Annotated in this window: 55 protein-coding genes and 1 tRNA gene (2 of these 56 running past the window's edge); 25 read left to right on the plus strand and 31 right to left on the minus strand. The window is 65.4% G+C overall.

Translation table 11 applies throughout. From position 1 onward, the window contains the following. The 5 genes from gyrB to ACTUWL_RS15310 all read left to right on the plus strand — a co-directional run. Positions 1-413 carry the final stretch of a DNA topoisomerase (ATP-hydrolyzing) subunit B gene (gene gyrB / locus ACTUWL_RS15290; RefSeq protein WP_021077665.1) on the plus strand. It extends 2,023 nt beyond the left edge of the window, so 413 of the gene's 2,436 nt are visible here — the last part of the coding sequence; its start codon lies beyond the left edge, outside the window; it ends in the stop codon at positions 411-413. 220 nt (positions 414-633) lie between these two features. Continuing rightward, the gene (gene murA, locus ACTUWL_RS15295; RefSeq protein ID WP_021077666.1) at positions 634-1,926 is read left to right on the plus strand and encodes a UDP-N-acetylglucosamine 1-carboxyvinyltransferase; all 1,293 of its coding nucleotides are present in this window, start codon (positions 634-636) and stop codon (positions 1,924-1,926) included. A 150-nt stretch (positions 1,927-2,076) separates the two neighbouring features. Then, positions 2,077-3,474, plus strand: coding sequence for an MATE family efflux transporter (locus tag ACTUWL_RS15300; protein WP_021077667.1), 1,398 nt, complete (start codon positions 2,077-2,079; stop codon positions 3,472-3,474). Then, positions 3,471-3,944, plus strand: a complete 474-nt coding sequence (locus tag ACTUWL_RS15305; protein WP_021077668.1) for a DUF2867 domain-containing protein — start codon at positions 3,471-3,473, stop codon at positions 3,942-3,944. The genes ACTUWL_RS15300 and ACTUWL_RS15305 overlap by 4 nt, the downstream gene beginning before the upstream one ends. Positions 3,945-3,947: 3 nt before the next feature. After that, complete coding sequence (locus tag ACTUWL_RS15310; RefSeq protein WP_021077669.1) at positions 3,948-4,604, plus strand: 2-hydroxychromene-2-carboxylate isomerase; 657 nt, start codon at positions 3,948-3,950, stop codon at positions 4,602-4,604. Between the two features lie 7 nt (positions 4,605-4,611). Here the strand turns inward: ACTUWL_RS15310 and ACTUWL_RS15315 are convergent, their stop codons facing one another. Beyond that, the gene (locus ACTUWL_RS15315; RefSeq protein WP_021077670.1) at positions 4,612-5,751 is read right to left on the minus strand and encodes an FUSC family protein; all 1,140 of its coding nucleotides are present in this window, start codon (positions 5,749-5,751) and stop codon (positions 4,612-4,614) included. Positions 5,752-5,884: 133 nt separating this feature from the next. On the opposite strand from ACTUWL_RS15315, the gene ACTUWL_RS15320 reads away from it, so the two are divergent. Further along, positions 5,885-7,255 carry an MmgE/PrpD family protein gene (locus ACTUWL_RS15320; protein ID WP_021077671.1) on the plus strand — a complete coding sequence of 457 codons (1,371 nt, stop codon included), beginning with the start codon at positions 5,885-5,887 and terminating at the stop codon, positions 7,253-7,255. A 132-nt stretch (positions 7,256-7,387) separates the two neighbouring features. On the opposite strand, the gene ACTUWL_RS15325 is transcribed toward ACTUWL_RS15320, so the two are convergent. From ACTUWL_RS15325 to ACTUWL_RS15335, 3 genes are all read right to left on the minus strand, one after another. Next, entirely contained in the window at positions 7,388-8,815 is a 1,428-nt protein-coding gene (locus ACTUWL_RS15325; protein ID WP_021077672.1) for a serine hydrolase domain-containing protein, read from the minus strand. A gap of 388 nt (positions 8,816-9,203) precedes the next feature. Then, positions 9,204-10,265, minus strand: coding sequence for a helix-turn-helix domain-containing protein (locus ACTUWL_RS15330; RefSeq protein ID WP_021077673.1), 1,062 nt, complete (start codon positions 10,263-10,265; stop codon positions 9,204-9,206). Positions 10,266-10,318: 53 nt separating this feature from the next. Further along, positions 10,319-10,894, minus strand: coding sequence for a GNAT family N-acetyltransferase (locus ACTUWL_RS15335; RefSeq protein WP_021077674.1), 576 nt, complete (start codon positions 10,892-10,894; stop codon positions 10,319-10,321). A 233-nt stretch (positions 10,895-11,127) separates the two neighbouring features. On the opposite strand from ACTUWL_RS15335, the gene ACTUWL_RS15340 reads away from it, so the two are divergent. Beyond that, complete coding sequence (locus ACTUWL_RS15340; protein ID WP_021077675.1) at positions 11,128-12,045, plus strand: pirin family protein; 918 nt, start codon at positions 11,128-11,130, stop codon at positions 12,043-12,045. Between the two features lie 81 nt (positions 12,046-12,126). Then, complete coding sequence (locus ACTUWL_RS15345; RefSeq protein ID WP_021077676.1) at positions 12,127-13,041, plus strand: phosphoribosylaminoimidazolesuccinocarboxamide synthase; 915 nt, start codon at positions 12,127-12,129, stop codon at positions 13,039-13,041. Positions 13,042-13,164: 123 nt separating this feature from the next. On the opposite strand, the gene ACTUWL_RS15350 is transcribed toward ACTUWL_RS15345, so the two are convergent. The 3 genes from ACTUWL_RS15350 to ACTUWL_RS15360 form a co-directional block, all read right to left on the minus strand. Next, positions 13,165-14,493: an IS1182 family transposase gene (locus ACTUWL_RS15350; protein WP_106940575.1), complete on the minus strand. Its 1,329-nt coding sequence runs from the start codon at positions 14,491-14,493 to the stop codon at positions 13,165-13,167. A 222-nt stretch (positions 14,494-14,715) separates the two neighbouring features. Continuing rightward, on the minus strand, positions 14,716-15,501 hold the full coding sequence (locus ACTUWL_RS15355) for a 2-keto-4-pentenoate hydratase (RefSeq protein ID WP_021082506.1): 786 nt from the start codon (positions 15,499-15,501) through the stop codon (positions 14,716-14,718). A 93-nt stretch (positions 15,502-15,594) separates the two neighbouring features. Beyond that, complete coding sequence (locus ACTUWL_RS15360) at positions 15,595-16,128, minus strand: L,D-transpeptidase family protein (RefSeq protein ID WP_021082507.1); 534 nt, start codon at positions 16,126-16,128, stop codon at positions 15,595-15,597. A 248-nt stretch (positions 16,129-16,376) separates the two neighbouring features. On the opposite strand from ACTUWL_RS15360, the gene ACTUWL_RS15365 reads away from it, so the two are divergent. Further along, positions 16,377-17,063 carry a response regulator transcription factor gene (locus ACTUWL_RS15365; protein WP_016841446.1) on the plus strand — a complete coding sequence of 229 codons (687 nt, stop codon included), beginning with the start codon at positions 16,377-16,379 and terminating at the stop codon, positions 17,061-17,063. Between the two features lie 57 nt (positions 17,064-17,120). Beyond that, positions 17,121-17,561, plus strand: coding sequence for a Crp/Fnr family transcriptional regulator (locus tag ACTUWL_RS15370; RefSeq protein WP_021082508.1), 441 nt, complete (start codon positions 17,121-17,123; stop codon positions 17,559-17,561). Positions 17,562-17,790: 229 nt separating this feature from the next. Here the strand turns inward: ACTUWL_RS15370 and ACTUWL_RS15375 are convergent, their stop codons facing one another. The 4 genes from ACTUWL_RS15375 to ACTUWL_RS15390 form a co-directional block, all read right to left on the minus strand. Then, entirely contained in the window at positions 17,791-18,606 is an 816-nt protein-coding gene (locus ACTUWL_RS15375; RefSeq protein WP_021082509.1) for an exodeoxyribonuclease III, read from the minus strand. Between the two features lie 157 nt (positions 18,607-18,763). Further along, positions 18,764-19,576 carry an outer membrane lipoprotein carrier protein LolA gene (locus ACTUWL_RS15380; protein ID WP_021082510.1) on the minus strand — a complete coding sequence of 271 codons (813 nt, stop codon included), beginning with the start codon at positions 19,574-19,576 and terminating at the stop codon, positions 18,764-18,766. A gap of 100 nt (positions 19,577-19,676) precedes the next feature. Next, positions 19,677-22,160, minus strand: a complete 2,484-nt coding sequence (locus ACTUWL_RS15385) for a DNA translocase FtsK (RefSeq protein WP_035653691.1) — start codon at positions 22,158-22,160, stop codon at positions 19,677-19,679. Positions 22,161-22,176: 16 nt separating this feature from the next. Continuing rightward, positions 22,177-23,403, minus strand: a complete 1,227-nt coding sequence (locus ACTUWL_RS15390; protein ID WP_021082512.1) for an aminotransferase class I/II-fold pyridoxal phosphate-dependent enzyme — start codon at positions 23,401-23,403, stop codon at positions 22,177-22,179. A 183-nt stretch (positions 23,404-23,586) separates the two neighbouring features. On the opposite strand from ACTUWL_RS15390, the gene ACTUWL_RS15395 reads away from it, so the two are divergent. Both ACTUWL_RS15395 and ACTUWL_RS15400 read left to right on the plus strand, forming a co-directional pair. Then, positions 23,587-24,063, plus strand: a complete 477-nt coding sequence (locus ACTUWL_RS15395; RefSeq protein ID WP_021082513.1) for an NUDIX domain-containing protein — start codon at positions 23,587-23,589, stop codon at positions 24,061-24,063. Positions 24,064-24,206: 143 nt separating this feature from the next. Further along, positions 24,207-24,980 carry a GGDEF domain-containing protein gene (locus tag ACTUWL_RS15400; protein WP_021082514.1) on the plus strand — a complete coding sequence of 258 codons (774 nt, stop codon included), beginning with the start codon at positions 24,207-24,209 and terminating at the stop codon, positions 24,978-24,980. 58 nt (positions 24,981-25,038) lie between these two features. Here ACTUWL_RS15400 and ACTUWL_RS15405 read toward each other — a convergent pair whose 3' ends face one another. The 8 genes from ACTUWL_RS15405 to ACTUWL_RS15440 all read right to left on the minus strand — a co-directional run bounded on the left by ACTUWL_RS15405 (position 25,039) and on the right by ACTUWL_RS15440 (position 31,003). Next, positions 25,039-25,443, minus strand: a complete 405-nt coding sequence (locus tag ACTUWL_RS15405) for a GFA family protein (protein WP_021082515.1) — start codon at positions 25,441-25,443, stop codon at positions 25,039-25,041. 211 nt (positions 25,444-25,654) lie between these two features. Continuing rightward, positions 25,655-27,103: an ammonium transporter gene (locus ACTUWL_RS15410; protein ID WP_021082516.1), complete on the minus strand. Its 1,449-nt coding sequence runs from the start codon at positions 27,101-27,103 to the stop codon at positions 25,655-25,657. Positions 27,104-27,144: 41 nt separating this feature from the next. Beyond that, positions 27,145-27,483 (minus strand): P-II family nitrogen regulator, encoded by a 339-nt coding sequence (locus tag ACTUWL_RS15415; RefSeq protein WP_021082517.1) that lies wholly within the window; start codon positions 27,481-27,483, stop codon positions 27,145-27,147. 316 nt (positions 27,484-27,799) lie between these two features. After that, positions 27,800-28,402, minus strand: a complete 603-nt coding sequence (locus ACTUWL_RS15420) for an ATP-dependent Clp protease proteolytic subunit (protein ID WP_021082518.1) — start codon at positions 28,400-28,402, stop codon at positions 27,800-27,802. 52 nt (positions 28,403-28,454) lie between these two features. Continuing rightward, positions 28,455-28,808 carry an SRPBCC family protein gene (locus ACTUWL_RS15425; protein ID WP_021082519.1) on the minus strand — a complete coding sequence of 118 codons (354 nt, stop codon included), beginning with the start codon at positions 28,806-28,808 and terminating at the stop codon, positions 28,455-28,457. Continuing rightward, complete coding sequence (locus ACTUWL_RS15430) at positions 28,805-29,119, minus strand: ArsR/SmtB family transcription factor (RefSeq protein WP_021082520.1); 315 nt, start codon at positions 29,117-29,119, stop codon at positions 28,805-28,807. Before ACTUWL_RS15430 ends, ACTUWL_RS15425 begins: the two co-directional genes overlap by 4 nt. A gap of 141 nt (positions 29,120-29,260) precedes the next feature. Beyond that, the gene (locus tag ACTUWL_RS15435; RefSeq protein WP_035653729.1) at positions 29,261-30,580 is read right to left on the minus strand and encodes an ammonium transporter; all 1,320 of its coding nucleotides are present in this window, start codon (positions 30,578-30,580) and stop codon (positions 29,261-29,263) included. Between the two features lie 84 nt (positions 30,581-30,664). Beyond that, positions 30,665-31,003: a P-II family nitrogen regulator gene (locus tag ACTUWL_RS15440; protein WP_021082522.1), complete on the minus strand. Its 339-nt coding sequence runs from the start codon at positions 31,001-31,003 to the stop codon at positions 30,665-30,667. A 305-nt stretch (positions 31,004-31,308) separates the two neighbouring features. Between ACTUWL_RS15440 and ACTUWL_RS15445 the strand changes: the two genes are divergently transcribed. Then, on the plus strand, positions 31,309-32,199 hold the full coding sequence (locus tag ACTUWL_RS15445; RefSeq protein ID WP_021082523.1) for a DUF4339 domain-containing protein: 891 nt from the start codon (positions 31,309-31,311) through the stop codon (positions 32,197-32,199). Positions 32,200-32,250: 51 nt separating this feature from the next. Here the strand turns inward: ACTUWL_RS15445 and tesB are convergent, their stop codons facing one another. Beyond that, complete coding sequence (gene tesB, locus ACTUWL_RS15450) at positions 32,251-33,111, minus strand: acyl-CoA thioesterase II (protein WP_021082524.1); 861 nt, start codon at positions 33,109-33,111, stop codon at positions 32,251-32,253. A 237-nt stretch (positions 33,112-33,348) separates the two neighbouring features. On the opposite strand from tesB, the gene ACTUWL_RS15455 reads away from it, so the two are divergent. Further along, positions 33,349-34,569 (plus strand): ubiquinone biosynthesis hydroxylase, encoded by a 1,221-nt coding sequence (locus ACTUWL_RS15455; RefSeq protein WP_021082525.1) that lies wholly within the window; start codon positions 33,349-33,351, stop codon positions 34,567-34,569. Between the two features lie 53 nt (positions 34,570-34,622). Here ACTUWL_RS15455 and ACTUWL_RS15460 read toward each other — a convergent pair whose 3' ends face one another. Both ACTUWL_RS15460 and ACTUWL_RS15465 read right to left on the minus strand, forming a co-directional pair. Further along, complete coding sequence (locus ACTUWL_RS15460; RefSeq protein ID WP_018269337.1) at positions 34,623-34,820, minus strand: Trm112 family protein; 198 nt, start codon at positions 34,818-34,820, stop codon at positions 34,623-34,625. A gap of 128 nt (positions 34,821-34,948) precedes the next feature. Further along, positions 34,949-35,485: a TetR/AcrR family transcriptional regulator gene (locus tag ACTUWL_RS15465; protein WP_021082526.1), complete on the minus strand. Its 537-nt coding sequence runs from the start codon at positions 35,483-35,485 to the stop codon at positions 34,949-34,951. A gap of 103 nt (positions 35,486-35,588) precedes the next feature. Here ACTUWL_RS15465 and ACTUWL_RS15470 point away from each other — a divergent pair, with 103 nt between their 5' ends. The 4 genes from ACTUWL_RS15470 to ACTUWL_RS15485 all read left to right on the plus strand — a co-directional run bounded on the left by ACTUWL_RS15470 (position 35,589) and on the right by ACTUWL_RS15485 (position 39,763). Continuing rightward, a complete protein-coding gene (locus ACTUWL_RS15470) occupies positions 35,589-35,939 on the plus strand; it encodes a hypothetical protein (RefSeq protein WP_021082527.1) in 351 nt (116 codons plus the stop codon). 182 nt (positions 35,940-36,121) lie between these two features. Then, the gene (locus ACTUWL_RS15475) at positions 36,122-38,656 is read left to right on the plus strand and encodes a bifunctional diguanylate cyclase/phosphodiesterase (RefSeq protein WP_035653731.1); all 2,535 of its coding nucleotides are present in this window, start codon (positions 36,122-36,124) and stop codon (positions 38,654-38,656) included. 227 nt (positions 38,657-38,883) lie between these two features. Then, the gene (locus ACTUWL_RS15480) at positions 38,884-39,162 is read left to right on the plus strand and encodes a PepSY domain-containing protein (protein WP_021082529.1); all 279 of its coding nucleotides are present in this window, start codon (positions 38,884-38,886) and stop codon (positions 39,160-39,162) included. A gap of 46 nt (positions 39,163-39,208) precedes the next feature. Continuing rightward, on the plus strand, positions 39,209-39,763 hold the full coding sequence (locus ACTUWL_RS15485) for a cytochrome b/b6 domain-containing protein (RefSeq protein ID WP_021082530.1): 555 nt from the start codon (positions 39,209-39,211) through the stop codon (positions 39,761-39,763). Positions 39,764-39,855: 92 nt separating this feature from the next. Here ACTUWL_RS15485 and ACTUWL_RS15490 read toward each other — a convergent pair whose 3' ends face one another. Together ACTUWL_RS15490 and trxA are read right to left on the minus strand one after the other, a co-directional pair. Beyond that, a complete protein-coding gene (locus ACTUWL_RS15490) occupies positions 39,856-40,530 on the minus strand; it encodes an LON peptidase substrate-binding domain-containing protein (protein ID WP_021082531.1) in 675 nt (224 codons plus the stop codon). Between the two features lie 30 nt (positions 40,531-40,560). Then, positions 40,561-41,481: a thioredoxin gene (gene trxA, locus ACTUWL_RS15495; RefSeq protein WP_021082532.1), complete on the minus strand. Its 921-nt coding sequence runs from the start codon at positions 41,479-41,481 to the stop codon at positions 40,561-40,563. 452 nt (positions 41,482-41,933) lie between these two features. Here trxA and ACTUWL_RS15500 point away from each other — a divergent pair. The 4 genes from ACTUWL_RS15500 to ACTUWL_RS15515 all read left to right on the plus strand — a co-directional run bounded on the left by ACTUWL_RS15500 (position 41,934) and on the right by ACTUWL_RS15515 (position 45,271). Then, a tRNA-Gly gene (locus ACTUWL_RS15500) sits at positions 41,934-42,008 on the plus strand. A gap of 421 nt (positions 42,009-42,429) precedes the next feature. Continuing rightward, positions 42,430-42,942 (plus strand): DUF2865 domain-containing protein, encoded by a 513-nt coding sequence (locus ACTUWL_RS15505; protein WP_021082533.1) that lies wholly within the window; start codon positions 42,430-42,432, stop codon positions 42,940-42,942. A 272-nt stretch (positions 42,943-43,214) separates the two neighbouring features. After that, complete coding sequence (locus ACTUWL_RS15510) at positions 43,215-44,489, plus strand: PQQ-dependent sugar dehydrogenase (RefSeq protein WP_021082534.1); 1,275 nt, start codon at positions 43,215-43,217, stop codon at positions 44,487-44,489. Between the two features lie 200 nt (positions 44,490-44,689). Continuing rightward, positions 44,690-45,271, plus strand: coding sequence for a c-type cytochrome (locus ACTUWL_RS15515; RefSeq protein WP_021082535.1), 582 nt, complete (start codon positions 44,690-44,692; stop codon positions 45,269-45,271). Positions 45,272-45,416: 145 nt separating this feature from the next. Here the strand turns inward: ACTUWL_RS15515 and panE are convergent, their stop codons facing one another. The 4 genes from panE to ACTUWL_RS15535 form a co-directional block, all read right to left on the minus strand. Next, positions 45,417-46,337 (minus strand): 2-dehydropantoate 2-reductase, encoded by a 921-nt coding sequence (panE, locus tag ACTUWL_RS15520; RefSeq protein ID WP_021082536.1) that lies wholly within the window; start codon positions 46,335-46,337, stop codon positions 45,417-45,419. 111 nt (positions 46,338-46,448) lie between these two features. Next, positions 46,449-47,054 (minus strand): 2-hydroxychromene-2-carboxylate isomerase, encoded by a 606-nt coding sequence (locus ACTUWL_RS15525; RefSeq protein WP_021082537.1) that lies wholly within the window; start codon positions 47,052-47,054, stop codon positions 46,449-46,451. A 97-nt stretch (positions 47,055-47,151) separates the two neighbouring features. Next, positions 47,152-48,501, minus strand: a complete 1,350-nt coding sequence (locus ACTUWL_RS15530) for an MATE family efflux transporter (protein ID WP_373011422.1) — start codon at positions 48,499-48,501, stop codon at positions 47,152-47,154. Positions 48,502-48,706: 205 nt separating this feature from the next. After that, the gene (locus ACTUWL_RS15535) at positions 48,707-49,294 is read right to left on the minus strand and encodes a DUF2239 family protein (protein WP_021082539.1); all 588 of its coding nucleotides are present in this window, start codon (positions 49,292-49,294) and stop codon (positions 48,707-48,709) included. A 131-nt stretch (positions 49,295-49,425) separates the two neighbouring features. Here ACTUWL_RS15535 and ACTUWL_RS15540 point away from each other — a divergent pair, with 131 nt between their 5' ends. Both ACTUWL_RS15540 and ACTUWL_RS15545 read left to right on the plus strand, forming a co-directional pair. Beyond that, positions 49,426-50,091: a glutathione S-transferase family protein gene (locus tag ACTUWL_RS15540; RefSeq protein WP_021082540.1), complete on the plus strand. Its 666-nt coding sequence runs from the start codon at positions 49,426-49,428 to the stop codon at positions 50,089-50,091. Between the two features lie 115 nt (positions 50,092-50,206). Next, positions 50,207-50,542, plus strand: a complete 336-nt coding sequence (locus tag ACTUWL_RS15545) for a GIY-YIG nuclease family protein (RefSeq protein WP_021082541.1) — start codon at positions 50,207-50,209, stop codon at positions 50,540-50,542. Positions 50,543-50,597: 55 nt separating this feature from the next. On the opposite strand, the gene ACTUWL_RS15550 is transcribed toward ACTUWL_RS15545, so the two are convergent. From ACTUWL_RS15550 to ggt, 3 genes are all read right to left on the minus strand, one after another. Continuing rightward, positions 50,598-51,473 carry an SDR family oxidoreductase gene (locus ACTUWL_RS15550; RefSeq protein WP_021082542.1) on the minus strand — a complete coding sequence of 292 codons (876 nt, stop codon included), beginning with the start codon at positions 51,471-51,473 and terminating at the stop codon, positions 50,598-50,600. 210 nt (positions 51,474-51,683) lie between these two features. After that, entirely contained in the window at positions 51,684-52,982 is a 1,299-nt protein-coding gene (locus ACTUWL_RS15555; protein ID WP_021082543.1) for an MFS transporter, read from the minus strand. 103 nt (positions 52,983-53,085) lie between these two features. Beyond that, complete coding sequence (gene ggt, locus ACTUWL_RS15560) at positions 53,086-54,813, minus strand: gamma-glutamyltransferase (RefSeq protein WP_373011439.1); 1,728 nt, start codon at positions 54,811-54,813, stop codon at positions 53,086-53,088. Positions 54,814-54,945: 132 nt separating this feature from the next. Here ggt and ACTUWL_RS15565 point away from each other — a divergent pair, with 132 nt between their 5' ends. Then, positions 54,946-55,440 carry the start of an MFS transporter gene (locus ACTUWL_RS15565; protein WP_021082545.1) on the plus strand. The gene runs 897 nt beyond the window's last position, so 495 of the gene's 1,392 nt are visible here — the first part of the coding sequence; its start codon is at positions 54,946-54,948; its stop codon lies beyond the right edge, outside the window.

A 55,440-nucleotide genomic window follows, 5' to 3' on the forward strand; every position in this document is an offset into this window, starting at 1 on the left:
CCGTGCGCGGCGTCAAGGAAGTGGCCGTGATCGACGACGCGTTCCTCGGCTCGGCCGACGCACGCAAGCTCGATGAATACGCGACCAAGCTGCAAGAGATCTACGTGCGCGCGGGCAAGCTGCGGCGCAAGGATGCCGAGCAGATGATCCATGGTCCGGTCGACCTGTTCGAGGCCGTGACCGACGCCGCCCGCAAGGGCATCTCGCTGCAGCGCTACAAAGGTCTCGGCGAGATGAACCCGGAGCAGTTGTGGGAGACCACGCTGGACACCGAGGCCCGCTCGCTGCTGCAGGTGAAGGTCAAGGAGGTCGACGAGGCCGACGATATCTTCACCAAGCTGATGGGCGACGTGGTCGAACCGCGCCGCGACTTCATCCAGGAAAACTCGCTCAGCGCCACCATCGATATCTGAGGGCTCGTTCGCTCTCAGGCCGCCGCGCTCTCCGACACGATGGCTCGGCGGGAATGACGTCTCCGTGACAACGCGATCGGCACCCTCGCACAGCTACCTTTCGGGTGGATGCTGAGCCGGGAATTGTGTTACGGTGCCGAACAGCCTTTGATTCCATTGCGGAATTTCACACGGGCAAGCTTGAATCCAAGTCTGGATGATGCGTTAGGGGACATTCCGCGTGGCGCCGATTCAATACATCGTCGAAGGCGGCCGCCGCCTTTCGGGCACCATCGAGCCATCGGGCAACAAGAACTCCGCGCTGCCGATCATCGCAGCGGCCCTGCTGACGGAGCATCCGGTCACGCTGACCAACGTGCCGCGCATTCGCGACACCGAGACGCTGGTCGAGCTGTGCCGTTCGGTCGGCGCCAGCGCCGAATGGACCGAGCGCAACACGCTGCAGATCCATGCCAAGGAGATCCGCGCCGCCGACCTCGACCCGGCGCTGTGCGCGCGGATCCGCGCCTCGATCCTGCTCGCGGGCCCGCTGCTCGCCCGCTGCGGCGAGGTCGCGCTGCCGCCACCCGGCGGGGACGTGATCGGTCGCCGCCGGCTCGACACGCACTTCCTGGCCTTCGAGCAGCTCGGCGCCACGGTCACCGCGACGCACCGGCTCGAATTCCGCGCCTCGAAGCTGAAGGGCGCCGACGTGTTCCTCGACGAACCCAGCGTCACCGCGACGGAGAATGCGCTGGTCGCCGCCGTCGCCGCCCGCGGCATCACCCATCTGCGCAACGCGGCCTCCGAGCCGCATGTGCAGGACCTCGCGAATTTCCTGATCGCGCTCGGTGCCAAGATTGAAGGCGTCGGCACCAACACCATCATCGTGCACGGCCAGGCGACGCTCGGGAGTACGACTTTCGCAATCCAGCCCGACCATATCGAGGTCGGATCGCTGATCGGGCTCGCCGCGGTGACGCGTTCGCCGCTGCGCATCGCACGCGCCGGCGTCGAGCATCTGCGCTCGATCCGGATGGGCTTTGAGCGGCTCGGCATCGTCTGCGGCGTCGAGGGCGACGATCTCGTCGTGCCGTCGAACCAGACCATGAAGATCCACGACGATTTCGGCGGCCACGTGCCGAAGCTCGAGGACCAGCCCTGGCCGGCCTTCCCCGCCGACCTGATGTCGATCGCGATCGTCACCGCGACGCAGTGCGACGGCGTCATCCTGATGCACGAGAAGATGTTCGAGTCCCGGATGTTCTTCGTCGACAACCTGATCGCGATGGGCGGCCGCATCGTGTTGTGCGACCCGCACCGTGCGATCGTCGCCGGTCCAAGCCGGCTGCGCGGCGCACCGATGAATTCGCCCGACATCCGCGCCGGCATGGCGATGCTGCTGGCCGCGGTGTGCGCCAACGGCACCTCAACCATCAACAACGCCGACCAGATCGAGCGCGGCTATGAGCGGATCGACGAACGGCTCAACGCACTCGGCGCCAAGATCAAGCGGATTCCCGCGCGATCGTGATCCGGGCATGATCCGGAAAAGTGTGAGGCGGTCTTCCGGTCGGATCATGCTCAAACAGCAACCTGGGACGCGACGATCTCTGCGTAAGATCGTCGCGTTTGGGCAGCTTGGCCATCCCTCCGGCCGGTTTGCCGTGCTAGACGTGCGGTCATGACCTGCATCGACAAGATCGACCCGGCCGCGTCGCGCGCGGCCGTCGTCCCCTCTCGCAAGCTGCTCACGGCCGAGCTCGCGGAAACGCTGAAGCTCGCGGTGCCGCTTGCGCTGACGCAGCTCGGCCAGATCGCGATGATGACGACCGACCTCGCCTTCATCGGCCGACTCGGCAGCGAGAGCATCGCCGCAGCGGCGCTGGCGCATACCGTGTATTTCGTCAGCTTCACCATCGGCATGGGCATGATGTCCGCGGTCTCGCCGCTGGCCGCGCAGGCGTTCGGCGCACGCGATCCGCGCGTGATGCGGCGCGCGCTCCGCGTCGGCCTGTGGGCCGGCTTCTTCATGGTGCTGCCGCTGATGGCGCTGCCGTTCCAGGGCGAACGCATCCTGCTCGCGCTCGGCCAGACCCAGGCTACCGCGCATCTGGCCCAGCAATATCTGTTCGGGCTCGGCTGGGGCATTTTGCCGGCGCTGTGGTTCATCGCGATCCGCGGCTTCATGAGCGCGGTGAACCGGCCGGAGCCGGTGCTGTGGATCACGCTGGCGGCGATCCCGGCCAACGCGTTGATGGTCTATCTTCTGCTCTATGGCAAATGGGGCATGCCCGAACTCGGCATGTTCGGCGCCGGGCTGGCGACCACGATCGTCAATCTCGGCACCTTCCTTGCCGGCGTGTGGTTCGCGGCGCGGCGCCGCCCGTTCCGCAAGTATCATGTGTTCAGCCGCGTCTGGCGCATCGACTGGCCCTTGATGGGCAAGCTCGTCGCGATCGGCGCGCCGATTTCGATCGCCTTCCTGCTGGAATACGGCCTGTTCGGCGCGGCCGGCCTCTTGATGGGGCTGATCAGCACCACGGCACTCGCGGCACACCAGATCGCCCTGCAGATCGCGGCGATCCTGTTCATGGTGCCGTTCGGCGTCAGTATGGCGGCCACCGTGCGAGTAGGCCAGGCGGTCGGCCGCCGCGACACCGAGGCGGTGCAGCGCGCCGGCTTTGTCGCGGTCGCGCTCTCCGGCGTCTTCATGAGTGTGATGACGCTGGCGGTGATCCTGGCACGCTTCGAGATCGCGGCGCTGTTCCTCGGCGAGGCCTCCGACGCCACCGCACGGCTCACTGCGATGCTGCTGCTGATCGGCGCGACGTTCTTCATCGCCGACGGCGTCCAGACCACCAGCGCCGGCGCGCTGCGCGGCATGCACGACACCCAGGTGCCGCTGCTGTTCGCCGTCATCAGCTACTGGCTGATCGGCTTCGCGTCGGCATCCGCGCTCGCCTTCTGGGCCGGGCTCCAGGCCCCCGGCGTCTGGATCGGATTGTCGCTCGGCACTGCCGTTTATGCGACCCTGCTGATCTTGCGTTTCCGCCTGCTGGCACGCAGACTGGGCAGATGAAGGTTGACGAGGTCACGCCGAACGTGGATTCCGACGCGCTGCTAACCGGCGCGCAATTCATCGACGCGTTCCGGATCGCGACCACGCAACCGGATCTCGATGCGCGGCACGCCACCGAGACGATGTTGGGCCAGCAGCCGCGCTGGGCCAGATGGTTGATTGCCTTGCGAAACGTTCTGGTCACGCCGCTCGGCCTGAAGACCTCGGGCGCCGGCGACGGCGTGGGGCGCGACATGATCGGGCTATTCCCCGTACTCAGCGAGACGCCCGAGCGGCTGGTCGCCGGCTTCAACGACAAGCATCTCGACTTCCGCCTGGTGGTCGACGTCACCAGCACCGGCGCCGCGCGCAACATCACCGCCACCACGCTGGTGCTGACCCACAACTGGCTCGGTCGCACCTATCTCGCAGTGATCATGCCGTTCCACCGCCTGATCGTGCCGGCGATGCTGCGCAAGGCCGGGGGCTAGCGCATGACCCTGCGGGTCGACCTGTTCTTCTCGTTCCGCAGTCCCTACAGCTACCTCGCGCTGCCGAAGACGTTGAACATGGTCGCCGACTTCGATGTCGCGGTTACTTTGCGGCCAGTCTATCCGCTCGCGGTGCGCGTGCCCGGCTTCTTCAAGAAGACCAATCCGCAATTCGCCCGCTATGTCGTGCTCGATTCCAGCCGCGTCGCCAAACATGAGAACATACCGTTCCGCTTTCCGCGTCCGGACCCGATCGTCCAGGACATGACGACGCTCGACGTCGCCGAACACCAGCCCTACATCCACCGCCTGACCCGGCTCGGCGCCGCCGCCCAACTTGAGGGACGGTCGCTGGCCTTCACCGCCGCGATCAGCCGCGTGCTGTGGGACGGCTCGGTGCAGGGCTGGAACGAGGGCGATCATCTGGCGCAGGCGGCGGCTGCCGCCGGCTTCGATCTCGCCGCGATGGATGTCGCCGTCGCGGCCGATCCCGATCACTATGAAGCGGTCATCAAGGGCAACGAGGACGCGCATGCCGCGTCCGGCCATTGGGGCGTGCCAACCTTCGTGTTCGAGAACGAACCGTTCTTCGGTCAGGATCGCATCGACCTGCTGATCTGGCGCATGGAGAGCAAGGGCCTGACGCGCCGCAAGGCATAGACGGAGGTCACGCCACGCTCTTCTCGGATGTTTCGGCCACGATCTTCTCGGAAGCCTCTTCGTTCGTGCACCAATTTCCGTGACAGCGCTTGAGGTCGTTCAGGTTCTGCCGCATCTGGTCGAGTGAGAAGCCAAGCGCGAAGAACCGCTCCATGGCATCGACCGGGAGGCCCCGCGTCAGGCCTTCGCTGCGCACCGCGGCGACCTCCGCGCTATAGGCCTGCAGCGCCGCATCGACCGGCGCCATATCGGCCGGGCCGCTGCCGGCACGCAGCGCCGTCGCGACCGACATCATATAGGTGACGATCGCCTTGCTGACGTCGGCGAGCGGCCGCGCCAGCCTGGTCTGGATTTCCGCCGGCAGCGGCACGACCGAGGCCCGCCCGATCATGACGACGTCATGCCGCAGCCGCTGGATGGTCCGCAGCAACGGACCCGTATCCGGCCCCGACGACAGGTGCATCGAGCGCTCGCGCTCGGCTTCCATGCCCGTGGCGTGCAGGTTGGTCACCGCCGTGCCGATGCCGTCCTGGATCCGGTGCAGCGCATCGTTGTCGAGACCGCGGGTCAGGCCGGCGAGCAATTCGGCGAACGCCGCCGAGAGCAGTTCCAGCAGCTTCGACGCATTGACCCTGATCTGGCTGACCGCGCGCGACGGCAGCACAAGGAACGAGATCACGAGGCCGGTGAGCGCGCCGACCGTGACTTCGAGGACTCGGTCGATCGCGGAGTCCAGCGGGTTGGAGTGATGCATCGTCGGCAGCAGCAGTACGATCACCGCCGTCACCGTCGCCGAGTTCAGGCTCGGATTGAGCGCGGCGATGAAGGCCAGCGGCACGATCGCCAGCACCAGCAGCGCCAGCAAACTGCCCTCGCCGGAATGCGGGATCAAGACCGCGATCGCGCCGCCATAGATGGCGCCGCCGATGGTGCCGAGCATGTAGTCGCGGGTCGCCTTCAGGGAGCGGCCGACGCTCATTTGCGTCACGATCAGCGAGGTCAGCACCGCCCAGAGCGGCAGCATGAGGTGCAGCGCCAGCGCGATGGCATAGGCCGCCACGCCGGCGGACGCGATCCGGACCGCCAGCGCCAGTTGCGTCTTGCGGCTCCAGAGCTGGTCGAACATGCGTTTTGCGAAGGTCCTCATGCACCGTGATCCGGAATCAATGGAATGGCCTGTGTTAAAGGACGTCGAACATGGCTGCTGCCCGCGGCGGCAAGGTGGCTTGAAAGGCCAAACCCGCCCGCCTACCCTGCGCCGCAAAGATTGAGGAAACACGATGGCTCACGAAACCGCAACGCTCGCCGCCTATGTCGCCGACCTGAAATTTTCCGACATCCCGCCGGAGGTGCTGGAGCGCGCCAAGGTCCTGACGCTGGATTTCCTCGGCAGCACCATCCGCGCCCGTCGCGATGCGGAATCGACGCCCTCGCTGATGAAGATGCTGGAAGCGCTGGCGCTCGACGGCAAGGGCGAGGCCACCGTGTTCGGCGACAGCAAGACCTGGACGCCGGCGGTGGCGGCGCTGCTCAACGGCGCGCTCGGACATTCGCTCGATTTCGACGACACCCATGCCGATTCCTCGCTGCATCCGAGCGCCCCGGTGGTGCCCGCCGCGTTCGCGGTCGGCGAGATGGTCGGCGCCTCCGGCCGCGACGTGCTGACCGCGATCGTCGCCGGCTATGAAGTGTGCTGCCGGCTCGGCAACGCGCTCGACCCGACCTCGCATTACGCGCGCGGCTTCCACCCGACCGCGACTGCCGGCACCTATGGCGCCGCCGCGGCCGCAGCCAAGCTGTTCGGTCTGTCGAAGGAACAGATCATCTCCGCGTTCGGCGTCTCCGGCAGCCAGGCCGCGGGCTCGCTGCAATTCCTGGTCAACGGCGCCTGGAACAAGCGCTACCAGGTCGGCGCCGCCGCAATGAACGGCGTGATTGCGGCGACCCTTGCGCGCAACGACTTCATCGGTTCGAGCGACTCGGTCGAGGGCAAGCATGGACTTCTGGTCGGCTATACCAATGACCCGCATCCGGACAAGGCGGTGGCCGGCCTCGGCACCACCTACGAGACATTGAAGATCGGCGTGAAGCCCTATCCGAGCTGCCGCTATACTCACGCTGCGATCGACGCGCTGATCGCGATGCGTCGCGAGCACAATCTGACCCCGGACCAGATCAGGAAGGTCGAGATCGGCCTGCACCGCAACGGCATCACCCTGACCGGCGACGCCGCCACCAAGCGCCACCCGACCTCGGTGGTCGGCGGCCAGTTCTCGATGTTCTTCACCGGCGCGATCGCGCTCGACCAGGGCCATTTCGGCTGGGACGATTACGACCGGCTCGGCGACAAGGCGATCGACGCGCTCGCCGACAAGTTCGACGTGGTGCAGGACGACCGCCTCGAAGTCGGCCGTACCCATCCGTTCGGCGCCCGCGTCTCGATCACGACCGATGACGGCACCCATGAGCGCCTCTACGCCGACCCCTCCGGCGAGCCGACCTCGTTCCCCAACGCGCAGGCGATGCAGCAGAAGTTTTTGACCTTGGCCCGCCCGGTGCTCGACAAGCGCGCCGACCAGCTCGCCGACGCGATCATGACCCTGGAGCGGTTCGACCGCGTGGAGCAGGCGACGCAGCTGGGACGGCAATAGGCGGGACGACACTTCCTCCTTGTCATTCCGGGGCGTGCGAAGCACGAACCCGGGAATGACAAGGATGAGATTCGGATTGTCCTGGCATCACGGAAGGCAGGATGTTGTACGCCTGCGGCTGACGCCTCCCGCTCAATTTCCTCTCGCAAGCTTCGCCTGGTGTGACGTCGCCGTCACCACATCGCGGACCAGATCGAACACCCCGTCCGCTTCGAGCGGCATGTTCGGCGAGCGGCCGAGCCGGACGATCACGAGCCGCTGCGACGGCACGACAATGACATACTGCCCGATCGTGCCCTTGGCGAGGAACGCATCGCGCGGCCAGCCGTGGTCGACGCGATAGCGGGCGCCGTAGCTGTCGCCGAGATTGGTCCAGAAGCCGGCGCCATAGCCGACCCAGGCGTGCGGCGTCGGCGATGCCGCATATTTCACCCAGCCTTCGGGCAGGATGCGCTTGCCGCCAGCCACGCCGTCATCGAGATAGAGCTGGCCGAACCTCGCCCAGTCGCGCGCACTCGCCAGCATTTCGCCCGATCCTTTCGGCGTGCCCGCCGCATCGAACTCCAGCACCACGTTGCGCATGCCGAGCGGATCGAACAATTCGCGATGCGCGAACCGCATCACGTCGGCGGCATGGCCGCCCGTCGCGTTGCGGATCAGCTGTGCGAGGATGACGTAATTGCCGTCGTGATAATTCCACGCCGCGCCCGGTGGTGTCTCGAGCGGAATGCTCTCGGCATAGCTGGCCATATCCGATTCCACGTATTTCATCCGGTTGACCGGCTCGAGCGCGGACATCAGCGAAGCCTGCAGCGAGCTGCCGAGCGCAAGCCCCGCGGTGTGGCGCAGCAGTTGATCGACCGTGATCGCGTGTCTCGGATCATGCGGATCCTGCCAGGCCGCGATCGGGACGGGCCGATCGACCGTCAATTTGCCGTCGCGCACCAGGATTCCGATCAGGGCCGAGATCACCGATTTGGTCGCGGAGAAGCCGAGCAGCGGCGTCTCGGTGCCGATGCCGTCGGCGTAACGCTCGGCGACGATGCGGCCGTCCTTCATCACCACGACCGCGCGGGTGTGGCGGAACGGCGGCTCGGCCGGTTCGGCGAAGGCGCGATCGAGCGCGGCGGCGAGCTGCGGGCTCTGCGGCGCGACGATGCCGGGGCCGGCGATTTCGGGCAGCAACGCGGCCTGCGGCTGCACCGGCGGCAGCGCGACGTCGGCCAGCGCCGCGTCATGGTCGAGCGTGCAGCCGAGCCCCTCGCGATAGACCGCATGGCTGCGGCCGAGCCCGAACAGCGTCACCGAGACGTCCTTGCGCTGGCGGTCGACCTGGTAATCCATCGCCCAGGTGATCAGGCCCACCCCCGGCATCGCCTCGGTGGTCTCGGCCAAATCACGCCTTGGATCGAGGCCACTGACGAAGGTTTCGGAGCAGAGGGTGTTGGCGAGAAATCCGGTTGCCACTTTGGGTACGTCGCGGGCGCGGACGGCGGACCAGCCCAGCGCGCCGAGGGCGGTGCTGGCAGCGAGGATGAGAGTGAGCTTGCGACGGGTCACGGGGGTCCTCCGGCATGTGAGAATGTGTGGCGGGAGGAAGTGGGAACGGGCGCGGAAAGGCTCGCCGGATTTGCAAATCGGGCTAGCCGGGAATTGGAGGCAGCTCGCCGATTCTGGAATTGTCTAGTGATTACAGCGGCATTCTCGCGCTACGCCCCTTCGTGAGGTGAGCAGGAAGGTTGGGCTGCCTCCCCCCTTGTGGGGGAGGGTTGGGGAGAGGGGCCCCGGGCGCGACGGTCGATGGGAGCAGCGTCGGTGCAGGATCGCCCGTACGTCATCGCAAGGCAGTTTAAGAGACCACCCGTATGGTACCCCTCTCCCTAACCCTCCCCCGCAAGGGGGGAGGGAACCCTTCCGCCGGTGTGTCCCTCACGACGGAATAGAGCGATCACGCCGCCGTCGCCTTCAGCTTCCGGTACTCCGTCGGCGTCACGCCTGTCGTCGCCTTGAAGGCGCGGTTGAAGGGTCCGAGGGACTGGAAGCCGGCGTCCATCGCGATGGTGATGACGGGGACTTCGGCCTGGGCGGGATCGGCGAGGGCCGCCTTGGCCTCCTCGATGCGGTGGTTGTTGAGGAAGACGTTGAAATTGCGATAGCCGAGCCGCTGGTTGATCAGCCGCCGCAATCGGTATTCGGGAATCTTCAGCCGGGTCGCCAGCGTACCGATGGTGACGTTGTCCTGGCGATAGATCCGCTCGTCCGCCATCAGGCGCATCAGGGCACTGACCAGCTTCTGGTCGGCTATCTCCTCGATCGCGGCCGGCGGCGCATTGGCGACGACCGGCTCGACCGGCGCGGCGAACAGATCGGCGCCATCGACACGCATCATTGCCCAGGTGATACCCGCGACGATGGCCGCGAGCACACCCGCGTTGAGCAGATTGGCCCACTCCACGGTCACGCGGCTGCCGGCATACGCAATCTGCAGCAGCGCGTTCATTCCGCCATACAGCGCAGAGGCCACGACGATGAAGACACGGACGCGGCGGCGGCGCTCGACCAGATCCGCCGACCACGATCCGATGGTCTGCGTCACGGCAAGCACGATGAAGACGACCGTCAGCAGATTGACCGTGGTGATCGCCGCTTGCGCGTGGCCGCTCGGCGCGATCCACATGCAATTGACGAAGCTGAACGCGACCACCGCGGCCCAGATCAGACCGTGCCACCAGCGCAGGACGAAGGCGTCATCGAACAGCGCGCGGGTGAACAGCCAGAACACCACGATGTCGCCGGTCGAAATCGCGATCAGCGGCGCGTGCCAGATCGAGATGGGCTCCCCGGCGCCGATCGACGCGGTCACCGCATGCGCAGCCGTGCCGAGCGCGAAGGCGATCACGAGCCGCCCCGCCAGCACGTTGCGGAAATCCGCGAACATCGAGACCGCAAGCACCAGCAGCAGCGTCACCGCGGCGGCGCGCAGGCAGAGTTCGGTTGCGGCCAATGTCATCGGTCGAAAGGATCTCCGGGTCAGCCGAACAATCGTCGCTCAGGCGGCGTTTTTCAAGCCGGATCGCGGCGCCAGCGCAGGCGCGTCGTGACCCAGATATCGACGACATCGCCCTCGAGCTTGCCCGGCCCCTCATTGTCAGCGCCGAGCCGCCGCGCCACTGCCTGGGACGCGAAATTGGCCGGATCGATGCAGTGGATGATGCGGTCGAGCGTGAAATTGTCGAACACAAAGTCGATCGCGGCGCGCGCCGCCTCCACCGCATAGCCCCGGCCGCGAAACTCCCTCGCGATGCCCCAGCCGACCTCGAAGCCCGGCCATTCAGGCGGACAATACGGCCCGACGCGGCCGATGTAACGGCCGGAGGATTTCTCTTCGACCGCGAACATGCCGAAGCCATGCAGCGCCCAATGGCCCGAGATCACGGCGGCGTTGCGCCAGCCCTTCAGCTCCGACGTGACAGGCTGATGATCCGGCGTGATGAAGCGCGCCGTCTCGGTATCGGACAGCATCCGGGTGTTGTCAGCAATATCGGATGCACGCCATGGCCGCAGGATGAGACGCGCGGTCTCGATCACGGGACCATCGACACGCAGTAGTCTTGCGCCCGGCTTGATCAGAGAAACCATCATCGCCTCCGGTTTCCAAGAATACGCTGTTATCACGCGCACAGAGTCGCCAAAAGTACTTCGTCGTCCCTGCGAAAGCAGGGACCCATAACCACCGATTTCAGTTGTTGCTCGGGGCTGGGGCCGCAGCTTTCGTAGCATAAGCATTTGTGGTTATGGGTCCCGGCTCGCGCTTCGCTTGGCCGGGACGACGAACGGAGTATGATCGGAATGAAGCACAAAGGAGTTTTGCGATGAGCTGGCAGCCCTCGACCGATCCCGAACTCGGCGATCCCCAAACCTGCGACGCGCTGGATCTGATCATCGTGCCGCGCACCCGCGATCTCGGCGACGGCTTTGCGGTGCGCCGCGCGCTGCCGCACGGCAAGCGGCAGATGGTCGGGCCGTTCATCTTCTTCGACCATTTCGGCCCGGTGCAGTATCTCGCCGGCAAGGGCATGGACGTGCGGCCGCATCCGCATATCGGGCTCGCCACCGTCACCTATCTGTTCGACGGCAGCATCATGCATCGCGACAGCGAGGGCAACATCCAGGAGATCCAGCCCGGCGCCATGAACCTGATGACCGCGGGCCGCGGCATCGCGCATTCCGAGCGTACCCCCGACGTGCAGCGCCGCGACGGCCAGAAGATGCTAGGCTTGCAGAGCTGGATTGCGCTGCCGGCCGGAAAGGAAGAGATCGCGCCGTCGTTCCAGCATTACGGCGCGGGCGACCTACCGATGATCTCCGAGCGCGACTTCACCGCGCGCATCATCGCCGGCTCGGCCTTCGGCATCAGCTCGCCGGTCAGCATGGTCTCGCCCTGGTTCTATACCGAAGTGACCGCGCAGGCGGGCAACAGCGTGCCGCTCGACCCCGACCATGAGGAGCGCGCGATCTACATCGTCGACGGCGAGGTCGAGATCGCCGGCGATCGCCATGAGGGGCCGCGGCTGCTGATCTTCCGGCCCGGCGACCGCATCACCGTGAAGACGCTGCGGCCAACCCGCATGATGTTCCTCGGCGGCGACGCGCTGGAAGGACCGCGCCACATCTGGTGGAATTTCGTCTCGTCCTCGAAGGAGCGGATCGAACAGGCCAAACAGGACTGGAAAACCGGCCGTTTCGCCCAGGTTCCGCAGGAACACGAGTTCATTCCACTGCCGGAGTGAGCTATTTCCTGTGATATCCCTTGATATCCTTGGCAGCCCGCACGCCGCGTGCGGGCGCCTTGCTTTCGAAAGATCACGCCCATGACCGCGATGCTGACAAGCGATTTGCCCCTGCCCCGGATCGGCCGTGGCAAGGTGCGCGACATCTACGCCGTCGGCGACGATCGCGTGCTGCTGCTCACCACCGACCGCATCTCGGCGTTCGACGTGGTGATGGCGGAAACCATTCCGATGAAGGGCGCGGTGCTGACCCAGATCAGCGCCTGGTGGTTCCGGCAGCTCGAAGGTACCGTGCCGCATCACATGATCAGCGCCGATGCCGACGAGATCATCCGCGCGGTGCCCGAGCTGAAGAACCATCGCGCCGACATCCTCGGGCGCGCGATGCTGTGCAAGCGCACCACGGTGTTCCCGATCGAATGCGTGATCCGCGGCTACATCTCCGGCTCGGCGTGGAAGGAATACGCGACCGCGGGTACCCTCGCCGGCGAGAAGCTGCCGGCTGGCCTGGTCGAAAGCCAGAAGCTCGAGCCGGCGATCTTCAGCCCGGCGACCAAGGCCGAGGCCGGCCATGACGAGAACATCACGGTTGCGCGGGTACGCGAGATCGTGGGCGCCGACGTCGCCGCGACGCTGGAGAAGATGGCGCGCGATGTCTATGGCTACGGCGAGCAGACCAGCCGCGCCCGCGGCATCATCATCGCGGATACGAAATTCGAATTCGGCCGCGACAAAGACGGCCGCATCATCCTGATCGACGAGGTGATGACGCCGGACTCCTCGCGATTCTGGGCCGTCGATGCCTACAAGGTAGGCCAGCCGCAGCCGAGCTTCGACAAGCAGCCGCTGCGCGACTACCTCGACGTCGAGCGCCGCGCCGGCCGCTGGAACGGCGACGCCCCGGCGCCGCCGCTGCCGGAAAGCGTGGTCGATGCGACGAGCAAGCGGTATTTGGAAGCGTATCGCCGCGTCACTGGGACCGAGCTGAAGATTTAGCGCGGCTCCCCCCATCACCGTCACCCTGACAGCTTGTGAAGCTTTCGGGTTTTGCCTTTTACGTCTGTAGGTCGGGTGGGTTTGGTTTTTTGCGCAGCTGCGGCCGGGTGGCCGATGTGGTGTTTAAGCGCTGTAGAGCCGATGCCCTTGTAAGACGTTGTTGGTGAGGGCGAACCAGAGCGCGACGGCACGGACCTTTTCAAGGCCGCGTACGGTGAGTTGCCGCAGGCCCCAGTTGCGCCATCGAGCGTGGATGCACTCGCAGATCGATCGGAGCTTGTACTGGGCCTTGCCCGGCTCGCTTGCCATCCGTGCCCGCCAAGCCAACACGCCCGGGCCGTCGCCGCGCCGCGGCAGGTAGGGATCGGTACCGTGCTTGGATTGCGTGGGCGGACAATAGACCTCAACCCCTTGATCATGCGCCCACTCGATGTCCTCGGCACTGCCAAAGCCGCCATCAACGAGATGGCGGCCCGGAAGGCGGCCGGTCCGCGCGCGCAAGCGATCTAGCATTGGCTGCATGAGGCCGCGATCGGAACCAATATTGGTCACGTCGAGCCCGGCCACGATCTGCTCGCCGGCCGCGCTCGCCACCTGCACATTGTATCCTGGCCGGAAGCCGCCGTCGGCCATCTTCATGACGCGGGCGTCGGGGTCCGTCGTAGAGGCGCGCGGCTCCTTCGGCGTCTTGCCGTTGTTGCGCTTGTCTTCGCGCGCCTGGCGCTGCCGCTTGATCTCGGCGAGCGCGGCCTGCGCTGCCTTCAGGCGTTCGGTGCGCTCACGCGCCGCTCGCTCCTTGGCCGCCTTGATGCGCTGGTTGCTGGCATCGGAGCGCGCCTCGACCTCGCGTTTGAGCTCCGCCACGATCGTCTGCGCGGTCTCCAAATGGTGATCGAGTGTCTGTTCTCGCCGGAACGAGGCGGCCCCGGCGCTCGCCCGGATCCGCACGCCGTCCTGCGCCAGCTTGCTGAGGTCGACCAGGCCCACCTCCGCCAAGGCCGCAAGATGTTCGGCGAGCAGCCGATCGAGCAGATCGGCGCATCCGACCCGGAAGTCCGCCAGCGTATGGTAGTTCACCGAGACCCCGCCACACAGCCAGCGATAGACATCGTGGCTCTCGCACAGCCGCTCCAGGGCGCGAGCGCTTCCTACCCCGTCGCTGGTCGCATAGAGCCACAGTGCCAGCAAAAGCCGTGGCGACGTCGCCGGATGACCCGGCCTCTCGCCCCGCGCCTTGATCCGATCTTCAAGCTCGCGCAGCTCGAGCCCGTCGACATAGCACCAGATCACCCGCGCCGGATGATCTTCCCCGATCAGGCTATCGATATCCACCGCCCGCAGTTCAATCTGATCGCGCTGCGGCTCGCGCAGACGCGGCAAACCCGCTGGCGCCGCATCAGTTTGCGGCTTCGGCTGCTCCGGCAGTTCTCCAAACAGCTGGTCTTCAGCCATCTCCCGCTCTCCCGCAATTCAGCGATTGCAGGGAATCACATCCCCCATCCCTCCCGCTACATCTTTCGCCCAAGCCACAAAAATTCACACGCTCTGAGGAGCCGCGAAGCGGCGTCTCGAAGGATCGACGGCCGCGAGCCGGGCCGTGCATCCTTCGAGGCTCGCAAGCGCTCGCACCTCCAGCGACAAAGGCGAAGCCTTTGCGCGGGGATGACGGTAGAGCTACGCGAACCGCACCGACACCTTCCCGATCGCGCCGAAATCGGCCGCGAAGACGTCACCCGCGGCGATCGGCAGCGGCGGATGGCAGGTGCCTGTGGTGACGACCTCCCCTGCCCGCAACGTCAGCCCGAGCGCGCGCAATTCGTTGGCGCACCAGGCGAGCGCCACGCGGGGATCGCCGAGCACGTTCTTGCCGTGGCCGATGTAACGCTCGCCGCGCAGCGTGATGGTCGGGCGATGCTCGACGAGGTCGATGGCGCGCCAGTCGGCTGACGTCGCGGGTCCGAGCACGAACAGATGCGCGCATGCATTGTCGGCGATCAGCTGCGCCTCGCCGGCGGACGTGAAATCGGTGAAACGCGAATCCGGGATCTCGATCGCGGGATGCAACGTGCCGGCCGCCTCCAGCACTTCCCTTACGCTGTACGGCGTTGCGCGTGGCGCGAGGTCGCGTGCCATGCGGAAGGCGAATTCCGGTTCGGCGACGCGCATCTCGATGCCCTTCATCGAGGCGGTGCCGCCATCTGCGATCACCGTTTCGGCGAGGATGCGTCCGGCCAGCGGCCCGGCAACGTTGATGTGCTTCTGGCCGGCCTCGCTGGTCGCCGCGATCTTCCAGCCGAACAGTTTTTCGCGCGAGGTCTTTTCCAGCCCGGCCTGCACCGCGTAACCCTCGGCGCGATCGCGCGGCCGCATGGCGCTATCGAGTGCACCGAGTTTCGTTCCCGCGCGCCAGTGCTCGCTCAGGACGTTCGAGGCAGCGGCGATCTGGTTGTTGTCGGGCATGTTGTTCGCTCCCGCGGGAATTATTCTTTGTTGCACGCGATCTCAGCACAAACGCATCGCGCTTGTCGCGTGGGAAAACCGATGCCCAGCTATCTACTCTATGATGATCTTTGTCTTTGGCGACATCCGCCGCAACAGCCGCAGCATCGACGCTTTCGTCATCGAGACGCAGCCTGCGGTCGGTCCGAAATTCGGCCGCGCCAGATGCAGGAACACGGCGCTGCCGCGGCCGGCGACGCGCGGTGCGGCGTTGTGGTCGATCTCGACGATGAAGTCGTAGAGATGATCCTCGCGGGTCAGCCGGTCACCGCCCTGTTCGCGGTCGAGCCGGATCGGCCGGTTGTAATGGCGGTCGGCGGGATTCTCGCACCAGGCATCCTCGCGGCGGATCGGCCGGGTCGGCAGCAAGGTCACCGGACGCCGGTGGCGGTCGGCGCGCCACCAGAGTTGCCGCGGATGGAAGATGCCGCGCGGCGTGCCGCCGTCGCCCTCGCGCTTGTTGGCGAGGATTCCGCCGCGCCCGAGTGCCACGGGAACGGTCCAGCCATCGGCCGTCAGCCAGCCGCGGCGCGGATCGCCGGCGGCGGCGCGGACCTCGATGGCGGAGAGCGGGCGATCACGTTTCATTGTCGGATAAGTGATTGAAATGGCTGATCTTCCCTTAAGAATCGTTCCAAACTGAACTTGCCCTGGTTGGCCCTGTTATTCTATTCCCCGGCATTACAGGACATTCACGTCCTGCCCCGCCGGATTTGAGGTAGACTGCGCTGCCTTGTGAATCGGTAACAATCGCCTACCTGAGCACATACCTAGCCGATGCTACGGCCTTAAGCGCCCTCCGCTTCTGACCGCCCCGCCCCCGAAGGATTGTACCTATGGCCAATGCCCGCAAGATCTTGATCGTGGATGACGATACCGATCTGCGCGATACGCTGGTCGAGCAGCTGTCCCTGCACGAGGAATTCGAAGCCTCCGCAGTCGATACCGGCGCCAAGGGCGCCACTGCCGCCAAAGCCAATTCCCCCGATCTGGTCCTGATGGATGTCGGCCTGCCCGACACCGACGGCCGCGAAGTGGTCCGCAGCCTGCGCAAGGGCGGCTTCAAGGCGCCGATCATCATGCTGACCGGCCACGACACCGATTCCGACACCATCCTCGGCCTGGAGAGCGGCGCCAACGACTATGTGGCCAAGCCGTTCCGCTTCGCGGTGCTGCTGGCCCGCATCCGGGCGCAGCTGCGCCAGCACGAGGCCAGTGAAGACGCGGTGTTCTCGGTCGGCCCCTATTCATTCCGGCCCGGCTCGAAGATGCTCACCGGTGCCAATGCCAGGAAGGTGCGGTTGACCGAGAAGGAAACCGCGATCTTGCGCTTCCTCTATCGTGCCGGCCAGATGCCGGTGTCGCGCGAGACCCTGCTCCAGGAAGTCTGGGGCTACAATTCCGGTGTCACCACCCACACGCTCGAAACCCACATCTACCGCCTCCGCCAGAAGATCGAGAAGGACGCCGCCAACCCGGAAATCCTGGTCACGGAAGCCGGTGGCTACAAGCTGGTGCCGTGATACGCTTCGCGCTCAACGATTCGTGAAATCGAGGCGCACCGCGGTTACCGGCCCTGAATGTCGATCGATGATGACGTAGCCCTGCTCGAGCGGGTCCCGACGATGCGTCTGTTGGGCGATAGCTCCTTGCGCATGCTGGCGATCGGCTCCGAGCAACGCGACTTCAACGCAGGCGAGGTGCTGTTCAAGACAGGCGACACTGCGGACGCCGGCTATGTCGTGCAGCGCGGCACCTTCCGCGTCGAGGAAGGCGGCGCCGAGATCATCGCCGGCCCCGGCGCGCTGATCGGCGAACTCGCATTGATCGTCGCGATGAAGCGGCCGTCGACCGCCATCGCATTGGAGCGCGGCTCGGTGATCCGTGTCGCGCGCAGCCTGTTCCAGCGCGTGCTGGAGAGCGACCCCGCCGCTGCTCGCCGCCTGCGCGACGAACTCGCGCTGCGCACCAGCCAGCTCGCGAGCGATATCCTGATCGCGGGCGGCAAGTTGAGCACTTGAGCTGCCGAGATTTGGCCGACAGCCGCGCCGCTTACTCCACCTCTCCCCTTGTGGGAGAGGTCGGATTGCATCGTGAGATGCAATCCGGGTGAGGGGTGAGGTCTGTCCACCAGTGCAGTCCCTCGAGGGACCGCGACCCCTCACCCGGATCACATTACGCTTCGCTTCATGCGATCCGGCCTCTCCCACAAGGGGAGAGGCGAGGTGAAGCAAGCGGCTACGCTGCCGTCTAAACCTCCATCACGGCCGTCACCGGCACATGATCCGACGGCCGCTCCCAGCTGCGGGCGTCGCGGGTGATCTTGAAGTCGCTGACCTGGTCCTTCAGCGCGCGCGAGACCCAGATGTGGTCGAGCCGGCGGCCGCGGTCGCCGACGGTCCAGTCCGCGGAGCGATAGCTCCACCAAGTGTAGACCTTTTCCGACATCGGGATCCGCTCGCGCGCGATGTCGAACCATTCGCCATGCGCCTGCGCCGCGAGCAGCTTCTCGGTCTCGATCGGGGTGTGCGAGACCACCTTCAACAGCTGCCTGTGCGACCACACGTCGTTCTCGTGCGGCGCGACGTTGAGGTCGCCGACCAGGATGTGGCGGTCGTCGCCGCGCGGATGCAGCGGTTCGCAGCTCTTCATCTCGTCGAGGAATTGCAGCTTGTGCTCGAACTTCGGATTGAGCGCGGGATCTGGAATGTCGCCGCCGGCCGGCACGTAGAAATTATGCAGCACCAGCGGCTTCGAAAGCTGCGCTTTTTCCCCGAACGATACCGAGATGTGCCGCGAGTCGATCTTGTCGCAGAACGTCCGGATGTCGGTCGTCTCGAACGGCAGGCGCGAGACGATGGCGACGCCGTGATAGCCCTTCTGCCCGTTCAGCGCGACATGCTCATAGCCGAGCCGCTTGAAGCGCTTCAACGGAAACGCATCGTCGATGCATTTGGTCTCCTGCAGGCACAGCACATCCGGCCGCGCGCTCTTCAGGAATTTGGCGACGATGTCGATGCGCAGGCGCACCGAATTGATGTTCCAGGTGGTGACGGAGAACCGCATGAGAGCTGCGTCTTAGCACGGTTCTCGGTGCGGGTCGGTGCTTTGTCCACAATGTCGTAGGCGTAGGATGGGGAGAGCGAAGCGAAACCCATCATCCTCCCGCGCGGACCGAAGTTGATGGGTTTCGCTGCGCTCTACCCATCCTACGCCATCTCGATTAGCCCGGCGACGAGCCCGGATAGGTCGTGAAGTCGATCTTGAACAGGCCCGGATCGGGCTTCTGCGTGGCATCGAGATTGTAGACCGCAACCGTGGTGTCGTAGCCCTGCGGATCGGTGACGGTCCATTGCTTGAGCTTGCCGTCCTTGGCGCCGATCATCAGCAGGAAGCGGCTGGTACCGACCAGCGCCTGCTTCTCCTCGATCGTGATGCTGACGAACACGTCGTCGGCGGTGACGCTGACGACGTTGGTGTCCTTCATCAGGTCGATGCGGTCCGACAGCAGATAGCGCAGCGGGGTCTGCGACAGCGGATAGATATCCTGGGTGGCCAGCCTGCGGTCGCGCACCGCGACCGACGAGCCGTCGGCGATCACTTCGATGGTGCTCGGATTTTCGTATTCGAAACGCAGCTTGCCGGGCTTCTGGATGTAGAAATCGCCCTTGGTCTTGGTGCCGTCGGGGCCGACCTGGACGAAGTTTCCAACCAGCGTCTGCAGCGACGACAGATAGGCCGAGACCTTGGCAGCCTGTGCCTTCTGGTTGGCGTCAAAGGTCTGGAAGATGTTGGCGGGCACGTTGCGGCGCGGATCGGGAATCACCGGGTCCGGCGGTGCCTGGGTGGCGCCCGTCGTGGTCGGGCCCTTGTCGGCATTGCTCTGCGCGCCGGGGTCCTTGGCTTTCGGTGCAGCCTTCGGTGCGGGTTTTGGCGTAGCCGGCGCATTCTGCGCAGTCGCGCCGCCGGCGATCGCGGCGGTGACGAGAAGAGCCAGCGCAATGCGCGTGCCGCGGTCAATGAGGTGATTTGCCATCAGATATGTCAGGTCTCTGTTCGACGCTCGTCCCGCTTCGCCGGATTTTATCCCGCCTCTTCCGAGGGAGATATGGTTTTTCCGTGATGATCGCCCCCGATCAGAACTGGCCTTCTTCCTCCCCGACCAGGATTTCGCGCTTTCCGGCGTGATTCGCCGGGCCCACGATGCCCTCAAGTTCCATCCGCTCCATCAGCGAGGCGGCGCGGTTATAGCCGATCTGCAACCGGCGCTGGATGTAGGAGGTCGACGCCTTGCGGTCGCGCTTGACGATCGCAACCGCCTGCGTGAACAGGTCGCCGCCGCCGTCGCCGCCCATGCCGGTGGCGTCGAACACGGCGCCGTCCTCGTCGGTCGGCTCTTCCGCGGTGACCGCTTCGAGATATTCCGGAGCGCCCTGCGTCTTCAGATGACGCACCACCTTCTCGACTTCCTCGTCCGATGCGAACGGGCCGTGCACGCGGCTGATGCGGCCGCCGCCCGCCATGTAGAGCATGTCGCCCTGGCCGAGCAACTGCTCGGCGCCCATCTCGCCGAGGATGGTGCGGCTGTCGATCTTCGACGTCACCTGGAAGGCGATGCGGGTCGGGAAGTTCGCCTTGATCGTGCCGGTGATGACGTCGACCGAGGGACGCTGTGTGGCGAGGATCACATGCAGGCCCGCGGCGCGCGCCATCTGCGCGAGGCGCTGCACGGCGCCTTCGATGTCCTTGCCGGCGACCATCATCAGGTCGGCCATCTCGTCGACGATGATGACGATGTAGGGCAGCGGCTCGAGGTCGAGCTTCTCTTCCTCGTAGATCGCCTTGCCGCTCTCCTTGTCGAAGCCGGTGTGCACGGTGCGCGTCAGCTCTTCGCCCTTGCCCTTGGCTTCGACGAGGCGCGCATTGTAGCCGTCGATGTTGCGGACGCCGAGCTTGGCCATCCGCTTGTAGCGCTCTTCCATCTCGCGCACGGCCCATTTCAGGGCGACAACCGCCTTCTTCGGGTCGGTGACGACAGGCGTCAGCAGATGCGGGATGCCGTCATAGACCGAAAGTTCGAGCATCTTCGGATCGACCATGATCAGGCGGCACTGATCCGGCCGCAGCCGGTAGACCAGGCTCAGGATCATGGTGTTGATCGCGACCGATTTGCCGGAGCCGGTGGTGCCGGCGATCAGCATGTGCGGCGTGCGCGCGAGGTCGATGATGACGGGATCGCCGCCGATGGTCTTGCCGAGGCACAGCGGCAGCTTGGCAACCGAATCGACGCTTTCCTTGGCGACCAGCAGCTCGCGCAGGTAGACCTTCTCGCGATGCGCGTTCGGCAGCTCGATGCCGATCGCATTGCGGCCGGCGACCACGGCAACGCGGGCCGACAGCGCGCTCATCGAGCGCGCGATGTCGTCGGACAGGCCGATCACGCGCGATGACTTGATGCCGGGCGCGGGCTCCAGCTCGTACAGCGTGACGACCGGGCCCGGATTGGCCTTGACGATCTCGCCGCGCACGCCGAAATCCTGCAGCACGCCTTCCAGCGCGCGCGAATTGTTTTCCAGCTCGGCCTTGCTCAGCGGCTGGCGATCGCTCGCCTTCGGCGCGCTGAGCACCGAGACCGACGGCAGCTCGAACTTGTCGGAATTCCTCTTCTTCGGCTTCGGCTCGGCCTTCTTGCGCGGCGCGCGGGCGACGGGAGTTTCCTCCTCCTCGTCCTCTGCTTCCTCGTCGTCGAAAGCCTCGGCTTCGTCTTCGTCCTCGTCGTGATCGTCATGCGCGGGCGCGATCGAGGGCGCCGCGCGGCCGCCGCCGATATTGGGCTCCTGGCGCTCGAACGCCGCGCTGCGGCCCTGCGATCCGCTCGACACCAGTGATTTATAGGCTGTCGTGAACAGCCAGCCGAGCCGCGCTTTCGCGCTCATCGCCGCGTGGAACAGCCAGCCCAGCGAGACCGAGCTGCGGTCGTTGTCGTCTTCCTCGACGAACGGCTCGTCATCGTCGGAGATCGGCGTCAGCTCGTCGTCCTGCTCCTTGGCGCCCCAGCCGCAGGCAAACAGGAAGCACGCCGCCATCGCGACAAACAGGATCAGGCCGAGCACGACACGGTAGATGAAGCCGGGCGGCCCGAACACCACGGCAGGCGCGCGCAGCAAGGCATCGCCGACCACGCCGCCGAGCCCGGTCGGCAGCGGCCACGCTGTGTTGTGCGGCCAGCAGCTGGCAAAGCCCGCCGCGATCACCGTGCACAGGATCCAGCAGCCGAGCCGCAGCGCCTCGCGGTCGAACGGACGATGCGTCAGCATCCGCCAGCCCCACACCGCGACCGGCAGCAGCAGCATGATCGCGCCGAGCCCGAGGATCTGCATCAACAGGTCGGCGCCGATCGCGCCGGGATAGCCGAGCACGTTGCGGATCGCGCGCGAGGTGGCGTGGCTCAGCGACGGGTCCTGCACCGACCAGGTCATCAGCGCGGCGGTGATCGCGCCCGACAGCGCGATCAGGCCCAGCCCGGTCAGTTCGCGCAGCCGCCGCGCCAGCGCCTCGCGCAGCGAGAGCGGCAGGTGGCCGACCAGGGGGATGACACGTTCGATCGCTGGCATACTCAATCTTCGCGCTTGGCGATTAACCCAGGGTTTCGACCAGGCGATGCATCGCCTCGGCCGTCGATTCACTATCGGAGACCAGCGCGAGGCGGATATAGCCCGCACCCGGATTGGAACCGTCGTTCTGCTCGCGCGCCAGATAGCTGCCGGGGATCACGCGAACGCCGGCGTCGCGATACAGCCTCACCGTCGTCGCCTCGTCACCGCCGCGATCGGAGACGTCGAGCCAGACGCAGAAGCCGCCGGCGGGCCGCTTGTAGCCGTAGCGGCTGCCGAGGATCTGGTCGGCAAGATCGAACTTGATGCGATAGAGCCTGCGGTTCTCCTCGACATGCGCCTCGTCGCCATAGGCGGCGACCGCGACATGCTGCAGCGGCACCGGCACCTGCGGCGCGGCGACATTGCGCAGCTCGAGGAAGGCGGCCATGAACTTGCGATCGCCGGCCGCGAAACCGACGCGCATGCCCGGCAGGTTCGAGCGCTTCGACAGCGATTGGAACGCAACCACGTTGGTGAAGTCGGGTCCGGCGCATTCCAGCATGCTGCCCGGGGCTTCGCGGGTGTAGATCTCCGAATAGCACTCGTCGCTCAGGATCATGAAGCCATGGCGATCGGCGAGCTGCTTCAGCCGCGTGAAGTAGGCGCGCGAGGCCACCGAGCCCTGCGGATTGGCCGGCGAGGCAAGGAAGAACGCCACGGTCCGCGCCAGCGTCGCCTCGTCGATCGAATCAAGGTCGGGCAGGAAGCCGTTGCTGAGCGTGGTCGGCAGATAGATCTGCTCGCAGCCGGCGGCGCGGGCGCCGGCGCCATAGGCCGGATAGAACGGGTTCGGCATCAGGACCGCGGGCCGGCCCTTGCGCGGCGCGACGTAACGCGCGGCCGTGATCGCAGCGAAGAACAGCCCCTCGCGGCTGCCGTTCAGCACCATGACCTCGCTCTCCGGATCGACCGGGCGCGGCAATTGGAACCGGCTTCCCAGCCAGGTTGCGACCGCGCGGCGGAACGGCTCGATGCCCTTGGCCATCGGGTAGCGTCCGAACTCGGCGGTGTGCCTTGCCAGCACCGGGCCGACGAAATCAGGCACCGGGTGCTGCGGCTCGCCGACCGACAGCGTAATCAATGGCTTAGCCGGTTGGTACGGCGCCAGGAGCTCGGTGGTGCGCACGAATGGGGAACGCTCGGCCTGGCCGGCGGATGCGACATCGCCGGCGCCCTGCGCCATGCCGGATGAGGCGGTCATTGCCATGGTTGAAATGCCAGCACTTTCACTGCGGTCGGAGTTGAGGGGCGCCGACCGTAAACCGATCAAGTCACCATAGATAGGGCGAGGTTAAGACGCGATTAACCATCGGGGGTGGGCGCGGCCGGCCGCGCCGTGATATCAGCGCTGGCCGCACAAGACTGCATCGAAATTGCACCGAGATTGCTCTTGGAGACGATCCGCCGCCGCGCCGTCAGGGCGCTCATCATCACGGACGCGCGCGAAGTGCTGCTGCTGCGGATTCGCCCGCCGCACGGGGATTGCTTCTGGATCGCGCCTGGCGGCGGCATCGAGGGCGACGAGACGGCGGAGGCGACGTTGCGGCGGGAGCTCGCCGAGGAATTGGGACTGGTCGCCTTCGCGCATGGCGCCGCGGTCTGGCGGCGTCACCACACCTTCAACTGGGGCGGCCGGCGAATCTCCCAGAAGGAAGAGTACCGGATCGTTCATGCGGATCGCTTTCACCCTGTGATGACTGATGCGGCCGAGGCCAAGGTGCTTGATTGCTTCCGCTGGTGGCCGATCGCCGATCTATCCCGCGCTGAGGAGCGGCTGACGCCGCTGTCGCTCGCCGCCATCCTTGAAAACTATCTGCGCGCCGGCGCGCCCAGCGAGCTGCCGGACGAGGAAGTGCTGGTCGACTGACGCGGACTGCCGGCCGTTGCCGCGCATTCGAGCGATCTGCTTTACGCGCCATTAAGGCCAGCGCGCGCGTCACGAGTTCCTTCAGCAATTGGCAACACAGCCCGAACGAATGATCCGCGCATTGCGAGGGCGTGCGGACGGAAATGGCGATCAAGATCGAGACACGCGGCGACGTCCTGCGCCGCACCGGCAAGGTCATGGTGACTGCCGCAGGCATGACCGCGGTGATGTCCTTCACCATCGGCATGCTGGTGTTCGGCCGCGATCTGTCGGCGCCGATCACGGTCGGTCAGATGCAGGTCTTCGGCCTCACGGCCGGCGTCTTCATCGCCGTTGCGCTCAGCGGCGCGATGTCGTATCGCGCCGGCCTATTGATGCTGGAGCTCACGCGGACTCGCCGCGAGCTGGCCCAGATCTCGCAGACCGACCAATTAACCGGGCTCCTGAACCGGCGCGGCTTCGATGCCGAAGCGGCGGCAGCGCTCGACAAGGCGCAGGAAGATGGCGCGTCGGCGGCGGTGCTGATGTGCGACATCGACCATTTCAAGTCGATCAACGACCGCTACGGACATGAGATCGGCGACAAGGTGCTGGTCGAGATCGCCGACGTGCTGCGCCAGTTCGCGGTCCGGCACGGCGCGCTGGTCGCCCGCTACGGCGGCGAGGAGTTTGCCGCTGTCGTGACCGGCCGGAGCCACGAGCAGGCCGCGCGCGGCGCCGAGGAGATCCGCCGCGATTGCGCTGCAAGAACCATCCTCGACGGCGTCACCCAGCTGCCGGTGACGATCAGCATCGGCTTCACCGTGAAGGAAGCCGGCTTCGATCTCGGCAACCTGATGCGCACCGCCGACCAGGCGCTCTACGCCGCCAAGCGCCACGGCCGCGACCGCGTCGAGCACGCGCGCGATGCCGCGTGAGCACTTGTAGCCCGGATGGAGCGAAGCGCAATCCGGGCTACACACTGAACGTATCGTCTCAATGCGCCGGCAGCTTCTCGAATGACGGCTTGCCCTCGGGCAGATGGTGGAAGGTCTGCTTGTCGCAGGTGTAGATCGTCATCTGCGGGGTGAACACGCTGGGGTCGTCGAAGGTGCCGACCTTCAGGATCGCGGCGGGCAGGCCCGGCACCTTGGTCACCAGATGCGTGCCGCATTCCGGGCAGAACTCGCGGGTCACGGCGCGCTCGAGATCCTTGCGGGTGAACTGCTTGGGCTGGCTCGCGGTGTATTTGAAGCCGGTGACCGGCATCGCCATGAACAGGTTCGGGCCGCCGCCCGTGATGTACTGGCATTCGCGGCACAGGCATTGCGCCGCCATCATCGGTTCGCCTTCGGCCTCATAGCGCACGTTGCCGCAATAGCACCCGCCTTGCACCTTCATGACGTCCTCCCGTTTTTGTTGTCGGCTTCATTGTTTGTAGCCTGTCATTCCATGATGGCAGGCAATTCCGACATTATTTTCTCAAGCCGCAGAAAAAAGAAAGGGGCTCCAACTTGCGCTGGAGCCCCTCAACGGTCCGGACATTGCCGGGTATGTGCCCGGACCGTAGTTCTGGACCTGGCCCCGGAGGGAGCCAGAGTCCCGGGAGAACTCACATGTTGTAGGCGCGCTCCGTGTGCTCGGTGATGTCGAGGCCTTCACGCTCGGTCTCGACGTTGGCGCGCAGGCCGACGATCACGTCGACGATCTTGTAGAGGATCGCCGAACCGATGCCCGACCACACCAGCGTGGTGCCGACGCCCCAAGCCTGCGAGATCATCTGCGCCGCGAAGTCGTAATCGGCGACCTTAGGCGGGATCGCGGTGTAGTCGATGATCCCTGCGCCGCCGAGCGCCGGGTTGACCAGGATGCCGGTGCCGAGCGCGCCGATGATTCCGCCGACGCAGTGGACGCCGAACACATCGAGCGAGTCGTCATAGCCGAGCGCGTTCTTCACCACGGTGCAGAAGAACAGGCAGACCACGCCGACCACGAGGCCGAGCACGATGGCGCCCATCGGACCGGCATAGCCGGCCGCCGGCGTCACCGCGACGAGGCCCGCAACCGCGCCCGAGAGCGCACCGAGCAACGAGGGATGGCCCTTGATGATCCATTCCGCGAACATCCAGGCCAGCGCCGCCGCGGCGGTCGCCACGAAGGAGTTGGTCATGGCGAGCGCAGCGCCGCCATTGGCTTCGAGGTTGGACCCGGCGTTGAAGCCGAACCAGCCGACCCAGAGCAGCGAGGCGCCGATCATGGTCATGGTCAGCGAGTGCGGAGCCATCAGCTCCTTGCCGTAGCCGGTGCGCTTGCCGATCAGGAGCGCGCCGACGAGGCCGGCGATGCCGGCGTTGATGTGCACGACGGTGCCGCCGGCGAAGTCGATCGCACCCTTCTTGAAGATCCAGCCGGCGTCGGCGTTGATCGCGTCGAGGGCGGCCTGCGCCTTCGTCTTGGCATCGCCTTCAGCCGCGGCGGCGAGCGCCTTGGCGGCATCCTGGATCGCGTCCGGGCCCGGCCAGTACCAGACCATGTGCGCGATCGGGAAATAGATCAGCGTCACCCAGAGCGGGATGAACAGCGCGATCGCCGCGAACTTCATGCGTTCGGCAAAGGCGCCGACGATGAGGGCCGGCGTGATCGCCGCGAAGGTCATCTGGAAGCACATATAGACGAGCTCCGAGATGTTGGCGTCGACCGAGAAGGTCGCCGCCTTCGAGTCCGGCGTGACGCCCATCAGGAAGGCCTTGGAGAAGCCGCCGATGAAGTCGGAGCCGCCGGTGAAGGCGAGGCTGTAGCCGTAGAGAGCCCAGAGCACGGTGACGAGGCAGACGGTGTAAAACACCTGCGCCAGCACCGAGAGCATGTTCTTGGAGCGGACCAGGCCGCCATAGAACAGCGCGAGGCCCGGGATGGTCATCAACAGCACCAGCACCGTCGAGGTCAGCATCCAGGCGTTGTCGCCCTTGTTGACGGTTGGCTCGGCGTAGGCGGCGGTCGCGGCGAAAAGGCCGACTGCAAGGGCCGCCAGTCCCGCGCCATAGGGACGCTTGAACGTCATGTTATTTCACTCCTGAGGTCTTGAAAGGTTGAGCGCGAAAATCAAAGGGCCGCGGCATCGGCCTCGCCGGTGCGGATGCGCACGGCGTGCTCGAGGCTGATGACGAAGATCTTGCCGTCGCCGATCTGTCCGGTCTTGGCGGCGGAGGTGATGGCGTCGATGGTCTTGTCGACCTGGTCGGAGCCGACTGCGACCTCGATCTTGATCTTGGGCAGGAAGCTCACGGCATATTCGGCGCCGCGATAGATTTCCGTGTGGCCCTTCTGACGGCCGTACCCCTTGACTTCCGTCACCGTGAGACCGTGAACGCCAATGGCGGTCAGGGCGTCACGGACCTCTTCCAGCTTGAATGGCTTAATGATCGCCATAACAATTTTCATGAGTCCTATCCCCGCTTGGACCCGGCGCGAACGAACACCGGGAGTTTCGACTGAGGTTCACCACGCGGAGGACATCCACTACGCGGGCACAGCCACGACCCTTAGAATCAAATGCCGTGCCAACCGGCCCGAGTTCGCTAATGGATTATGAATCCGGATGTTTTCCCGCATTGCGGGAGCCGGGTGCCCCTGTGCTATTCGGTCGCGCCTAAAATCTAATCAGACTGGCTCAATTCGTGAGCAAGCCAGGGTCCGGACACAATTCTGCTCAGCTGGGCAGCAGCAATAGGTATTTAGATGGGGTGTTGCCGGGCCATTAGGCGGCGTCGCGCGCCGCGAAGACCTTGTCGATCAATCCCCATTCGAGCGCCTGCTGCGCCGACATGAAGTGATCGCGGTCCAAGGTCCGTTCGACGTCCGCCTCGGAGCGCCCGCAATGCTGGGCGTAAAGCCGGATGATGCGCCGCTTGGTCTCCTGCATTTCGGTGGCATGGATCAGGATGTCGGAGGCCTGGCCCTGGAAGCCGCCAAGCGGCTGATGCACGTGGAGGCTGGCATTCGGCAGCGCGGCGCGGTGGCCGGGTTCGCCGGCCATCAGCAGGAACGAGCCCATCGAACGCGCGGTGCCCATGCACAGCGTATGCACCGGCGCCTTGATGAACTGCATGGTGTCGTACATCGCAAGCCCGCTGGTGATCACGCCGCCATAGGAGTTGATGTAGAGGTTGATCGGCTTGTTCGGGTTGTCCGCCTCCAGGAACAGCAATTGGGCGCAGACCAGTCCGGACATCGCATCATTGACCTCGCCGTTCAGGAAGATGATCCGCTCGCGCAGCAGCCTTGAATAGATGTCGAACGAGCGCTCGCCGCGGGTCGATTGTTCGATGACCATCGGGACGAGTTGCATCATGTCGCGCATCGGCGACCTCCATGTCTGCAGGTGATGACGTCTCAGCGGATGAAGTTTGCGATCAGGCCGCGCGCATCAGACAGCGCGTGTTGCTGTTGGCCGGTTGCGGCGGTTTTTCCCTGATGCCGCAGGCCTGCTGGATGATGCGAAACCGCGTGCCGCCGGCCTCGTTCGGCTCGATCCGGAAGGTGACATGGCTTTCGCGAAACGGCGGCTCGGACTCGCGGAGCCGGTAACGGACCTCTTCGCCTGTTATCGTTGATTCCGGCTCGGCGCCGGCGAGATCGCAATCCGGCAGCCAGCGTTCGCGCAGCGCCGGAATGGTCACGGCGCGCCATACTTTTTCGGGCGGCGCGTCGAGCTCGTATTCGATCACCAGAGCTGCGTCGGTGTCAGGCTCGACCATGTCGCTCATTGATCCATGTCCTTCAGCAGGTCGGAGAGCGCTTCGATGCGCTTCGGCCAATAGGCGCGGTAGCGGGCGAGCCAGCTGCCGATGCTGGCGATGCCGTCCGGGTCGACCTCGTAATTCACGAAACGGCCCTGCCGCTGCTCGCGCACCAGGCCCGCCGCGCGCAGCACCGCCAGATGCTGCGACATCGCCGGCTGGCTGATCTCGAGGCCATCGCGCAGGGCGCTGGCGTTGAGGCTGCCGCCCGCGAGCTTCTCAAAGACCTTGCGGCGGGTCGGGTCGGCCAGCGCCTTGAAGATATCGGCTTCGATCATGCCAACACATAAGCACACACTTATGTGTTGCGCAAGCCCGAACTGTCCTCACGCCGTGCTGCGTGACGTCGGGCGCCCTTTGCATGGGGTTGTTTTGCGAATTTTGACGCTGGGCTCCCCCCGGCCCTGTCCAGGCGGCCGCTACTGCAACGCTTCGCCGTGCTGCGAGATGTCGAGGCCTTCCATCTCCTGCTGCATCGAGACGCGCAGCGGCACGAAGACGGAGACCAGCTTGAGCAGCACGAAGGTGACGCCGCCGCACCAGAGCGCTGTAACGACCACGCCGTAGAGCTGGGTCAGCAGCTGGTTCGGATTGCCCTCGAGCAGGCCCGAGGTGCCGCCGATCGCGGAGGCCGCGAAGATGCCCGCGAGCAGCGTGCCCGTCAGGCCGCCGATGCCGTGCACGCCGAACACGTCGAGCGAGTCGTCATAGCGGAAGCGATGCTTCAGCCAGGTACAGGCCCAGAAGCAGACCAGGCCGGCAATGATGCCGATGATGACGCCGTGCCACGGTGCCACGAAACCGGATGCCGGGGTGATGGTGCCGAGCCCCGCGACCGCACCCGAGATCATGCCGAGCACCGACGGTTTGCGGCGGGTCGCCCATTCGATCGCGCCCCAGGTCAGCGCGCCGGCGCAGGCCGCGAGATGGGTCGCGGTGATCGCCATGACCGCGCGCGAATTGGCCGCGAGCGCCGAGCCGCCGTTGAACCCGAACCAGCCGACCCACAGCAGCCCGGTGCCGACCACCGCGAGCGACAGATCGAACGGCGACAGATTGTCATGGCCAAAGCCATGCCGGTTGCCCATCACCTTGGCTGCGACGAGGCCGCTGATGCCGGCGGAGAGATGCACCACGAGGCCGCCGGCAAAATCCAGCACGCCTGCGGAAGCAAGGAAGCCGCCGCCCCACACCCAATGCGCCAGCGGCACATAGGCGAAGATGAACCAGCCGATCGAGAACAGCACATAGGCGGAGAACCGCATGCGGTCGGCGACTGAGCCTGCCACCAACGCCACCGTGATGATCGCGAACGTCATCTGGTACAGCATGAACAGCGCTTCCGGGATGGTCCTGGCCGCCGGATTGACGCTGTCCATGGTGATGCCGGCCAGGAACCAGCTGTCGAGCGAGCCGAGCCAGGGACCGTTGCCTACGAAGGTCAGCGAATAGCCGAAGGTGACCCAGAGGATCGAGATCAGCGCGACGGCGGTGAGGCTCTGCGCCATCGTCGCCAGCACGTTCTTCTTGCGCACCATGCCGGAGTAGAACAGCGCGAGTCCCGGGATCGTCATCATCAGCACCAGCGCGGTGGCGACGATCATCCAGGCGGTGTCGGCGGCGTTGATGCCGGGATTGGTCGCAGAATCCTGCGCGAAGACCGGCGTGGCCTGCGCGAACAGCATTGCAGCAGTGATCGGCGCAGCTGACATCGCTGCACGAAGAGCTCGTGCCCCCATCATCATTCCCCGGCGTGTCGTCGTTTCTTGGCGTGGATTTGTGACGTGCGCCGGCCTCGTTGCCGGCGACGGATTTGATAAAGCTCAGAGCGCGTCGTTGTCGGTCTCGCCGGTGCGGATGCGCAGCGCGTGGTCGATCGGCGTCACGAAGATCTTGCCGTCGCCGATCTGGCCGGTGCGGGCGTGCTGGGTGATGACGCTGACCGCCTGCTCGGCGAGGCTGGAATCGACCGCGATCTCGATCCTGAGCTTGGGCAGGAAGTTCACGACATACTCGGCGCCGCGATAGATCTCGGTGTGGCCCTTCTGGCGGCCATAGCCCTTCACCTCGGTCACCGTCATGCCGTGGACGCCGATCGCAGTCAGGGCCTGGCGGACCTCGTCAAGCTTGAACGGTTTGATGATCGCGACGACGAGTTTCATGGTTCAGGCCCTTATTCCCTTGAAGTTGTCCCTGTGCGCCCGTTCCCGGACCGGCGCTTGCCGCCCCCGGAGCGGCAATTTGCCGTTCCGCACATTTCGCGTTCGCCAAATCTGGCAGCTTTCCGGGCAAATGGCACAAAAAAGTTGCAGGTAGAAGGGGAAAACGTGCGCAGCGCATGAACTCCGTCACTGTACGAGACGACAACCCTCGGCCAGAATATGGCTTTCCCGCCCCGGCCAGCGGTCCCGCTGGCTCGTTTCGCCTACCGTGCGCCCACCTGCGCGCGCGCCCCGAGGAACAAGAAATGTCGAACCGAAACTGGTTTTATGCATCCGAAGGCCAGCAAAAGGGCCCCTTGCCTGAAGCCCAGCTCCGCGACCTGATCACCCGTGGCATGGTGGGTGCCGATACGCTGGTGTGGACCGAGGGCATGGCCGGCTGGCAGAAGGCGGGGGAGATTCCGGGTCTTGTTCCGAGCGCAGGGGCGCCGCCGGCGTTTCCGCAGGCCGGCGGACCGCCGCCGGTGGCGGCGTCGGCAGGCTATAGCGGCGGCGCGCTGTCGGCCGACTTCCCGATCTGGGGCCTGTTCGGGCGCAGCCTGCTGATGTTCATCGGCCAGATCTTCGTCATCCCCGCGCCGTGGACCGCGACCGGCCTGTACCGCTTTGCGATTCCCTATATCCGCGTGCCGGGCCGGCCGCACCTCGCCTTCACCGGCCAGCCGCTCGACATCTGGTACGTCTTCATCGTGCTCGGCCTTCTGACCTATGCCGGAGCCGCCAACAGCAACATCGTGACGCTGCTCTCGCTGCTGTTGCAGGGCTTCCTGAGCTGGATGATCGTGCGCTGGATCTTCGGCCGCCTCAGCTCGAGCGGCCAGGATCTCCCGATCTCGTTCAACGGCAGCCCCGCGGTCTATGTCGGCTGGTACGTGCTGATGGTGGTCGCGTGCATCACCATCATCGGCTGGGCCTGGGTGCTGACCGCCTGGATGCGCTGGATCTGCCGCAATGTCGAAGGCACGCGCCGCGAGGTCACCTTCAATGCCTCCGGCCTCGAAGTGCTGTGGCGGACCATCGTGTTCTCGATCGGTTTCGCCTTCCTGATCCCGATTCCGTGGGTGCTGCGCTGGTACGCCAACTGGTTCATCTCGCAATTCGCGCTGACCGAGCGCGGTGCCTACGCAGGTAGCTAAGGAGGATCACTTCGGCTCTGAATTCATCAGAGCCGAAGTCGCTCGAGGACGCTACTTGCGTTCGCGCACCGATCCTTCTTGCGCGACGGATGCCACCAGCGTGCCGTCGGGCTTGAAGATCAGGCCGCGGGTCAGGCCGCGGCCTGACTGCGCGCTCGGCGAATCCTGCGCGTAGAGCAGCCATTCGTCGGCGCGGAACGGGCGATGAAACCACATCGCGTGATCGAGGCTCGCCGGCATCATGCGGCGATCGAACAGCGTGCGGCCGTAGCGCGCCATCACGGCGTCGAGCAGCGAGAAATCCGAGGCATAGGCCAGCGCGCACAGATGCAGTGCCGGATCGTCGGGCAGCTTCGCCGCGGTGCGGATCCAGACATGGATGCGGCCGTCGTCGATCTGCTGGCCGAAATAGCGGCCGAGCTCGACCGGGCGCAGCTCGATCGGCCGGTCGCTTTCGTAGTAGCGACGGATGAACTCCGGCATCTCCTTGAACATCGGCTGCTTCGAGACTTCCTCCGCCGTCAGCTTCTCCGGCGGCGGCACGTCGGGCATCTTCTCCTGGTGATTGAAGTTGCTCTCTTCATCGGAATGGAACGAGACCATGATGGAGAAGATCGCGTTGCCGTGCTGGATCGCGGTGACGCGGCGGGTGGTGTAGCTCTTGCCGTCGCGCAGCCGCTCGACCTGGTAGATGATCGGGATCTGCGGATCGCCGGGCAGGATGAAATAGCAATGGATCGAATGCGGCAGCCGGCCCTCGACGGTGCGGCACGCCGCAACCATCGCCTGGCCGATCACCTGGCCACCGAACACCCGCTGCCAGCTCGTCTTCGGGCTGTTGCCGCGGAACAAATTCACCTCGAGCTGCTCGAGATCGAGGATGGACAGCAGGTCGATCAGGCTCTTGGACATGGATGCGTCCTGGATGGGTTCGGTTTGGATGTCGTCATTCCGGGGCGCGGCGCAGCCGCGAGCCCGGAATCCATTCATCCACCGAAGTTGCGGCCTGATGGATTCCGGGCTCGCGCTTCGCGCGCCCGGAATGACGAGTGGGGCCGGTTGGCCGCTCTTGTTTCTCCCCCCTGTTTCGCCCAGCTAATATCAGGTAGCAAGCACAGTCTGATGGCGTGAGGCGCGTAAGGAAAAGGCATGCCGGCACAGCGAAGTATTGTGATCTGCGGGGGCGCGTTTGCGGGGCTGGCGCTGGCCGTGGCGTTGCGCCAGGGGCTCGGGCCGGACATCCCGGTCATCGTGGCCGACCCGGCGTTGAGCCAGCGGCCGAGCCGTGATCCGCGCGCGACGGCGATCGTGGCGGCCTGCCGGCGGCTGTTCGAAACCCTCGGCGTCTGGGGCCAGGTGGCGCCGACCGCGCAGCCGATCACGGACATGGTCGTGACCGATTCCAAGCTCGAGGACGCCACCCGCCCGGTTTTCCTGACCTTCGCCGGCAATGTCGAGCCGGGCGAGCCGTTCGCCCATATGGTCGAGAACCGCTATCTGATCGATGCGCTGGCAAGCCGCGCCGAGGCCGAAGGCGTCGAGCTGCGCGCCACGGCGGTGTCGAGCTTCGACTCACGCCCCGACGGCGTCAGCGTGCGGCTGGCCGACGGCACCGAGATCGATGCGAGCCTCTTGGTCGCCGCCGACGGCGCACGGTCGAAGCTGCGCGAGCGCGCCGGGATTGCGACCCATGGCTGGGACTATGACCAATCCGGCATTGTCGTCACGGTCGGGCATGAGCGCGCGCATCACGGCCGCGCCGAGGAGCATTTCCTGCCCGCGGGCCCGTTCGCGATCCTGCCGCTGACCGGCAACCGCTCCTCGCTGGTGTGGACCGAGACGCGCAAGGACGCCGCGCGCATCACGGCGTTGAGCGAGGACGAATTCCACGCCGAGCTCGAGCAGCGTTTCGGCTTGCATCTCGGCGAGATCAAGGCGCTCGACCGACCGCGCGGGTTTCCGCTCGGCTATTTCGTCGCGCGCTCGTTTGTCGCCGAACGGCTGGCGCTGATCGGTGACGCCGCGCATGTGATCCATCCGATCGCGGGGCAGGGGCTCAACATGGGCCTGAAGGATGTCGCGGCGCTTGCCGAAGTCGTGGTCGATGCGGCGCGGCTCGGCATGGATCTCGGACAGGCCGACGTGCTCGAGCGCTACCAGCGCTGGCGCCGCTTCGACACCATGGCAATGGGGGTTGCCACCAACTCGCTGAACTTCCTGTTCTCCAACGAATCGACATTGCTGCGCACCGTGCGCGACATCGGCCTCGGCCTCGTCGATCGCGCGCCGCCATTGAAGAGCATGTTCATCCGCCAGGCGGCGGGCCTGTCAGGCGAAGTGCCGCGGCTGTTGAAGGGCGAGGCGCTGTAAGCTTTCGTAGCCCGGACGAAGCGGAGCGAAATCCGGGCTACTACGCGATCGCATCAGTCGATCTTGCGCGCCTCTTCCGGCAGCATGATCGGGATGCCGTCGCGGATCGGATAGGCGAGCTTGGCAGAGCGCGAGATCAGCTCCTGCCGCGCGGCGTCGAATTCCAGCGGTCCCTTGGTGATCGGGCACACCAGAATTTCGAGCAGTTTCGGGTCGGCGGTGCTTTCGAGGTGATCGGTCGTCGAGTTCATTGCGGTCTCCGGCTGCAGCGTTTTCGAGCGAAGCCTGTCCTGCACTTGATGCGGGATGGATACCGGTTCGCGTGAAGAAAACGCGTCAGAATAAACTGCCGTGATGTAGCATATCTAAATACGCGCTGTCAGCGCTTCGCCATTCGCAACAATTCGTCGAGCGCGGCCTGCTGCCGCGCCTTCGGCAGCGCCTGCTCCGACAGCGCATAGCCGATGAACGCCCAATAGAAGACCTGTGCCCGGCCGCGCGCCACCTCGTCAGGGAATCCGGTCTGCCGGAGCAGGGTTTCGATATAGCCGACGCGGCGCCGGTCGACCTCGAGCACGGCGGCGCGCGCTGTGGTGTCGGCGGTGGCCCAGCTGCGCACCGCGCGTTCCAGCGCCAGCCGCGCCGAGAACGCCCGGCGCAACAGCAGCGCCAGCGCGTCGCCGCCTTTCGGAATGGTCTCGAGCTCCGCGATCACCTGCTCGGCGGCGACCTCGCGCCAATGGGTGAGGATCGCGGCGCGGTAGGCGCCGATATCGGCGAAATGCCAGTAGAAGCTGCCGCGCGAGACGCCCATGGCCTTGGCAAGCGGCTCGGCCTTGAGCGCCGTGAAGCCGCGCCGCGCCAGCGTCTTCAGGCCCTGATCGAGCCAGTCATTGGCTGAGAGCTGGTCCGTCATGGTTTCCTCGTCCGCGCCGGCACCATACACAAGTGTATTGACAGGCGCCAGCCCCAGGTGCCATATCCATGCCGACCATACAGTACTGTACGGAGACGTCGCGATGCGTGATCTTCTGCTGCAAGGCGCCGGTGCGATCGCTATCGTGGTCAGCCTGATCCACGGCGTTCTCGGCGAAACCAAGATATTCGCGCGCGCAACGATCGAGCCGCCGCGCCTGCGCTTCCTCCTCCATCTGGTCTATCAAGCGGGCACGGTCGCCTGGATCGGCGGCGGCGTGCTGCTCGTCGCCGCGCCCACGATGGCCTCCGATGCCGCGCGGCACTGGATCGTGGCAACGCTCGCCATCGTGTTCGGCTGCGCCGCGCTGGCGAACGCGGTCGCGACCCGCTTCCGTCACTTCGGCTGGATGGCGATGAGCGCCGTCGTGGCGCTTGCAGCTGCCGGCTATTAGCGAGCGCGGCAGGGCGCCGAAGGCGCCGCCTTGCCGGACGTACGAAGAATTTATGGAGTCATCAATTTCCGTGCGGAATCGGCTTACGCGCGGATAACCATGCCACCGAAAGTTGTAGAAAATTATCGAGAATACAATTCAATCGGCCTAGCTTGTCCGCGCGGACAACCATGGACCGACGCATGTTTCGTGTTCTGACGTGCCTTTCAGGTGAGCATGACTGGCGGCTCGTTCTGCTCGCCGGACTGGTCTGCTTCGTTGCCAGCATTGCAGCCGTCAACATCTTCCATCGCGCGATCGCATCGCAGGCGAGGACGCGGCTGATCTGGATCGCGATCGCGGGAGCCGCGATCGGCTACGGTATCTGGGCGACGCATTTCATCGCCATGCTGGCCTACGAGCCCGGCGTGCCGACCGGTTACGGCATCACGCTGACCGCACTGTCGCTTGCCGTGGCGATGATGCTGACCTCGTGTGGCCTCGGCCTCGCTGCCAGCGACTCCAGCGGCTGGCGCGCGCCGGTCGGCGGCGCAGTGATCGGCGCCGGCATCGCCAGCATGCACTATCTCGGAATGTGGGCGCTCGAAGTGCCGGGCCATGTGGTGTGGTCGATGGACCTCGTGGCCGCCTCCATCGTGCTCGGCATGCTGTTCGGGTACGCCGCGCTGTCGGTTGCGGTCCGCCATCAGGATCGCTGGATGTCGCTGGTCGCAGCGCTGTTGCTGACGCTTGCGATCGTGACGCATCATTTCACCGCGATGGGCGCGGTCGAGATCGTCCCCGACCCCCTGCAGACGCCGGCGGCGCTGTCGCTCTCTCCCGCCTTCCTCGCCGTCGTGATCGCGGGCGTGGCGCTCTCGGTGCTCGGGATGAGCCTGGTCGGCGTGCTTGCGGATCGAAGGCTGGCGCTTCGCACCCGCCGTTTCGAGGACATCATCAGCCAGTTGTCGCTGGCGCGCCAGCAAGTCGAGGCGTCGCAGAAGGAGCTGGAGCAACAGAGGTTCCGGCTCGATACCGCGATCAACCACATGGGCGAGGGCCTCTGCATGTTCGATGCGGCGAAGCGCCTCGTCGTATGCAACGATCGCTACGCCAAAATGTACCGGCTGCCGCCCGAACTGCTGCTGCCCGGCACCGCCCACCGCGAGATCATCAAGCACCGGATCGCCAATGGCATCCTCAAGGGCGAGACCACCGACAGCGCCGCGACCGAGAAGCTCGCCACACTGAACGCGCTGCCAGCCGACGAGATCAGCAGCCGGGTCGACGAGCTTGCCGACGGCCGGCTGATCTGCGTGACGCGGCAGCCGATGCCCGGCGGCGGCTGGGTCGCGACGCATCGCGACGTCACCGAGCAGCGCCGCTCCGAGGCCAAGATCACCCACATGGCGCAGCACGACGCGCTGACCGACCTGCCGAACCGCGTGCTGCTCAAGGAGTGGATGGAGCAGGCGCTGTCTGGTGCGCGGTGCGGCGGACCGAGCCTTGCGGTGCTGATGCTCGATCTCGATCGCTTCAAGGACGTCAACGACACGCTCGGACATCCGGCGGGCGATGCGTTGCTGAAGTCGGTGGCCGCGCGGCTCCGCCGATGCGTCAGCGATACGACGCTGGTCGCGCGGCTCGGCGGCGACGAGTTCGCGGTCATCGACTATGTCAGCGATCCGGTTGCCGAAGCCGGCCTGCTTGCGGAGAAGATCAGGAAGGCGCTCAGCGAGCCGATCGATCTCGGCCACCATCGGTTGACCACCACGACCAGCATCGGCATCGCAATCGCACCGCGCGACGGCACCGATTCGGACGAGGTGCTGCGCAGTGCTGATCTTGCGCTCTACTCGGCGAAGAGCGTTGGACGCGGCTCGTTCCGCTTCTTCGAGCCGGAGCTCGACCGGTTGCTGCAGGCCCGGCGCAGCCTCGAGCGCGACATGCGCAGCGCGCTCGCCAACGGCGAGTTCGAGCTGCGCTATCAGCCCTTCATCCACGTCGCGAGCGGAGAGACCTGCGGCTTCGAGGCGCTGCTGCGCTGGCATCATCCGCAGCGCGGCATGATCTCGCCGGCGCAGTTCATCCCACTCGCGGAAGAGACCGGCCTGATCGTGCCGCTCGGAGAATGGGTGCTGCGCACCGCGTGCGCGGAAGCCGCCAAATGGCCCGCCGACCTCAAGATCGCGATCAATCTGTCGCCGGTGCAGTTCAGGAGCCCGGAGTTGGTCCCGGTGATCGTGCATGCGCTGGCGAGCGCTGGAATTCCGCCCGAGCGGCTCGAGCTCGAAGTCACCGAAACGGCCATCATCCAGGACAGCGAGGCGGTGTTCGCGGCGCTCAGCCAGCTGCACGATCTCGGAGTGCGGATTGCGCTCGACGATTTCGGCACCGGCTATTCCTCGCTGAGCTTCCTGCAGAAGTTTCCGTTCGACAAGGTCAAGATCGACCGCAGCTTCGTGTCCGAGCTCTCGGGCGCAACGGACGAGTCGCGCAGGATCGCGCGCGCGATCGTTCGCTTCGCCGTCAGCCTCGGCAAGACGACCACGGCCGAGGGCGTCGAGACCAGGGAGCAGCTCGACATCCTGCGCGCCGATGCCTGCGTGGAAGTGCAGGGCTTCCACTTCAGCCCGCCGGTCCAGAGCGAGAAGGTGGCGCAGATGGTCGGCGGGCGGACCCCGGCGGCAGCCGAACGTCCTGCGGTTCGTCTCGCAGTGGCGGGTGGCGCTTCCTGATCGAACGCCGCCCGAGCGGATTTCGGATACCCATGAGGCGTAAGGCCGCAGCACGCGGTCAAAACCAAATTGCGCGTGGAGCGCAAAGCGGTTTTCCGGGCCGTTAGAATTTCTCTAAAGCCTGCCGCGGCCGCGCTTCCTTGACTTGGCAATCCCCTCGGCATTGTTCACGCATATGCCCGGCGCGATGCGCGTTGTGGGCATGATCGTCAACGGAGGGGATGCGCGTGAAGGTGATTCTGAGTGCTGTGATTGCAGCGTGCGTTTTGGGGCTTTTCGGATCGGCGGCATTCGCCGACGGCTACAAGACTTGCACCAAGCTCGACAAGACGTCGTGGAAGCCGGCGAGTGATGCCGAAGCCAAGGCCAAGGCGGCCGGCTACGAGGTGCGCCGGTCGAAGGTCGAGGGCTCATGCTACGAAGTCTACGGCGTCAAGGAAGGCAAACTCTACGAGCTGTTCTACAGCCCGGAGGATCTCAGCCTGAAGCACACGATCGCCAAGTGAACTGTCCAGTGAATCGTCAAGTGAATCGCCGAGCGAAGCGGGCGCGATGACGGAGGCGGCGCCGGGCGCCCGCGGCGCGACCAGCGTGCAGGTCTGGGATCTGCCGCTGCGGCTGTGGCACTGGGCGCTCGCCATCCTCGTCCTGGTCGCATGGGTGACGCCCAACGCCTATGACCGGCTGCACCGGCTGGCGGGCTATGCGGTGATCGGGCTATTGGCGTTCCGTCTGGTCTGGGGCTTTGTCGGCACGCGCTACGCGCGTTTCGGCAAGCTCGGCGTCCGCCTGCGCGCCGCGCCGCGCTACATCTGGAATCTCCGTCGCGGCATCACCGGGCGTTACATCGGGCTCAATCCCGCGGGCACCGTGATGCTGGTGGCACTGCTGCTCATGCTCGCGGTCTCGGCGATCACGGGCGCGATGGAGGTCACCGTGACCTTCTTCGGTGTCTGGTGGGTGGAGGATACCCACGCCTATGCCTCGGATGCGGTCATCATCCTGGTTTGCCTGCACGTGCTCGGCGTCATCGTTGTGGGATTGCTGCAGCGTCAGAACCTGGTGCGCGCGATGTTCACCGGACGCAAGCGGCTGCGCAATCGCTGACGAACGCGTGGCTTTTGTTTGGGCATGATCTCCGGGCAAACGCGGAGCGTTTGTCGCGCGGGAAAACTGCTTCGCAGTTTTCCCGATCATGCTCATTGCACCGGCGGATCTCCCGAGGTGCGCTTCTTGGCGAGGTCCATCTCGGTGACGGCGATCAGGATCTCGGCGCGGGTCTTCAGGTCGGGCGCCTCGAGCATCGCCTGCTTTTCGGCCGGACCGTAGGGCGACATCATCGCCAGCGCATTGACCAGCGCCTCGTTGGGCGCGGACTCGATGCCCTCCCAGTCGACCTTCAGATTGTTGGCCTCCAGGAAGTCGGCGAGCACTTCGAGCAGCGCCTTGCGATCGACGGCGTCCTCGCCCTTGCGCGCGGTGAAGTCGCCGGCGAAGGAGAAGAAGTCGACCTTGCACTGCCGGTACGGCGTCTGCACGATCAGCTCCTCGACCACCTTGAAGCGCGCGACGCCGGTCAATTCGAGGATGTAGCGGCCGTCGCCGGATTCGGCGAGCTGGGTGATGCGGCCGACGCAGCCGATGCGGAACAGCACCGGCTTCGCCTCCTTCTGCGAATGCGCCACATCGGGCTGGATCATGCCGATCAGGCGATGACCGTCGCGCAACGCGTCGTCGATCATCGCGAGATAACGCGGCTCGAAGATGTTGAGCGGCATCTGGCCGCGCGGCAACAGCAGCGCGCCCGGCAGCGGGAACACCGGGATCACCTCGGGGAGCTCGCCGGGCCCGCGATATTCGGCATTGATCGGCATCTGGGGTCCCGCTGCTGTGACGGGTGTACTTTACGAGAACAGGATGGTCGACAACCGCCTGCGCCCCTCGACAGTTGCTTCATCGGTGCCCCCCCACGCCTCGAAGAACTGCACCAGCTGCTTGCGCGCGCCGTCGTCGTTCCACTTGCGGTCGCGCTTGACGATGGCGAGCAACTGCTCGGTCGCTTCAGCACGCTTGTTCATTGCGTTCAGCGCGGTCGCGAGATCGAAGCGAGCCTGATGATCGAGCGGGTTTGCGGCAACTTTCTGTTCCAGCTCGGCGATCGGGCCGACCGACTGCGCCTGTTCGGCGAGATCGATCGCCGCCTGCACCGCCTTCACCGCGGCGTCGTTGCGCTTGGATTCCGGCACCATCGCCAGCGTCTGCTTGGCCTGCTCGACCGCGCCTGATGTCATGTAGCATTTGGCGAGGCCGGCCAGCGCCGCGATGTTGGTGGCGTCGTGCGCCAGCACCTCGGCATAGATCTGCGCGGCAGCCGCGGCGTCGCCTTCGGCAAGCACGGCGTCGGCCTCGGCCAGGATCTCCGTGAGATTGGGCTCGCCGGCGGCGGGCACACCCTTGGTGATCTTCTCGATGAAGGCGTTGACCTGACTCTCCGGCACCGCGCCCATGAAGCCGTCGGCGGGCTGGCCATTGACGAAGGCGATCACGGCCGGGATCGACTGGATGCCCATCTGGCCCGGGATCTGCGGATGCTCGTCGATGTTCATCTTGACCAGCTTGACCCGGCCCTTGGCGTTCTTGACCGCCTTCTCCAGGATCGGCGTCAGCTGGCGGCAGGGGCCGCACCATGGCGCCCAGAAGTCGATCATGACCGGCTGGCGGCGCGATTCCTCGATGACGTCCTTGACGAAGGTCTGGGTCGTCGTCTCCTTGATCAGATCGGGCGCTGCCTGGGGCGTGGTGCCGCCCTGCTCCATTATCGTCACGTTGTCCTCGCCTGGTCGTCTGAGGTCAAAAATTATGGGGGCGTTCTAGCACGCTCCGTACGGCCGGTTCAGCCGTTCTGTCAGGCTAGAGCATGATCCTGGAAAAGTGGGAACCGGTTTTCCGCAGGATCACGCCCAGTAAATGGCGGTCGGTCGGCAAATTTCAATCGCTGGCCGCTCGGCCGGGTTCGATCGGGGACCCCGGATTTCAGCGCCATCCCACTGGGTGGACCTCGGCTCGAATCGCCCCGGAACGAGATCGCCTTGCGGCCCGTTCCAGCGGAAACGTAAAAAGAAATCCAGCGGGATCGTCAAATTCGGTCGATTCGGGGTCAATTTTTAAGGAAACCACGCGATTTCGTGAGTCCCGGACCGCGCTCTTGTGTTGCATTCGCAGGCGGCTTTTGGCATAGGTCTGCCGTTGCCGGCGAGCGATCGCCGCCATTTCGGATGCGGGTGTAGCTCAGTGGTAGAGCACGACCTTGCCAAGGTCGGGGTCGAGGGTTCGAGCCCCTTCGCCCGCTCCAAAATCTCTCGCTGACCGAATATCTCGCCGACAGAGCTGACAGTCTGATGAAGGCCCGCCCCGCTGCGGGCTTATTTGTTGTTCAGGCGGTTTTGCCGTTCGGGCAGTGCTCGGCGGTCAGGATGTCGCGGCCCGCGATGGCCGCTTCCCGCCTCGTTAACCGTCAGATCGTGCGTTCTCAAAACTGATAGAAATTTGTGGTTGTGTCGGCGCTGAAATGGCTGCGCTCGCCTCTCGACGCGGCACGCACGTGAATGATGCCGATCAGCTGGACGCCAGATTCCGCCTTGAACCGCCGCGTGGCTCGCGCTGCATGTGTTGCAGCGCTCATCGTGATTGCCGGCGTCGGGATATGCTCGCCGGCTTCAGCCCAGCTGCTGCCGAGCGACTCCGCCTATGCCCCGGCACACGGTTTCTTTTCCATGCCCGGGTTCGAGCAGGCGCCAGGCTTCGAGCCCGCGCAGCAGCCGCGGACCCGGGTCTACATCACGACGCGCTCGCATTGGGGCGGCCGGCAGAACTTCTGCGTCCGGACCTGCGACGGCCGCTTCTTTCCGCTGCCGCGCCTGAGCGAGACGGCGGATGTCAGGTCCTGCGAGGCGGCCTGTCCCGCCGCCGAGGTGAAACTGTATTCCGGCTCCGACATCGACAGCGCTAGGACCGGCGAGGGTGAGGCCTACAGGACGCTGGCGAATGCATTCCGGTTTCAGCGCGAGATCGTGCCGCAATGCTCCTGCAGGTCAAGCGCCTCGACCGGCCTGTCGCCGATTGCGATCGAGGACGACATGACGCTTCGGAGCGGCGACATCATCGCCGCCGACGATGGCTTCAAGATCGCGGCGATCACCAGTGGGGCGAGGCGCAGCGTGTTGTTCAGGCCGCTGTCGAAGGCCAAGGCGCAGGCGCTCGGCCTGGCGCGTCTCTCGTCGCGATAGACACGGATCGCGCGCGTTAGCTTCATTCGAATATGACGCCGCAGCGCAGAATGCCTTGTTATCAGGCAGCCCGCGCAGGAAAATTTCGCCTTGAATCTCGTCTCAACTTGTTTTGACGCAGCGCACACTGCTGCATGCGCTTTTCAGCGTCGATGGATGTGCTACCATTTTGCCGTCTGACCTACCTCACAGACCACGCCAACCATCATCTCTCAGGGCGTTCAAAATCAATAACAGGCAAGCTGCAACGGCTTGCATAGGGGAGTGACTCGATGAAATCAGCTTTCAATCGATCCATACTTGCGTTCGCGGCGATCGCGCTGCTGGCGGGGACCACCTTCGCCAATGCGCAGCAACAAACTGACAAGAGCCGGGCGTTGAAGAAATACGAATCCGGCACCAAGGAATTCTGGACCCATCCGCCGGATGACTGGTTCCTTGGCGACGAGACCGAAGCGCAGAAGGGCCTCGCCCCACCGTCCGGCCCGCCGACCGGCGCCTCCGACGCCGAGCTCGCCAGCATGATGAAGAAGATCAAGCTGCCGCCGGGCTTCAAGATCGAGGTCTACGCCTCGAACGTGCTCGCGGCGCGGCAGATGGCCTGGGGCGACAAGGGCACGCTGTTCGTCGGCTCGTTCGGCCTCGGCAATGTCTATGCGATCAAGGACAACAACGGCAAGAAAGAGGTCAAGACCATCCTCAAGGGCCTCAACATGCCGACCGGCCTCGCGTTCCGCGACGGCGCGCTCTACGTCATCGCGGTCGACAAGCTGATCAAATACGACAATGCCGAAGCCAATCTCGACAATCTGGGCAGCGGCAAGGTGGTGTATGACGACATGCCGTCCTATGCGGCGCATGGCTGGAAGTACATCGCCGTCGACAAGGACGGCTGGTTCTACATTCCGTTCGGACCTCCCTTCAACATCGGCATCCCGCCGACCTCGGTGTCGCAGATCCGCCGCGTCGATCCCAAGACCGGCAATGCGGAGATCTGGGCGCTCGGCGTGCGCAACTCGGTCGGCGGCGACGTCGATCCGCGCACCGGCAAGTACTGGTTCACCGAAAACGCGCGCGACTGGATCAGCGACGATCTGCCGAGCGACAAGCTCAACATGATCTCGAAGATCGGCGAGCATTTCGGCTATCCCTATTGCCACCAGGGCAATTTGCCGGACACCAAGTTCGCGATGGGTCACAAATGCTCGGAGTTCACCCCGCCGGTCTATAATCTCGGCGCCCACGTGGCCCCGCTCGGCATGAAGTTCTATACCGGCAGCCAATTCCCGGCCGAGTACAAGAACGCGATCCTGATCGCCGAGCACGGCTCCTGGAACCGGCACAAGTACCAGGGCGGCCGCATCGTGAAGATCACCGCGAGCCCCGACGGCAAGAACGCCAAGCAGGAAATCTTCGCCTCCGGCTGGATCGAGGGTGACCAGGGCTATCTCGGCCGTCCCGCCGATATCCTGCTCGACAAGGATGGCTCCATCCTCGTCGCCGACGACTGGGCCGGTGCGATCTATCGCATCAGCTACAGCAAGTAACAGTCGAAGCTTATGAGGCTGCGGTGGCCGCGAGGCGACCGCAGCCTCTGCTGCGATCGGATAACGGAACCACCTCGTCATGTCCGGATTGATCCGGGCATCCATCCAAACAAGAACCCTTTTTAAACCTGATGGATTGCCGGGGCATCCTCGACCAGCTCGAGGACAGCGCCCGGCAATGACCGCCGGAGAAACCGACAATGCGCGTTGTGTCCCTCGGAATGCTGTTCGCGTCGGCGGTCGCGCTGACCTCGTTTGCCCAGGCGGCGGACAATGCCGCCGGCAAGGCGAAAGCCGAAATCTGCGCCGGTTGCCATGGCGACAACGGCATCTCGCAGACCGAGAACATTCCCTCGCTCGCCGGCCAGCTCGATCAGTTCATCCAATGGCAGCTGGTGTTCTTCCGCGCCGGCGCGCGCAAGAACGAGCAGATGCAGCCGATCGTCGAGCAGCTCAGCAACGAGGACATCCGCAATCTCGGCGCCTATTTCGCATCGCTGCCGCCGTTCAAGGGCGGCAAGGACGACAATCCGGATCTGTCCGAGAAGGGCAAGCAGGCCGCGGCCGGCCGCCGCTGCGCCTCATGCCACGGCGACACCTTCGCCGGCACCAAGGCGGTGGCCCGCATCGCCGGCCAGCGCGAGGAATATCTCGTCAAGGCGCTGCATGACTACAAGTCGGGCGTGCGCTCCGGCGGCGCGCAGGCCGCGATGGCCGACGTGGCGTATCCCTTGAGCGACGAAGAGATCACTGCGCTCGCGCATTATCTGGCGCATCTGTAGCGGCGAATCATGTTGTCGTCCCGGCGAAGGCCGGGACCCATACGCCGCGGCCTCTCGATTTGAGGCAGATGTAGTCGCTATCTCGCCAACCAACTGAGTTCGGTGGTTATGGGTCCCGGCCTTCGCCGGGACGACACCGATCGTATTACGCCTGCCGCTGCTTCTCATACGCCTTGAGATGCGTGTAGGCCGTGCGCAGCTTCGGCACCGGGATCTTGGCCGCGTCGGCGCGCACGATCAGGTCGCCGATCACGTGATCGGCTTCGACCGGCAGCCCGGCCTTGATGTCGCGGAACATCGAGGCGGTCATCGGCGAGCCTTCGGTGGTCAAGAGCCCGCGGGTACGTTGGAAGAACGGGCCGCCCGGCATGTGCCCGGCATCGGCGGCGATCGCGCTGCATTCGTCGAGGATGCCGAGCAGGAAATCCCTGCCGCCGGGCGCGGCCAGGATGTTGCCGACCGAGGTCCGCATCAGGCTGGTGGACGCGGCGAGCGAGGCCAGGAATACCCACTTCTCCCACATGTCCTGCATCACGTGCTCGCTGGCGGCCGCGCCGTTGATCGCGGAGAAGGTCTCGGCGATCGCGCGCACCCGGTCCGACAGCCCGCCGGCGCGTTCACCGAAAGCCAGGGACTGCATCGGCTGCAGCTGCACCACCTCGCGCTTTTCATTCAGCGTCGCCGCGATCGCACAGAGACCGCCAAGCACGTGCTGGGCGCCGAACGTCTTGTCGAGCGCATCGAGATGCAGCATGCCGTTGAGCAGCGGGACGATCGCGGTCTTGTCGCCGACCGCTGGCGCGAACGACTTGATCGCGTCCTCGAGGTCGAACGCCTTGCAGCTCAGCAGCACGACGTCGAATTTGTCGGAGAGCTTGTCGGCCTGCACCGTCGGCGGATTGTTCAGCGTGACATCGCCGTTCGGGCTCTTGATCACGAGCCCCGCGGAGGCGAGCTCGGCGGCGCGGCGGGGCCGCACCAGGAACGTGACGTCGCGGCCGGCCTGAAGCATCCGGCCGCCGAAATAACCGCCGATCGCACCGGCGCCGACCACGAGAACGCGCATGGGAATTTGTCCTTCTTTGTTGTTGCCCCGGGGAGCGGGCGAAGCCCGAATGGCGGATAAATAGGGATCTGAACCGGCTATTCGCTACTCGCTATTCGCCGTCCGCTCATCTCACTTTCCCGACACCAATTCCTCGACTTCGCGCAGCTGCTCCTTGCCGAAGAAGATCTCCTTGCCGACGAAGAAGGTCGGTGAGCCGAACGCGCCGCGCTCGACGGCCGACTGGGTATATTCGATCAGCTTGGCCTTGACATCGGCATCCTGCGCGCGGGCGAACAGTTTTGCGGCGTCCAGGCCGGAGGAGGCGATCGCTTTGCCCGCGATCTCGGGATCGTCCATCTTCTTCGGCTCGACCCACATGTGGTGGAAAGCCGCCTCGATATATCTCTCGAACACGCCTTCGAGCTGGGCGGCGACCGCCGCGCGCATCAGGTTCAGCGTGTTGACCGGGAAGAACGGGTTCCAGACATAGGGCTTGACGTTGAAGCGCTTGAGGAAGCGCTCGGTCTCGATCTTCATGAATTCGGGCTTGTTCTTGACGCCTGCCAGCGTCTCGGCCGGCGACTTGTTGTTGGTGGCCTTGAAGATGCCGCCGAGCAGGATCGGGACATATTCGAACTTGACGCCGGTGCGCTTCTCGATCGCCGGGATCGCCTCATGGCTGAGGAACGCGTTGGGGCTGCCGAAATCGAACAGGAATTGCGGATTTGGGCTCACGGCGGTCGCTCCCTTTGGGCTTGTCTAGCATGGACCTGTCGTCGCAGGCGCCATCGGTAGAATATGATACTCATCATGTGAGCCGCGGCGCGCGATGTCAAATCAGTCGCCTGATGGTCTGCTTGCGCCATACCAGGGCGTAATAGGCCATCTGCAGCAGGAACATGGTCGCGAAGGTGACCGGGTAGGCGATCCAGATGCCGGTGATGCCGATGGCCCGGCTGAGCACGATCGCGACCGGCACCTCGACCAGTGCGATCGCCAGGGTCGAGAGGAACAGCGGCATCCACACCGTGCCGCCGGCGCGCATCGCACCCGAGAACACCGTCGCCATGCCGAACAGCACCATGCTCCACAGCACGATGTAGAGCAGCTGCTGCGCGAGCGCGAGGACGGCACTGTCCCTGATGAAGAAGCCCATCAGCGGCCGCGCAAAGAGATAGCCGAGCACGACCAGCCCGCCGGTGAGCCACAAGTTCATCTCGATCCCGGTTCTGACGATGGCGCCGACCCGGTTGGAATCGCCGCGGCCGATCGCCTGCGCGCCGAAGATCGAGGTCGTGATGGCGATCGAGATCGCCGGAAACTGCACATAGCCGATCACCTGGTTGACCGCGCCATAGGCTGCGGTCGCGTCCGAGCCGAACCCGTTGACGAGGCCGAGCAGCACCAGTTCGGCGAGCGAGACCACCACCATGCCGATCGCTGTGGGAATGCCGAGCCGCAACACGATACGGAGCAGGGCACCGTTCGGCCGCATGGCGTGCAGGAATGCCGCGTCGAACGCGAGCGGATGCTTGTTCCGCAGCATGTGGACATGCAGCCAGAGCAATGTCACGACGCCCGAGACGGCGGAGGCGATCGCGGCGCTCGCGACGCCCAGCATCGGCAGCCCGAGCCAGCCGCGGATCAACGCGGGCGTCACCACGAGGCCGACGACGGTCGAGACCGTCAACGCCACCAGCGGCGTCACGGTGTCACCGACGCCACGCATCATCGCCGCGAGCAGCAGGAACGCGAAGGTCACCGGCATCGTAATCATCATGATCCGCGCATAGGACACCGCGGCGTCGAGGACGTCAGGCGGCGTGGCGAGCGCGATCAGGAGCGGGCGGGCGAACAGGCCGCCTGCGATCGCAATCGCAAGCGCCAGCAGCAGCGTCACGGTCATGGTCGTGCCGGCAACGGCCTTCACCCGTTCGGGCTCACCGGCGCCCCAGGCCTGGCCGATCATGACGGAGGCACCCGCGCTGAGGCCGATCACGAAGGAGATGAAGAAGAACATCACCGGGAAGAACACCGACGCCGCGGCCAGCGCGTCGACCCCGATCATCTGGCCGAGATAGACGCCGTTGATGGTGCCGAACAGCGATTGCAGCACGTTGCTCAGCAGCATGGGCGCGAGGAAGAACAGGAAGGATCTGCGCAAGGAGGGAGGGTTGGACACGTTCAATTTCCGACGATGGGGGCTGGTGCGTTTTAGGTCAGGCGGCATACTCGCTACACCTCTCCCGCTTGCGGGGGAGGCCGGATCGCATCGGGGGCTCTCGCCACACGAAGAGTGTCGCGAGCGGCGAAACCCTCACCCCAACCTTCCCCCGCAAGCGGGAGAGGGGCGCAGCTCATTCGTGGCTGCTGTACATCATCGGTCGCTAATCCGCTTGATCGCTATAGGCGAGGCTGATCGCGTGGTCGCGGATATCGGCTGGCCAGTCCGCGATCAGCGTCGCAAAGCGGCGCCGGTCGTGCGCGAACAGCGCACGGATCGCCTCCTCGTAATGCGGCCGGTTGCCGCCCATTGTCGTCATGAAGCGATAGGCGGCTTCCTGCGCGCTGCGCGTGCGATCCTTGTCGCCGCTGGCGCGCCGCGCCTCGTCGACCAGCCTGCGGATCGCAACTGATGCGCCACCCTTCTGTTGCGCGAGCCAGTCCCAGTGCCGCGGCAACAGCGTGATCTCGCGCGCCACGACGCCGAGCTTCGGCCGACCGGGCCCGCGCGGCGCGGCCGGCGGCGCCGGCTCGTCGTCGAGCGGTCGGGCGTGCTTGGGCAACCGCGCCAGCACGTCGTCGACCGAGCCGCGGAAATCGATATCGACCAGGGCCGAGGTGCGGCCGTTGAACACCAGGACCGCGGCATCAGCGCGCCGGTCGAGCAGCTGCTTGGCGGCGCGGGCCACCTCAGGGAGGTCGCCGGCGGCGATGCGCTGCTCGCCTTCGAAAGCGACATAAGCAGGATTCATGGTAGAGCTCTCCGATTGCGCGACCCATTGCCCCGACAATTCCGGGCAATCGTGGTGCGCGGATCTCGACTTTCCCGTTCCCGGCTGGCACCAAGCGCCGCCCGATTGCACCGATAGTTCAGAGGACGCCCATGCTGACGGTTCATCACCTCAACAATTCCCGTTCGCAGCGCGTGCTGTGGCTGCTCGAGGAATTGGGCGTTCCTTACGAGATCGTGCGCTACCAGCGGCAGCCCGACATGCGGGCGCCGAAGGAGCTGCGCGCGATCCATCCGCTCGGCAAGTCGCCCGTCGTCACCGACAACGGCAACACCATCGCGGAATCCGGCGCGATCCTCGAATACATCATCGCGACCTACGGCAACGGCCGCCTGATCCCGCCGGCCGATACGCCCGAGCGGCTGCGCTACACCTATTGGCTGCACTACGCCGAGGGCTCGGCGATGACGCCGCTGCTGCTGAAGCTGCTGTTCACGCTGATGCCGAAGCGCGCGCCGGCGCTGCTGCGGCCGCTGGTGCGCAAGGTGTCCAACACGGCGCTGTCGACGCTGGTCAATCCGCAGCTCAAGCAGCACATGGCCTATTGGGAAGGCGAGCTCGGCAAGAGCGAATGGTTCGCCGGCAACGACTTCTCCGGCGCCGACATCCAGATGAGCTTTCCGCTGGAGGCGGCCGCCGCGCGCGGCGGGCTCGAGGACGGCCACCCCCGATGCGTCGCATTCCTCGAGCGCATCCACGCCCGCCCGGCCTATGCGCGGGCGTTGGAGAAGGGCGGGCCGTACGAGGTTGGTCGATAGATTCGCATTCATAGCCGGCAGCTCGGGTTTTGATGTCTCTATTTATATCCGGGTATTATTGCCACGTCAATAATGCCCGGGTATAAATGGCGTGCCCAAACCAAAAGGAGCCGCCATGAAGACCGAGGACCGCAAGCAGGCCATCGCCGACTACAAGAAGCGTGAGAGCGCAGCCGGCGTGTTCGCGATCCGCTGTCGCGCGACCGGCGCGGTCTGGGTCGGGCAGGCGCTCGATCTGGAAAAAATCCAGAACCGCATCTGGTTCACGCTGCGGATGGGCAATCATCGCAATGCCGAGCTGCAACGCGCCTGGGCGGCGCATGGCGCGGACAATCTGTCGCTCGAGACGTTGGAGCGGATCAAGGACGAGGAGCTCGCCTATGTGCGCGACACGCTGCTCAAGGAGCGCGTGGCGCACTGGCGCACGCAGTTAGATGCGGCTGCGGTGTAACCGTTTTGAGCATGATCTTTCCGGAAAACCGCTTCGCACTTTTCCGGATCATGCTTCAGGGCGACGGCAGTGCCTGCACGGTGACGCCGGGTGGCGGCACGTCGTCATCGGGGACGAAGAAATCCGACATCAGCGGCACCGAGGGATCGACGCGATAGGGCTCGAAGTCGCGCACGCCGTTGGCATAGAGCACCTTGTCGTCGATGCAGAAATGCCCGGTAAACTCGCGCGATGGCCGGGTGATGATCGCATAGGCCGCATCGCCCATGATCTCCGGCGTACGGCTCGCGCGCATCATGGCATCGCCACCGAGCAGATTGCCGACCGCGGCGGTCGCGATCGTGGTGCGCGGCCACAGCGCGTTGACGGCGACACCGGCCGATTTCAGCTCGCCGGCGAGCCCCAGCACGCACATGCTCATGCCGAATTTCGCCATCGTGTAGGCGGTCGAGTGCTCGAACCATTTGGTCTTCATGTCGAGCGGCGGCGACAGCATCAGGATGTGCGGGTTCTCCGCCTTCTTCAGGTGTGGAATGCAGTATTTCGAAACCATGAAGGTGCCGCGGGTGTTGATTCCCATCATGAGGTCGTAGCGTTTCATGTCGGTGGCCTGCGAATTGGTCAGGCTGATCGCGCTGGCATTGTTGACACAGACGTCGATGCCGCCGAACTCGGCAACCGTCTGCGCGATCGCCGCCATCACCTGCGCCTCGTCCCTGATGTCGCAGATCACAGGCAGCGCCTTACCGCCGGCGGCGCGGACCTCGTCGGCGGCAGTGTAGATCGTGCCCTTCAGCTTGGGATGCGGCTCGGCGGTCTTCGCCGCGATCGCAACATTGGCGCCGTCACGCGCCGCCCGCAGCGCGATCGCGAGCCCAATGCCGCGGCTCGCACCCGAGATGAACAGCGTCTTGCCTTTGAGCGATGTCATGAGAACCTCCTGTGAGGGAAGCACAAACCGACGGCTCCCTCTCCCCTTGTGGGAGAGGGTTGGGGGTGAGGGGTACCTCTCCGTACGGCATACTGCTTGGATAGACCGCGACCCCTCACCCGGATTGCATCTCTCGATGCAATCCGGCCTCTCCCACAAGGGGAGAGGCGAAGCGGAGCAAGCGGGACGGCCATCACATCACCTCACGTTCTACCCACCCGCATGCAACACGCGGCCGCGCGTTTCCGGCAGCGCGTAGGCGGCGATGAAGAACACGGCATAGGCCGCGACCGCGAAGATCGCGATCGCGTTGGCGAGCGTCGTCGTGGTCGACAGCGCGCCGACCAGGAACGGAAACAGCGCGCCGACGCCGCGGCCGAAATTGTAGCAGAAGCCCTGGCCTGAGCCGCGCAGCCGGGTCGGATACAGCTCGGTCAGGAATGCGCCCATGCCGGAGAAGTAACCCGAGGCAAAGAAGCCGAGCGGGAAGCCCAGCACCCACAGCACCTCGTTGGACAGCGGCAATTGGGTATAGAGCAGCACCACCGCGATGGCGCCGATCGAGAAGATCAGGAACAAATTGCGCCGGCCGATCCGGTCGGCAAGCCAGGCGCCGACCAGGTAGCCGATGAAGGAGCCGATGATCAGCGTCGCGAGATAGCCGGTCGAGCCGACCACGGAGAGCTTCCGCTCGGTGGTCAGGAAGCGCGGCACCCAGAAGGTGATGGCGTAGTAGCCGCCCTGCATGCCGGTGCCGACCAGCGAGGCCAGCAGGGTGGTCTTCAGGATCGGTCCCTGGAATATCTCCCATAGCGCGGCGGGTCCGGTGCCGGACGCCTGCTGCTGCGCCATGGTCGCGGCGGAGATCTCCGGCTCGGTGACATAGCGGCGCAGATAGAACACCAGCAGCGCCGGCAGCGCGCCGATCACGAACATCCAGCGCCAGGCGTTTTCCGCCGGCAGGACCGAGAACAGGATCGCCTGCGCCAGCACCGCAAGGCCCCAGCCGATCGCCCAGCCCGACTGCACCGAGCCGACCGCGCGGCCGCGATATTGCGGGCGGATGGCCTCGCCGATCAGCACCGCGCCGGCCGCCCATTCGCCGCCGAAGCCGAGGCCGAGCAGCGCGCGGGCGATCAGCAGCTGGTCGAAATTCTGCACCACGGCGCAGACCAGCGAAAAGAACGAGAACCAGATGATGGTGAGCTGCAGCGTCTTCACCCGCCCGATCCGGTCGGAGAGATAGCCGCCGAGCCAGCCGCCGACCGCGGAGGCCAGCAGCGTCACGGTACCGGCGAGCCCGGCGGTGCCGGCATCGACTTTCCACAGCGTGATGATGGTGCCGATCACAAGCGGATAGATCATGAAATCCATGCCGTCGAGCGTCCAGCCCGAGGCGCAGGCCCAGAACGTGCGCCGCTCCTGCAAATTCATGTCGCGGTAGAAGGCGAGGAGGCTGGTGTCCTCGATCTCTGCGACTTCGATCGTTTTGGATTCGGCCGTGCTCATGCGCGTTCCCCGGAGAAATCTTTCACCGGCTGTTTGCGATCCGCGGCCGGAGTTGCGCGGATCGCCAATCTATCGCGATGTCACAGGCAGAGCAAAGCCGCCTTTAGTACCCGGCGGCCTCTGAGCCTCGCGTGCGCGGATCCGGCGCGCCGAGCAGACCATTGGTCGTAACCACGATCGAGTTCGCGGAGGAGTAGCCGAGCGGCTCGACCAGCTTGTGCCCTTTGGCCTTCAGCTCGGCCAGCACCTCGTCGGGAAAGCCGCGCTCGATCCGGACCTCGTCGGGCAGCCATTGATGGTGGATGCGGGGTGCCGCGACCGCGGCTGCGATGTCCATCCTGTAGTCGATGACGTCGACGATGATCTGCGTCACGGCTGATATGATGCGGCTGCCGCCGGGCGATCCGGTCACCAGCACCGGCTTGCCGTCCTTCAGCACGATGGTCGGCGACATCGACGACAGCGGGCGTTTGCCGGGTCCCGGCAGATTGGCCTCGAAGCCGACCAGCCCGAACGCGTTGGAGGCGCCGGGGGCGGCGGTGAAATCGTCGAGCTCGTTGTTGAGCAATACGCCGGTGCCCTCCGCAACCAGGCCGACGCCGTAGGGAAAATTCAGCGTGTAGGTGTTGCTGACGGCGTTGCCGCTGGCATCGACGACCGAATAATGCGTGGTGTTGTCGCCCTCATGCGGCTGCTTGGCGTTGCGCACGTCGGTCCAGGGCGTGGCCCGGGCAAGGTCGATGGTCGCGCGTTGCCTTGCGGCATAGTCCTTGTCGACCAGCAATTGCGTCGGCGCGTCGACGAAGGCGGGATCGCCGAGATAGCGGGCGCGATCGGCATAGGCCCGCTTCATCGCCTCGATCATGACATGCAGAGAGGCGGCCGAACCCTGCTTCATGTCGGACATCGGAAAGCCCTCGAGGATGTTGAGGATCTCCAGCAGCACCACGCCGCCGGACGAAGGCTGCGGCATCGAGACGATATCGTGGCCGCGATAGCTGCCGCGGATCGGCGCGCGGATCACCGGCTGGTAGGATTTCAGATCGGCAAGCGTGAAGATGCCGCCGGCATTCTTGATCCCGCTGACCAGCTTTTCGGCAACCGCGCCTTCGTAGAAGCCGCGCGGTCCCTGTTCGGCGATCGCGGTCAGTACGCCGGCGAGATCGCCCTGGATCAGGCGGTCACCCTCATGCAGCGGTGTGCCGTCGGCGTGCGAGAACGCCCTGGCCGAATTCGGCCAGCGCGACATCCGGCGATACATGTCGGACAGCGTATCGGACGTATCATCGGTGACGATGAAGCCGTCGCGCGCCAGGTCGATCGCGGGTTTGAGGATCTGCGCCAGTGTGAATTTGCCCGAGCCGTATTTCTCCAGCGCCAGCGCAAGGCCTGCGACCGTGCCGGGCACGCCGATCGCAAGCGCGGAGTTGCGCGATTTGTCGGGATCGGGCTTGCCCTCGGCATTGAGGAACATGTCGCGCGTTGCAGCTTGCGGCGCGGTCTCGCGATAGTCGATCGCGACATCTTCATTGTGGCCGGCGAGATGGATCACCATGAAACCGCCGCCGCCGATATTGCCGGCGCGCGGATAGGTCACCGCCATCGCAAAGCCGGTGGCGACCGCGGCGTCGACCGCATTGCCGCCCTGTCGCAGGATGTCGGCGCCGACCCGCGCCGCGAGTTTCTCCTGCGCCACCACCATGCCGCTTTCGGCGTGAATACTGCTGGTCGTATCAGTGGCTGAAGGCTCGTAGGCGCGGCGCTGGACCTGACCGAGGGCGGGCGCAGCGATGCCGATTACCAGGAGAGCGGCAAACAGCCGCCGCGACATCGTTGCTGTCAGCGCCATCGAAGTGTCCTGCCCTGTTGGTCGCCGTATCAGCAAAACCGGCTCATGCTATATGGGAACGGATCGAAGCGGCAAAAGCCTGCCTGTAGTTGAGCTCAAGGAATATCTTTCGCGATGACGGCAACACTGCAGACGGGCACCGGCGAAGCGAAGGCCACCACCAAGGTCTATCCCGGCCGCGCTGCCGTCATCAGCTGGATCTTCTTCGACTGGGCCGCGCAGCCTTACTTCACGCTGATCACGACCTTCGTGTTCGCTCCCTATTTCGCGAGCTTCGTCGCATCAGATGCCGCGAGCGGGCAGGCGCTGTGGGGCTTTGCGACTGCCGCGGCGGGGCTTGCGATCGCGCTGCTGTCGCCGCTGCTCGGTGCAATCGCCGATGCCAGCGGCCGGCGCAAGCCATGGATCGCGGTGTTCGGCGCGCTGCTCGTGATCGGCGCGAGCGCGATGTGGATCGGCAAGCCAGGCAATCCAGACATCATCCCGATGCTGCTGCTGGCCTACGCGATCGCCAGTGTCGGCGTCGAATTCGCGACCGTGTTCAATAATGCGATGATGCCGACGCTGGTGCCGCCCGACCGGATCGGGCGCCTCTCGGGCACCGGCTGG

This window comes from Bradyrhizobium sp. WCU1 (genome assembly GCF_053474805.1).

What these genes read in the sequence shown, in the direction of transcription:
- ACTUWL_RS15460 (WP_018269337.1), bottom strand. Translation starts at nt 34,820, where the DNA reads ATGAACTCGACGACCGATCACCTCGAAAGCACCGCCGACCCGAAACTG.
- ACTUWL_RS15510 (WP_021082534.1), top strand. Translation starts at nt 43,215, where the DNA reads ATGAAATCAGCTTTCAATCGATCCATACTTGCGTTCGCGGCGATCGCG.
- ACTUWL_RS15340 (WP_021077675.1), top strand. Translation starts at nt 11,128, where the DNA reads ATGAGCTGGCAGCCCTCGACCGATCCCGAACTCGGCGATCCCCAAACC.
- ACTUWL_RS15375 (WP_021082509.1), bottom strand. Translation starts at nt 18,606, where the DNA reads ATGCGGTTCTCCGTCACCACCTGGAACATCAATTCGGTGCGCCTGCGC.
- ACTUWL_RS15330 (WP_021077673.1), bottom strand. Translation starts at nt 10,265, where the DNA reads ATGACATTGGCCGCAACCGAACTCTGCCTGCGCGCCGCCGCGGTGACG.
- ACTUWL_RS15420 (WP_021082518.1), bottom strand. Translation starts at nt 28,402, where the DNA reads ATGCGCGACATGATGCAACTCGTCCCGATGGTCATCGAACAATCGACC.
- ACTUWL_RS15540 (WP_021082540.1), top strand. Translation starts at nt 49,426, where the DNA reads ATGCTGACGGTTCATCACCTCAACAATTCCCGTTCGCAGCGCGTGCTG.
- ACTUWL_RS15485 (WP_021082530.1), top strand. Translation starts at nt 39,209, where the DNA reads ATGACGGAGGCGGCGCCGGGCGCCCGCGGCGCGACCAGCGTGCAGGTC.
- ACTUWL_RS15345 (WP_021077676.1), top strand. Translation starts at nt 12,127, where the DNA reads ATGACCGCGATGCTGACAAGCGATTTGCCCCTGCCCCGGATCGGCCGT.
- ACTUWL_RS15335 (WP_021077674.1), bottom strand. Translation starts at nt 10,894, where the DNA reads ATGGTTTCTCTGATCAAGCCGGGCGCAAGACTACTGCGTGTCGATGGT.
- ggt (WP_373011439.1), bottom strand. Translation starts at nt 54,813, where the DNA reads ATGTCGCGGCGGCTGTTTGCCGCTCTCCTGGTAATCGGCATCGCTGCG.
- ACTUWL_RS15305 (WP_021077668.1), top strand. Translation starts at nt 3,471, where the DNA reads ATGAAGGTTGACGAGGTCACGCCGAACGTGGATTCCGACGCGCTGCTA.
- panE (WP_021082536.1), bottom strand. Translation starts at nt 46,337, where the DNA reads ATGCGCGTTCTCGTGGTCGGCGCCGGTGCGATCGGCGGTTATTTCGGC.
- ACTUWL_RS15465 (WP_021082526.1), bottom strand. Translation starts at nt 35,485, where the DNA reads ATGACGGACCAGCTCTCAGCCAATGACTGGCTCGATCAGGGCCTGAAG.
- ACTUWL_RS15300 (WP_021077667.1), top strand. Translation starts at nt 2,077, where the DNA reads ATGACCTGCATCGACAAGATCGACCCGGCCGCGTCGCGCGCGGCCGTC.
- ACTUWL_RS15405 (WP_021082515.1), bottom strand. Translation starts at nt 25,443, where the DNA reads ATGAAGGTGCAAGGCGGGTGCTATTGCGGCAACGTGCGCTATGAGGCC.
- ACTUWL_RS15430 (WP_021082520.1), bottom strand. Translation starts at nt 29,119, where the DNA reads ATGATCGAAGCCGATATCTTCAAGGCGCTGGCCGACCCGACCCGCCGC.
- ACTUWL_RS15320 (WP_021077671.1), top strand. Translation starts at nt 5,885, where the DNA reads ATGGCTCACGAAACCGCAACGCTCGCCGCCTATGTCGCCGACCTGAAA.
- ACTUWL_RS15490 (WP_021082531.1), bottom strand. Translation starts at nt 40,530, where the DNA reads ATGCCGATCAATGCCGAATATCGCGGGCCCGGCGAGCTCCCCGAGGTG.
- ACTUWL_RS15445 (WP_021082523.1), top strand. Translation starts at nt 31,309, where the DNA reads ATGTCGAACCGAAACTGGTTTTATGCATCCGAAGGCCAGCAAAAGGGC.
- ACTUWL_RS15365 (WP_016841446.1), top strand. Translation starts at nt 16,377, where the DNA reads ATGGCCAATGCCCGCAAGATCTTGATCGTGGATGACGATACCGATCTG.
- ACTUWL_RS15515 (WP_021082535.1), top strand. Translation starts at nt 44,690, where the DNA reads ATGCGCGTTGTGTCCCTCGGAATGCTGTTCGCGTCGGCGGTCGCGCTG.
- ACTUWL_RS15360 (WP_021082507.1), bottom strand. Translation starts at nt 16,128, where the DNA reads ATGAAACGTGATCGCCCGCTCTCCGCCATCGAGGTCCGCGCCGCCGCC.
- ACTUWL_RS15380 (WP_021082510.1), bottom strand. Translation starts at nt 19,576, where the DNA reads ATGGCAAATCACCTCATTGACCGCGGCACGCGCATTGCGCTGGCTCTT.
- tesB (WP_021082524.1), bottom strand. Translation starts at nt 33,111, where the DNA reads ATGTCCAAGAGCCTGATCGACCTGCTGTCCATCCTCGATCTCGAGCAG.
- ACTUWL_RS15550 (WP_021082542.1), bottom strand. Translation starts at nt 51,473, where the DNA reads ATGACATCGCTCAAAGGCAAGACGCTGTTCATCTCGGGTGCGAGCCGC.
- ACTUWL_RS15410 (WP_021082516.1), bottom strand. Translation starts at nt 27,103, where the DNA reads ATGACGTTCAAGCGTCCCTATGGCGCGGGACTGGCGGCCCTTGCAGTC.
- ACTUWL_RS15315 (WP_021077670.1), bottom strand. Translation starts at nt 5,751, where the DNA reads ATGAGGACCTTCGCAAAACGCATGTTCGACCAGCTCTGGAGCCGCAAG.
- ACTUWL_RS15415 (WP_021082517.1), bottom strand. Translation starts at nt 27,483, where the DNA reads ATGAAAATTGTTATGGCGATCATTAAGCCATTCAAGCTGGAAGAGGTC.
- ACTUWL_RS15455 (WP_021082525.1), top strand. Translation starts at nt 33,349, where the DNA reads ATGCCGGCACAGCGAAGTATTGTGATCTGCGGGGGCGCGTTTGCGGGG.
- ACTUWL_RS15440 (WP_021082522.1), bottom strand. Translation starts at nt 31,003, where the DNA reads ATGAAACTCGTCGTCGCGATCATCAAACCGTTCAAGCTTGACGAGGTC.
- ACTUWL_RS15505 (WP_021082533.1), top strand. Translation starts at nt 42,430, where the DNA reads ATGCCCGGGTTCGAGCAGGCGCCAGGCTTCGAGCCCGCGCAGCAGCCG.
- ACTUWL_RS15435 (WP_035653729.1), bottom strand. Translation starts at nt 30,580, where the DNA reads ATGGGGGCACGAGCTCTTCGTGCAGCGATGTCAGCTGCGCCGATCACT.
- ACTUWL_RS15390 (WP_021082512.1), bottom strand. Translation starts at nt 23,403, where the DNA reads ATGGCAATGACCGCCTCATCCGGCATGGCGCAGGGCGCCGGCGATGTC.
- ACTUWL_RS15310 (WP_021077669.1), top strand. Translation starts at nt 3,948, where the DNA reads ATGACCCTGCGGGTCGACCTGTTCTTCTCGTTCCGCAGTCCCTACAGC.
- ACTUWL_RS15475 (WP_035653731.1), top strand. Translation starts at nt 36,122, where the DNA reads ATGTTTCGTGTTCTGACGTGCCTTTCAGGTGAGCATGACTGGCGGCTC.
- ACTUWL_RS15400 (WP_021082514.1), top strand. Translation starts at nt 24,207, where the DNA reads ATGGCGATCAAGATCGAGACACGCGGCGACGTCCTGCGCCGCACCGGC.
- ACTUWL_RS15370 (WP_021082508.1), top strand. Translation starts at nt 17,121, where the DNA reads ATGTCGATCGATGATGACGTAGCCCTGCTCGAGCGGGTCCCGACGATG.
- ACTUWL_RS15555 (WP_021082543.1), bottom strand. Translation starts at nt 52,982, where the DNA reads ATGAGCACGGCCGAATCCAAAACGATCGAAGTCGCAGAGATCGAGGAC.
- ACTUWL_RS15535 (WP_021082539.1), bottom strand. Translation starts at nt 49,294, where the DNA reads ATGAATCCTGCTTATGTCGCTTTCGAAGGCGAGCAGCGCATCGCCGCC.
- ACTUWL_RS15470 (WP_021082527.1), top strand. Translation starts at nt 35,589, where the DNA reads ATGCGTGATCTTCTGCTGCAAGGCGCCGGTGCGATCGCTATCGTGGTC.
- ACTUWL_RS15350 (WP_106940575.1), bottom strand. Translation starts at nt 14,493, where the DNA reads ATGGCTGAAGACCAGCTGTTTGGAGAACTGCCGGAGCAGCCGAAGCCG.
- ACTUWL_RS15355 (WP_021082506.1), bottom strand. Translation starts at nt 15,501, where the DNA reads ATGCCCGACAACAACCAGATCGCCGCTGCCTCGAACGTCCTGAGCGAG.
- ACTUWL_RS15545 (WP_021082541.1), top strand. Translation starts at nt 50,207, where the DNA reads ATGAAGACCGAGGACCGCAAGCAGGCCATCGCCGACTACAAGAAGCGT.
- ACTUWL_RS15425 (WP_021082519.1), bottom strand. Translation starts at nt 28,808, where the DNA reads ATGAGCGACATGGTCGAGCCTGACACCGACGCAGCTCTGGTGATCGAA.